Consider the following 57,671-nt stretch of genomic DNA (forward strand, 5'->3'; position numbering starts at 1 on the left):
TTTAGGCTATGCATCTAAATCATGGGATGTAGGTGTGCGTTACGAAAATTATTCGGGCCAAAGTAATAACTATGGTACCCTTGGTTTACGTATAGCTTACGGGTTTGGTTTGTAATTTTACAAAAACCATTTAAAAAAAAGCCCCTCAGCATTTGCTGAGGGGCTTTTTTTGTTGTCTGAATCAGAATTTACAGAATTTGAGGATTAACAAAATGACATTAATTATTCTGTGAATTTTAAAATTCTGCAAATTCTGATTCTGACTATTTCAATTTACCCAAGGCTTCTTTGATCCTGCGCACAGCTTCTATCAGTTTATCCTCAGCAGCCGCGTAGGAGATCCGGATAGATGATGGATCACCAAAAGAATCACCGCCTACTGTTGCCACGTGACCTTCTTCAAGCAGGTAAATGCTCAGTTCGTCTGCATCTTTTATGGTTCGGCCGTTGTAGCTTTTGCCAAAGAAAGAGGTCACATTCGGGAAAAAGTAAAACGCACCATCGGGCAGGTTAACTTTAACGCCTTCTACATCACTTAAGAGCTTGTAAACAATATCACGGCGTTTTTTGAAGGCTGCACGCATTTCCAGTACCGATTCTAATCCACCCTCGTAAGCGGCAACACCCGCGCGTTGCGTAATAGAACAGGTACCCGAAGTGATCTGGCCCTGCATTTTATCACAGGCAGCGGCAATTTCGGAGTTAGAAGCGGTGTAGCCAATTCTCCAGCCGGTCATGGCAAAAGCTTTTGACCAACCGTTGATGATCACTACACGGTCTTTAATATAATCAAACTGTGCTATCGACTCATGTTTATCAATAAAGTTGATGTGCTCATAGATCTCATCGCTCAGGATATATACATGCGGATGTTTTTCAAATACTTTGGCCAGCCCTTCCAACTCATCTTTGCTGTAAACGCTACCGGTAGGGTTACAGGGAGAGGAGAACATGAACAGTTTGGTATTTGGCGTAATAGCTGCCTCTAACTGCTCAGGGCTTATTTTAAAGTTTTGTTCAACAGTAGTATTAATGAATACGCTTTTACCTTCGGCCAGTTTTACCACTTCTGAATAAGATACCCAGTAAGGAGTAGGGATGATCACCTCTTCGCCCGGGTTTACCAAACATAATACAGCGTTGGCAATAGCCTGTTTGGCACCGGTTGATACTACAATCTGGCTGAAATCATAATCAAGGTTGTTCTCGTTCTTCAGCTTGGCAACTACAGCCTTGCGCAGGTCGGGATAACCGGATACAGGGGTGTAGTAGGTAAAGTTTTTATCCATGGCCTGCTTCGCTGCCTCCTTGATGTGCTCAGGGGTATGAAAGTCAGGTTCGCCAAAGCTAAGGCTGATCACGTCGACACCTTTAGCGGCAAGTTCACGGCCTAATTTGGCCATCTTAATTGTTGCAGATTCGGACAAGTTATTGATCCGGGTACTTAATGCGCTCATATAAATTATGTTATCGCGGCAAATATAGAAAATAACTTTACTGCTACTTACGCTTGTTATTTATAAATTTGTCGCCTAATAAAGATTGGCTTGAAAGAACAAAAAAGGATCATATTAATTTCGCTGATTACAGGTATTGTGCTCATGCTGGCGAAGTTTGGAGCATATTTTTTAACAGCATCTAATTTTGTATTGACCGATGCCGCCGAAAGCATTGTAAATGTAATTGCCAGCGCTTTCGCCTTCTTCAGCATCTATCTGTCGTCACAACCCCGGGATGAGAACCATCCCTACGGACACGGCAAGGTCGAGTTCTTCTCCGTTTTTATTGAAGGCTCATTGATCGGTATAGCCGGTGTGATGATCATCATCAAATCTGCTTACAGTTTACTATATCCTAATGCCATCCATGACCTGCTTACCGGTGCTGCTATTATTGGCGCTACAGGACTTATAAACGGGGCACTGGGCTACTACATGATACAAAAAGGCAAGGCACTACGCTCCATCACACTGGATGCCGACGGCCGCCACCTGATTGCCGACATGGTAACCAGCATCGGACTGGTGGCGGGTTTATTGCTGATCAGGTTTACTGGCATCTTATGGCTCGATAGTGGTTTATCTATCCTGGTGGCATTGTACATTATATATAGTAGTTATAAGTTGATCCGTAAGTCGGTAGCCGGCTTAATGGATGAGGCCGATTTTCAGGTGGTAACCGATATTATCAATGTACTGAGCGAAAAACGCCGTGAGTCCTGGATTGATGTACACAACCTGCGCGCCCAGAAATATGGCAACGAACTGCATATCGATTGCCACATGACCCTGCCCAATTATTTTGACCTGAACAAGGCACATGCCGAAGTTTCATTGGTTGATAAGCTGATCAATAAAGAGGTAGGCATCAAAACGGAATTGTTTATCCACTCAGATCCCTGCGTGCCCGATTGCTGCCACTACTGCAGCATGCCCAATTGTCCTATCCGGTCTGAACCACAAACGGAGGTTATTGCCTGGACAATGGATAAGGTAGTGCGCAATAAAAAGCATTTTGAATAATGAAAGATGAATATTTTAACGTACGGGTATACGGCCTGCTGATCAACGAGCAAAGCGAAATACTGATTAGCGATGAACAGGAATACGGACATCGTTTCATCAAATTTCCGGGTGGCGGATTGGAAATAGGCGAGGGGTTGATCGATGGGTTAAAACGTGAATTTGTAGAAGAGTGTGAGGCCGAAGTAGAGATCATCAGTCATTTTTATACCACTGATTTTTTTGTACGGTCGGCGTTTAACAACTCGCAGATCATCAGCGTATATTATAAAGTTAAAAATACAAGTCCATTAAATTTTCCTGTCAAAACCATCGCTTATGATTTTGACGGTGAGGGCGACGTGCTGCAGGCTTTCAGATGGGTAAAAATAGCTGAATTGACTACCGACGACGTCACTTTCCCTACCGATAAGCGCGTAGTAGAACTATTAAGAGCAGAACTATGAATTTAACTGAGCGTGATCTTAGAGTAATATGGCACCCCTATACCCAAATGAAAACGGCCGCACCGCCAATAGGCATAGTACGCGGCGAGGGGGCGGGCTTGTTTGATGAAGAGGGTAAAAAATATATCGACGCGGTATCATCTTGGTGGGTAAACATTCATGGGCATGCGCATCCTTATATCGCTAAAAAAGTATCGGAGCAGTTGTTTAAGCTGGAGCATGTGATATTTGCAGGCTTTACCCACGAAGGCGCAGTTGAACTGGCCGAAAGATTACTGGCCATTTTGCCCAACAACCAGCAAAAAGTATTTTATTCCGATAATGGCTCAACCGCTATTGAGGTGGCCATAAAAATGTGCCTGCAATACTGGCTCAACAAAGGCGATCAGCGTACCAAGATTGTTGCTTTCAAAAACGCCTACCATGGCGATACTTTTGGGGCTATGGCCGTAAGCGGTCGCAGCGCGTTTACAAAAGCATTTGATAGCTTGTTGTTTGAAGTAGAGTTTATTGACTTACCCAATGAGCAAAATATAGAAAGCCTCAAATCTCACATCTCACATCTCAAATCTCAACTGGCTTGTTTTATCTTCGAGCCCCTGGTACAGGGATCAGCCGGTATGATCATGTACGAAGCCGAATACCTGAACCAATTGATGGCTCATTGCAGGCAGGAAAATGTGCTGATGATAGATGACGAGGTATTTACAGGTTTTGGTCGCACAGGCAAACGTTTCGCTTGCGATCATGTGCAGGTTCAGCCTGATATCTTGTGCTTCTCTAAAGGCCTTACAGGCGGTACCATGGCATTGGGTTTAACCACCTGTACCCAACAGATCTACGATGCTTTTTTGTCTGAAGATAAGCTTAAAACATTGTTTCACGGGCATTCCTTTACCGCCAACCCGGTTGCTATCGCAGCGGCGCTGGCCAGTTTGGATCTTTTCCTGGAGCCAGCTACGGCGGCCAACATGCAGCGTATCGAGGCATCGCACCGACAATTCGCTGCTAAAATAGAACATCATCCTAAAATAAAAACCATAAGGCAAACCGGTACCATACTGGCTATGGAATGGGAAACGGGCGATAATACTTCGTATTTTAGTTCGCTGCGCGATAAATTGTATCACTACTTTCTGGCCGAAGGTATTATATTGCGCCCGCTGGGCAATGTTATTTATATTTTACCCCCATATTGCATTACTGATGCCGAACTCGGTTATGTTTACAGCAAAATTGAGCAGGCACTTGAAGAAATATAACTATGCTGAACACACTATTACCCCAAATAATTGCTGATAACGAATTGCACTCCCGCTGGTTAAATACGCTGTCGCTGATGGAAAATACCGGCGCGCGTAAAATATCTGCCAGCGAAGATCCGCATACCGTTACTTATATCATACTCAAACACGCCGCCGAAGAGCATCGTCATGCTTTCTATCTTAAAAAACAGCTCGAAAAAATAGGTGTAGAACTACCAACCTATGCCGCGGAATACCTGCTGGCTCCCGGTTCAAGCAAATATTACCTGAACCAACTGGATGTGGATGTTTGCCGATACCTGAAAAAAGAATTGGGCCTGAGCGGCAGCGAACTGCGTTTTGCAGCCTATTTGCTGGTTACCTATGCTATTGAGGTTCGTGCCGATGAATTATACCCTATTTATCAGGACGCGCTCGACGAAGCCGGTAGCAAGGTAAACGTAAAATCGATTATTTTAGAAGAAGAAGGCCATCTGGAAGAAATGCTGAACCAACTGCACAAATTCTCTCCCGATTGGGAACGTCATGCCAACAAAGCTGTTGCCTTTGAAACCAAACTGTTTAACCAATGGGTGGAGCAGCTGGGGAAATCGCTGAGCTAAGTCAAAAATCAAAAGTAAAAAGTCAAAAAATACCTGTCCTGTCATCCTGAACTTGTTTCAGGATCCCACAGGACGACAGTTTGATATGTTGTACACCCTAAATGTGGGGTGCCGAAACAAGTTCGGCATGACTAAGTTTTAAAGAAATCCTATAATCCTTCAATCCTACAAATCAAGGTTCAGAAAAAAATCAACGTAATCAAAAAAATCAACGGTCAAAAAGCCATATACTCCGTATACACCAGTTGCAAAAAGGCTTTGCCCTGCTGTAAGGTTTTATCTGTAGTAGCTTCTCCTGCATTCTTATTGCCTTTATAAACTATCCTGCGGCCCGAGTTATCATAGGAGATGCTTTGCTGCGGTGTCATAAATCCAAAGCCGTTATCCCAGTTAAAAAAAGCAAAGTCCTTACTGGTTGGGTTAAGCAAGTCTTTAGACCAGGTAAATTGGTTATGTGATATGTCCAGTTGAGCTAACAAGGTGGCCGCGATATCGGTTTGTCCGCCTAATTTATTGATCTTTTTACCCCTGTATTCCGGTTTGATCGCATCGCCAAAAAACAATAGTGGGATATGGTATTTGACCGGGTCATAGGCTTCGGCAATATTGCGGGGCAAGCGGTGCCCATGATCTGCCACCAGGATAAATAAGGTATTTTTATACCAGGCTTGTTTTTTTGCCTGCTCAAAATAAGCGTTCAGGCAGGAATCGGTAAAGTAAGCCGTGCTCCTGAATTGATTGCTGGCATCACCATCCTCATCGGCTGGAAAATGCGCTTTTACCGGCAACACAAAAGGCTCATGATTGGTTGATGTTTGCAGGTACGAAAAGAAAGGTTGTTTTTGCTGCTGCGCGAATTGCAAATGTTTACTGAGCAGTACATCATCATAAACACCCCACTTAGTTTGTACTTGCGCTGGGGCGAAGGCGCTTTCATCGGTAATTTGCTCAATCGCATGGCTGTTCATGAATATATTAAAATCCATGTAACTGCTTTTACCACCATAAAAATAAGAGGTATGGTATCCCGCGCTTTTAAACACTACGGATAGGGCGGGTAATTTCCGTTGTTTTAGTGTATCAGCAATAATGGTACGGATGGCTTGTGATGGGAAGCCGCTCATAATGGATATGATACCCTTATCCGTACGATCGGCCGAGGAATAAATGTTGTTGAATAATACGCCCTGCTGAATGAATTTCTCAAAATTGGGGGCAACACCTTTATCGCCACCTAAAGACTCAATGATGCTTGCCGTATAACTTTCCAGCTGGATGATCACCACGTTGGGCCGGTCGGTAGTCAATATTTTTAATGACGAGTCCGACTTAACACTAAACGAATCATGTACCAGCTTTTCCGCATCCACGGGCTCCATGAACATGTAGGGGTTGTAGGGCTTACGGAAATTCTCAAAAATGTTATTGAACAGGTTCCACTCGGTATTCAGGGCCGATTGGTTCAGGATCTCCTTGTCCGAAAAATAAGCCGCGTTTTGGTTGATGGGCTCCGTTTGTAAGCCACCCCGCATAAACAGGAAATTGACAAGTACCAGCAAGCATATCAACCCTATTTTAAGCCCCGGTTTGGCTACGGGCTTCTTGAAATTATAATCAATAACGTACCAGGATAGTAATGCTCCTGAGCTCAGCAATAGTACGCCAATCAGGATACACTTACCCACCGGTGATGAGCCCGAGGATGCCAGTGCCTCGGAAGGGGCATGATAAAACGAGCTAAATACCCGGAAGGTAACTTTGGTGCCCCATTCCCTGAAAATATTAAAGTTGAGTATAGTATTTAAGGAGATGCAGAACAGGATGATCCCCACATAAATTTTAAGCCAGATAGGTTTGATATGCCAGGAGGGAATGAACCAATTAATGATAAACACCAGCAAAGGGATGGTACAGATATAGGCCGTAGCCGAAGCATCCAGCCTAAAGCCGTAAAAAAATGTCTGGAGCAATTCGCCGAAACTGGCGCCGCGAATTTTATAAAAAAAGTATAATTCAAATGTAAGCCGCGTGATCACGAAGAACAGCAGCCAGAATATAAAAAATCTGATTATACTAAAAAGGTTTCTTAACATAAAGGGGTACAAAAGTAGTACTTTAACCTTAATGTTAAGAAACCTTTAATGAATTGTTAGTGAAGAGAGAACGTATCAAGTAATTAGTATCAAGTATCAAGATTTTTTGCCGACTGAAAATATCGCGTTTCAGGGGCTTGATACTTGATACTAACTACTTGATACTAATTTTTATCTGCCGCCGCTCATGGCTTTCAAATCATCCAGAGATATTTTTTCGAAATCTGCCGGAATGCCGAATGTGCCCGCAGGAGCTTTCTCGTCAACAATACTCTTAACAGTAACATCAGTGCTTTGACCCTGGCTAAATGAAGTATATTGTACCGGGAAGCCGCCTATTTCCCTGTAATATTTGGCAATACCAGTTATCGGAACAACCACATCGTTGGTGATCCAGATATCATAGGTCTTTTTAGTTTTTGAATCCGTAGCTACTACTTTTTTGCAATTAAAACCCGAAATCTGTTTAGCTTCGGTTGATGGCGCGAAAGTAAAAGTTGGCATATCTGCCATAGCCTGATCTACTTCATCAGGCGTGGCGATAGCCGCTTTTTTAATGCTGGCAACGGGAACGTCAACCAATATAGCCATTGATTTTCCGCTTACATCGGTTAATATTTTTATAGTAGCAGGACCTGTAGTAAATGTGAACGCGTTTGAGTCGGCACGGAAATACCCTTTCGCATTAACTTCCTGACCCCTCATATTGGTAGTAAAGTTAACAGTACCTTCAGTGTATTTTTTCTGCGCGCTGGCGCTCATGGCTGTTGCGGTAAGAGCCAGGCCCAGGGCAACATTAAAAAATTTAATATTCATAGTTTTTGTTTGATTTATACCAATTTACCTGTTTTTGATTAAAAGACAAATTTATTAGTGTTTGGTTTAATTTTTTCAGTTAGATACGGCAATTAACGAAATGTTACGCTTTAATACGCTATAATTTATATGCTTTTCCTTCGCTTGTTGTTCAAGCAGCTCAATAAGCTTAGTGCTATTGCTGCCATCAATTACAAGTGTTTGATAATCATAATTCTTGTTGATGGTGTTTAGATCGGCGTATGGGTTGCCGGTGATATACAAATAATCGGTTTTTAGTTTTTGGGGTAACTGTAACGAGAGTATTTGCTTGTCAAACACCATAATCTTTTTATTGTTGAACTGGATAAAACCTCCTTGTTTTTTCAGATAACTTTTGCTGATACCCTGGTTAAGGGTATATAATTCGGCATGGCTTATTTTGCAGCTATCCAGGTAGGGTTGTACAGCATATTTGTAGTTTTTATCGGTATCGGCCAGGTTGGTGAGTACAACAGCTTTGTCGCCACTTTTAAATATGATGCCGGTGTTTTTGCGGAGGTTCAAAAAAGCCACAGAGCTGCTATTATCTGCATGGTATCTTTTTATGCTGATACTTAGGCATAACAAGAACAGGCAGGCCATGCTCAATTTGAGCAACCATGATTTTTTATCATATAAAAAATAAAACAGGCTAATGATCAAAGTATAGGTAAGCAGGTACTCAGCCGTAGTAAACCATATTTTATTAATGCTGGCAAAGGGAGCGTGTTCAATAATGCTTAACGCTTTATTCATCAGGAGAATTGACTTCTCCAACACCCAGGCCAGCGTGGTCGACAGCCAGGGTACCCAGGCCAGCAGCAGGTAGGCTATGCCGCTATACATAATAACCATGGTAGGGATGATGATGAGTAGGTTGCTCAGCAAAAAGTAAACCGGGAACTGGTGAAAATAGTAAGCGCTTAAGGGAAAAGTGATCACTTGCGCGGCTATGGATACCGAACACAGCGCCCAAAGTTTATCGGCCCATTTGTTTTTGAATTTGAACCATTGATATACCACCGGCTGCAGCACGATCAACCCTGCTACCGACAAATAGGAGAGCTGGAAACCCACATCCGTTATAAAAAATGGATCGTATAGCAGCAGTAACAGGGCCGATATCGCCAGGATGTTGAGCATATTAATATGCCTAACAAAGGTATTACCGATAATGACCATACTGATCATAACCGCGGCCCGGCAAACTGCCGGCGAAAAACCCGTTAACATGGCGTAATAGCCTATCAGCATGATCATGATTGTCATTTTTAAAAGCCTGCCATATTTATAACGGTTTAGAAAGCCCAGCATCCACTGCATTAACAGATAAATAATGGCCACATGCGCTCCCGATACCGATAATACATGGATAGTGCCTGTTTTGGAGTAAGCCTGCAAAACATCATTACTGAGGTCGGCTTTGTAACCCAGTATGAGGGTAGAGGCTACAGCTATAGCGTTTGGATCATGGAGCTTCTGTTTAAAAAGCACCACCATTTGTTGCCGCAGTTTTAAAGCATAGGCAATAAAGGGATTGCCTGTATCATGCTTTAACAGTTTGTACTGTCCCGGAAATAAAAATACCTGGTAATAGATATTCTGATGGGCCAGGTATTTTTTATAATTAAACTCAGCCGGGTTAAAAGGTGGGTCGATAGGGGTGTGGGTGGCGGGTACCAGCAGTTCATCGCCATATTGCAGGGCAATGGCATCGCTGTCCTTCAGGGTCAGCAGTAAGGTGCCCCTGACATCTGCGGTTTGCCGGTGGTTGATGCTTTGACGAACGGTAGCCGTAAACCGCACCAGTCCGTTTTTAAACTGGGGCTCGTTATTGATACTTACCGCCAGGTATTGTGACTGTATTTTTGAAAAATGCTGCCGGTTATTCAGTTCGTTATAACTGATCACGCTGATCCATCCGGCCGAAAATAAAATAAGACCCATCAACAGGCCGCCAATCCAGCGGGTTTTGTAAATAACCAACCGTTGGTAGTTTAAATTCAGCACAACAAATACGATAGCGAGACTGATAAAAGCAATGGTTAGGGCAGGCAAATAAACAGCCGACAAAAACTGGATCCCTGTGGCCAATCCCAATAAAAAAGGTATAAGCAGAATAATAACCGGGATTTCGCCTTTATGATTCACGATGGATAAGAGTCAAGAATTAAGAGTCAGGAGTCAAGATAGAAGAAAAAAATCAAGCAACCATAAAATAAAGATTTCTTGTAGAGATTTGAGGTTCGATAAACGTTGTTCCCAAGTCTTGATTCTTGTCTCTTGATTCTTGCCTCTCTTATAATTGGTCCCTAACTTCGAGCAGGAATTTTTTGATGTTTTCGAGCGAATCGATCACGCGCTGGTTCTCTTTAGTATCGCTCATATTATGCTTCAGATGTTCTTTGGCGCCATTGAGCGTGTAACCTTTATCGCGGATAAGGTGAAAGATGATCTTGAAATTCTCGATGTCCTCGGGGGTAAAATAACGGTTGCCTTTTTTATTTTTTTTGGGTTGCAACACATCAAATTCTTTCTCATAGAAACGGATAAGCGATTGGTTCACATCAAACATGGCCGATACTTCGCCCATGGTGTAATACATTTTGCTTATTTCGCGGTCTTTATAAGGCATACGCAAAGATAAATTTTATTTTGGATTTGCGATTTCGTAAAAATATAAGTCGTGAAAAGCACAAGTCGGCCATCCGCATTATCCTCAAGTGCAAGACTTGCGGGAAATACGCAAAATAGCGGCAGAGTCAAAATTTTATATACTAATTATTAGTAATTTATTATGTTTGGCAACACATTTTAAATCTTATCTATATGTTAAACAAAACAATTTTAGCCGTAGCACTGCTTTTCGCGCTGACATCCTGTGGCAATTCCTCCAAAAAAGAAAATGAAGAAAAATCAGGCCTTGGTAAATTAGTAGAAGGCGCCAGCAATCTGGATAAATTGGCAAAGTCAGGCGAGAAACTGAAAGACCAGACAGAGAAACTTAAAAAACTTACACCGGCAACTACAGAGGAGCTGAAAGCGGTGGTACCCGAGAATGTGGGCGATTTCAAAAGAAAAAGCTATAGCGCGGGCGGCACCGTGGCCGATATTGTTGCTGCGGATGCGGAATATGCCAAAGAAGATAACAAAACTATCCATGTGAGTATTTTAGATGGCGCCGGCGAATCGGGCAGCGCTGTGGTTAGTTTATTGGCCATGGGACTAAGTATGCAAACCGAATCAGAGTCAAACGGTACTATCAGCAAAAACATCGAGATAGATGGTGTGCGTTATTCTACAGAAGACACTAAAAGCGCCTCCAGTGTAAGCTCTTCCCTTAAGTTTATACACAATGATCGCTATGCCATTACTTTGCAAGGCGAAGGCTACAGTCTTTCAGAACTACAGGACTTTTTAAAGAAATTGGATCTGAGTTCATTAAAGTAAACCAGTCGTATTGGAGTAGATATTCTGTCCGATATTGCTTATATTTGTATATACAACAGCCCGGTTATCCTGATCAGAAAGGATAACCGGGCTGTTTTGTTAAGAGATAAAAGGGCCCCAAAATAGACCGTTTTACATATAGTTATTTGACAGTCAATAAATTAATACTTTTTAAAGTTTTAAAAACACGCTAAAAACACGTTAAAATTTGTTAAAAAGTGTTAAAATGAGGTTTTTTTGAGTGCTTTTTAGCTGTTTTTAGCCTCTTTTTGAGCAGAAAAGTGTTAAAATTTAAGGTTTAAAAAGTTTTTTGGAAGAGCGGGGAGTGTCAGTCTGAGCTTGTCGAAGACTCGTGCGGAGAGGCCCACCCACCATGCTTCGACAGGCTCAGCATGACAGCCATATTTTGCAATAAATAAAACGCATCTGTACAAAATTTTTTACACGGTTGTAAAATATAATATACATCTGTACAAAAATTCACACTTTTGCACACTATACCGGTTTTGATAATAAAGCAATTATAAATGACAGCTACCGAAATACGACAGGCTTTTCTTGATTTTTTTGTTTCCAAAGGGCATATCATTGTGCCTTCTGCACCTATTGTAATAAAAAACGATCCCACCCTCATGTTCACCAACGCGGGGATGAACCAGTTTAAAGATATATTTTTAGGCGAAGCACCCGCCAAAGCGCCCCGCGTAGCCGACACGCAACGCTGCCTGCGTGTATCTGGCAAACATAACGACCTGGAAGAGGTAGGTATTGATACCTATCACCATACCATGTTCGAGATGCTGGGCAACTGGAGCTTTGGCGACTATTTTAAAAAAGAAGCCATCGCCTGGAGCTGGGAGCTGCTCACCGAAGTTTATAAATTGCCTAAAGACCGCCTGTACGTAACCTATTTTGAAGGTGACGAAAAGGAAGGACTGGAAAAAGATACCGAAACCTACGACTTATGGAAAGCCCTGGTTGCTGAAGATCACATCCTCCCCGGCAATAAAAAAGATAATTTCTGGGAAATGGGCGAAACCGGTCCATGCGGTCCATGTTCCGAAGTTCACTTTGACAGTCGCCCGGATAACGAGCGCGCCGAGGTAAGTGGAGCAACCCTGGTAAATGCCGACCATGACCAGGTAATCGAGATCTGGAATGATGTATTCATGCAATTTAACCGCTTAAAAGGCGGTGCATTGCAGCCGTTACCAGCCAAACATGTGGATACCGGTATGGGCTTCGAACGTTTGGTGCGCGTACTGCAAGGCAAAAGCTCCAATTACGATACGGATGTTTTCCAGCCGATGATCCAGTTTATCGCTGCAAAAAGCGGCAAAACCTATAACCGCAAAGCCAAACCCGGCGATGCCGATTGGAATGAAGCCGTAGCCATGCGCGTACTGGCCGATCACATCCGTGCTATCAGTTTTGCCATTGCCGATGGACAGTTACCAGCCAGTAATAAGGCAGGTTATGTGATCCGTAGGATCTTACGTAGAGCTGTACGTTATAGCTATCAAACTTTAGGTTTCAAAGAGCCATTCTTTAATCAATTGGTGCCCTTATTAGCTGAACAGTTTAAGGGGGTATTTGATAACCTTTATGCTCAGAAGGATTTTGTGCAAAAAGTGGTGTTGGAGGAAGAGTCGTCATTCTTAAAAACATTAGAAAAAGGCATTAACAGATTTAACAATTACACTTGGGATTACGAAGCAATTCGTGAGACAACATCAATGTCGGAGCTGAATAAATCGTTTGATGATGTAAATGAGTACAGTGAAGAGAGACGAAAGAAAATGATAGCTGGTAAATTTGCATTTGAATTATCAGATACATACGGATTTCCTATCGACTTAACCGAGCTTATGGCTCGTGAAAAAGGTTGGACTGTTGATATTGACGGCTTTGAAAAAGCGCTCCAAGAACAAAAATCCCGCTCCCGTGCGGCAACTGCCATTGATACCGGAGATTGGGTTGTTCTAAGAGACAATGATAGCGTTGAGTTTACCGGTTATGATGAAACCGAAACCATTGCCCATGTGGTGAAATATCGCAAGGTAACCGCTAAGGGAAAAGAGCAATACCAGATCGTGCTGGATAAAACACCTTTCTACGCCGAAAGCGGCGGCCAGGTAGGTGATAGGGGTGAATTGGTTTTCCCTGATGGTGAGATCATCAATGTAACAGATACCAAAAAAGAGAATGGTCTGATCGTACATTTTGTAGATAAGCTGCCCGAGGATATAGATGATGCTTTAACCGCTATTGTTGATCCTGCCCTGCGCAATCAAACCAACAGTAACCACTCGGCTACGCACCTGCTGCATGCCGCCATGAAACAGGTATTAGGAAGTCACGTGAACCAAAAAGGCTCATTGGTGAATGCAGATTACCTGCGTTTCGATTTTTCACATTTCGCCAAAGTAACCGACGAGGAACTGGCCCAGATAGAAGCTATTGTGAACCAAAAGGTACGCGAGAATATCCCGCTGAAAGAAGAACGCAGCGTATTATATGCCGAAGCCATCACCAGCGGCGTAACTGCCCTGTTTGGCGAAAAATATGGTGAGTATGTACGTGTGATCACTTTCGATGATGAATTTAGTAAAGAGCTTTGCGGGGGTACGCATGTAAAAGCTACCGGCCAGATAGGTTTCTTTAAAATTGTGGCCGAAAGTGCTGTAGCTGCCGGGGTACGCCGTATTGAGGCCATCACCGGGGTTGCTGCCGAGGTATATATCACCAATCAAAACCAGCTGATAGATCAGTTAAAAGAGCTGCTCAAAAATCCCAAGGACCTGGCCAAAAGTGTAGAGAGTCTGTTGGATGAGAACGCTAAACTGAAAAAAGAGATCGAAAAATCGATCCTGGAAAAATCATCAGGCTTAAAAAATGAGCTGGCACAAAAGGTGGAAGCCATCAATGGTATCAATTTTATCGCTCAAAAAGTAGCCCTACCCAATGCCGAAGCGGTTAAAAACCTGGCTTACCAGCTAAAAGATATCGTAACTGATCTGTTCCTGGTGCTGGCTGCCGATTTTGACGGTAAACCAAGTCTGACGGTAATGATAGCCGAAAACCTGGTAAAAGAAAAAGGCTTGAACGCCGGTAATATTGTACGCGAACTGGCCAAAGAGATCAAAGGCGGTGGCGGTGGTCAGCCATTCTTTGCAACCGCAGGCGGCAGTGATGCCAGCGGATTGGATGCTGCTTTGGCCAAGGCTAAAAGCTTTATTGGATAATAATATTAAGGAGACACATGTAATGTGTCTCTACAAAAGAAATAAACGTAGAGATGCATCACATGCGTCTCATGCCTGAAAATCACCCACAAAAAAAAGACCGCGTAATAGACGGTCTTTTAATTGTTAATATATATTGGGGATATAAATGCTTATTTGTATGGATAGACGAGCCAAAATTCAAAAGGTTTAAAAGCATTAAAATATTTTTTCAACGACCTCCCATGGATAACTAAACGCTTAAATAAAACCACAACTATCAGGTAGTCCGTTTAAACTATACAAAATCAATAGTTTTACTTGGATGGTTAAACTCATTATAGCTATAAGTGCTGCTTTAATATAAATTTTATGCGTTGTTTAATAGTTAAATAGTGATTATACTGTATTAACTTTTATATATTTGACCTTACAATCAGTAAAATTATAGCTGAAGTTTTATTTTATGACAGTTCTCGCAAACGGGATAAGTGACAAGTACGAGTTGGTTGTAGGCCTCGAGGTACATGCCCAGTTATCCACTTTAAGTAAGGCATTTTCGGCCGATTCTGCCGCCTTTGGTGCCGAACCTAATCACCACATCAGTGCCGTATCATTGGGGCATCCCGGCACGCTGCCGTTCCTGAATAAAAGAGCGGTGGAGTATGCCGTAAAAATGGGCCTTGCCTGTAATTGTACCATCAATTTAAACAACAGCTTCGCCCGTAAAAACTATTTTTATGCCGATTTACCCAAAGGCTACCAGATCACACAGGATCAGGCACCGGTTTGTTTGGGTGGATATGTGCCCATAAGATTAGCCGAGGGTAAACAAAAAGATATCGCCATCCACCATATCCATATGGAAGAGGATGCCGGTAAAAGTATGCATGACCAGCACCATGCCGATTCACTGATCGATTTGAACCGGGCAGGTGTACCATTGATCGAGATTGTGACACAGCCTGATATCCGTAGCGCTGAGGAGGCCGGTCAGTTTTTGACCGAAACCCGTAAAATACTTCGTTATCTGGATATTTGCGATGGTAATATGGAAGAAGGCAGCATGCGCTGCGATGCTAACATTTCGGTTAGGCTGCACGGCGCAACCGAATATGGTAACCGTTGTGAAGTAAAAAACCTGAACTCCATACGTAACGTTCAGCGCGCTATTGAACATGAGTTTGCCCGCCAGGTAGATATCATAGAGAATGGTGGCCGTATAGATCAAAATACATTGAATTTTAATGCAGATACCGGCGAAACATCGGTTTTACGCTCAAAGGAAATGGCGAATGATTACCGCTATTTCCCGGAACCCGATCTGCCGCCATTAAGACTAACAGAAGAATACCTGGAAAGCATTCGGAAAAGTTTACCCGCGTTGCCAAACCAGTTGTATCATAAATATATCGAAGAACTCGGTCTTTCTGCGTATGACGCTTCGGTAATAACAGCCGAGCGTGACCTGGCTTTATATTTCGAAGAATTGACCAAACATACCGACCATTATAAAGCCGCTGCCAACTGGATCATGGGTGCTGTGAAATCGTATTTAAATGATCACGATGTTACCATCAGTAACTTTGGCGTTACACCCAGGCATCTGGCCGGTTTGATCAAACTTGTTGACAGTGGCGTGATAAATAATTCTGTAGCTTCGCACAAATTATTCCCTGCCATGATCAAAGAACCGGGTAAAACACCTGATGATCTGGCTAAGGAACTTAACCTGTTGATCAGCGCTGATACCGATGATGTAAGCCGTTTTATACGCGATGCCATTGCCAAATATCCAGATAAGGTTAAAGAATACCAGAAAGGGAAAAAGGGCGTTTTAGGCTTGTTTATGGGTGAGATCATGAAGAGCTCCAAAGGCAAGATCGATCCGCAGAAAACAAACCAGCTGTTGATAAAAGAATTAGAATCAAAATAAAAATGAAAAACCGCATTATTGCATCAGGCATATTTTTACTAACTATTTTCCTGTTTTCATGTAAGGATAAAACATCATTTACTATTTCGGGAGCTATCAAGAACCCAGCGGCCCTGAAAATGGTTTTCCTGTTAGAAGCAGACAGTTCGCAGGTAAAAATGATCGACTCGACCACCTTAAGCGAAAACGGTAAATTTCAGTTCAAACACCAAACGCTGTATGCCAACCTGTATAAACTGCGGGTAGGCGATGCTGTTTATGACCTGATCGCGAAAAATGGTGACGATATCGATTTCAGTACGGATCTGAAAGATAATACCCACTCTTATGTGATCACCGGATCTGATGATTCTGACAAGATCAAGGAATTTAACAAGATCAGCAATTTTTACGGCGAAAAAAACAACAAGGTGGTTGCCGAATACCAGGAGAAATCACAAGCCCTAGGTAAACAATCAGACTCGCTACTCAAGGTATATATGCCCATATTCCAAAAAAATATGGCCGACTACGGTACCGCCGTACTCAAATTCGTGAACGATAATAAAAAATCCCTGGCTGGCTTTTATGCCGCTACTTCATTAGATGTGTTTAAATACGAACCACAATTGGTGGCTTACGCCGATGAGATCAAAGGCAGTTTCCAGGATAACCCGGGTGTACAGCAATACATTAAACAAATGGAAAAGGTAAAACCTGTTTCTATTGGCCATAAAGCGCCTGATTTTACAACCGGTGGTATTGATGGCAAGCCTGTAAAACTATCTGACTATAAAGGCAAATATGTAATGATAGATTTTTGGGCTTCGTGGTGTATGCCATGTCGCCAGGAAAATCCTAATGTGGTAAAGCAATACAATGCCTTTAAATCAAAAGGGTTTAATATTCTGGGTATATCATTAGATAAAGAGACCGGAGCCTGGAAAAAAGCTATAGATGATGATAAACTAACCTGGGCACATGGATCAGATCTGAAAGGATTTGAAGGTCCAACAGAAACGCTTTATCATATTGAAGCCATACCTTCAAATTTTATCATTGATCCTCAGGGAAATATAGTGGCAAAGAACATTACAGGAGCCGATCTTGAAGCTTTTTTAAACAAAACATTTAGTAAGCCTCAATAAATCGTTAATATAAGGTAACCTTTAACAATTTGTTAATATTGGCTTAACTTTTAGCTTTTGTAAAGCGTATACTTTTATACAAAAAATTTAACGTGCCATGAGCAACTCCTCAAAACAGAAAATACTTATTGTTGATGATGAACCGGATATTTTAGAGCTGATCGAATATAATCTAAAAAAAGAAGGTTATCAGGTGTTTTTGGCCCGTAACGGACAGGAAGCCGTTGCTGAAGCAAAAAAATCACTGCCTGATCTTATCGTACTGGATATCATGATGCCGAAAATGGATGGCATCGAGGCTTGCCGCATTATGCGTACCATGCCTGAGTTTAAAAATACCTTTATGGTGTTTTTAACCGCCCGTAGCGAAGAATATTCTGAAATCGCTGGTTTTAACGTAGGTGCCGATGATTATATAGCCAAACCAATAAAGCCTCGTGCTTTGGTAAGCCGTATAAATGCCATTCTGCGCCGCAATGCCCCTGCAGAAGACACCCCTGATAACAAATTGGAAATTGGTAACCTGGTTATCGATCGCGAAGCATATTTGGTTTATAAAGATGGGGTTAAGGTAGTTTTAGCCAAAAAAGAATTCGAATTGCTTTATCTGCTGGCCTCAAAACCAGGTAAAGTATATACCCGTGAAGTGATCCTAAAAAATATCTGGGAAGACTCCGTAGTGGTTACCAACCGTACCATCGATGTACACATCCGCAAACTGCGCGAAAAATTAGGCGATGATTGTGTAGCCACCGTTAAAGGTGTAGGATATAAGTTTGAAGCTTAAATAATACGCACTAATAAAATAAAAAAAGCGATAGGGTCATCTCCCGTCGCTTTTTTTGTGAAGTGATTTTAACTTTTTAGCCGGTGAATTTGCCGGTAATGTCTTTCAATTTATCGCCTGCCTTGGCTTCTAAATCGTCAACCACGCCTTTTATTTTATCGCCGGTAAAGTCGGAGGCTTTTTCTTTTAATTCATCTATTTCCTCTTCAACTTTATCCTTTGTGTTTTCCCATAGTTCTCCTGCAGATTCTTTGATCTTATCAAAAAAACCTTTTTCTTCTTCTGGTTCGTTCGGTGTAGTGCTCATGATGTTTTCCTTAAATTATGAATGATTGATTTATTTAGGTATTTACAATTAAAGTTAAAATTTATTTTACAATCTATTCACTAAATTGTAGGTAGTAATTTGATATAATTTCAACCGCAGGCTACATCTGCAGCATAAAAAAGCGGTGGAGTATTAACCCCACCGCTTTATCAAAATCTGTAATAAAGTTTTACTTAGCTGCATTGGCCTTTTTCTTTACTACCGTAGCTACTTTGGCTGTTTTTGTGGCCGCTGCTTTTTTAGCATCAGTAGCTTTAGTTTTTGCAGCGCTGGTAACTTCTTTAGCTTTTGCGGTTGCTTTGGCTTTAACATCAGTCGGTACCTTTTTTACTGTGGCGATTTCGTCTTTAGCTTTTGCTGTTACAGCTTTCGCTTTTGTATCGGCTTTGGCTTTTACATCTGCGGCAACTGTTTTTACTTTAGCAGATGCGCTGTCGGCTTTTTTAGCAACGGCGGCTTTAGTTGCTGTGGTTTTTTTAGCCACAATTGCTTTTTCAGTAGCAGCTTTTTCTTTTAGGGCATCTATTTTGTCTTCGGCTTTATCTTTTAGTTCTTCGGCTTTTTCTTTTGTGCTGTCCCAAAACTCTTCAATTGTTTCTTTAACCTTTTCAAAAAATCCTTTCTCTTCGGGTTTTGTTGCTTTGTTACTCATGATTGCTGTTTTAGATAGATATGTGTTAATTGAAGTATTTAACCATTATCATTAACCTTTGTTTTACAGCGAATTAACAAAGGTGGTTTTATGATCAACATCCCTCACTGCTGTTTAAATTATAAACCGTATTTTTGCCGGCTATATTTAGAGTATGAAGTTTCCGAAATTTGCCGACCTGATATTGTTTGAGAATGATGACGTGATTGTGGTAAACAAGCCGCCTTTCCTAAGTTCGCTGGATGAACGCGAAGGCGGTGAGATTAATTTACTGCGTCTGGCTAAAGTTTATTCAGAAGATGCACAGATATGTCACCGCCTGGATAAAGAAACTTCAGGAGCGCTTATTATAGCCAAAAATCCCGAAGCTTATCGTTTTGTATCTATGCAATTTGAAAAGCGCCAGGTTAAAAAGGTTTATCATGCCATTATTGATGGCACCCATACTTTTGATAATTTGCTGGTTGATCTGCCTATTTTAAACGTGGGTAAAGGTAACGTGACCATAAGTCGGCAGGAGGGTAAAAGAGCCGAAACCTGGTTTCAGTCATTGAAATACTTTAAACATTATACCCTGGTAGAATGTCGGCCTGTTACCGGTCGTATGCATCAGATCCGCATACACCTGGCTACCCAAAGAGCATCTATAGCGGGTGATGAAATGTATAAAGGTGAGCCGGTTTTTCTGTCAAAAATAAAACGTAAATACCATTTGGGTAAAGATCAGGAAGAACTCCCTATCATGAAACGTTTTGCCTTGCATGCTTACGAAGTTACCTTTAAAATAAATCCCGAAACAGAGGTTACAATACATGCCCCTTATCCTAAAGACTTTGAAACGCTTTTAAAACAGCTTGAAAAGTTTGATAGTTAATATTTCACCGGAATATTAATTTGCTTTTGCCATAAGCAAGCGTAAATTTATATAAAAATATGCTTGCATGTTAAAAATGCTACGCCTGGGTTTGTTGCTTCTATTGATCGGCTGCTTTAGCACAGCTTTTTCGCAGACTAATATTGAAAAAGACAGCCTTTTAAACTTTATCAGGCTAAGTGATAAAGATGTTCGTGATCAAAAGTTGGTAACCTATATCAAAACAAACCTGAATGATATTCCGGTACCAAAACTGAAAGCTAAAAAAGATTCTATAATCAAAGTAATTTCAGGCTATAATATTGAAAACAGGCAGGAGATTGTGTTTTTGATAGAAAGTATTGCACAAAGACGGTTCCTGAAATTCGATGAAGCTAAAAAGACGCTTTTAAAAGGCATTGAACTGGCTCAGAAAAAATCTGATCACTTTTTGTTATATACACTTTTTAGCCAGTTTGCATTTGTACAAACTGGCGAAGGTGATGCTATGGGTGCCATTTACAGCTATGGGTTAGCTCAGAATGAGGTGAAAAAGTTAAATAATCCTGCTTTAGAGGCTCTGTTATATGTGAATATTTCTGATATATATTACAAGAGCGGCTTATACAGCCAGTCGTTATTTTATCTGGATAAGGCCCAGGGCATCTGTGACAGATATAAGGTGCGTCGTTTGATCGTTTTAAGACTCATCAGTGATAACAAAGCCGAAAACTTTTTTAGAACCAGCAATTACGATTCTTTAAATACCTATCATCATAAACTACGTTCACTTGCTGATAAAACATATAAATTATATACCTCTGTAAAACGTACAGGTTATTATCTGCTTTTGTTAAAGCATAATTATAAAAGTGCTATACAAACCATCAATGTTTTATTAAAAGATAGTTCATATGTAAAAGGTGATATGGATGAGCAGTACCTGGCCAATGCTTATTTCGGTAATGGGCAAATTGATTCCGCGGCGTATGTGGTTAACAAATTACTGGCACGGCCATCATTGGTAAATCTTCCTGAAATGAAATTTCAGTTATATGAAATGCTTGGTGAAATAGCACAAATTAAAAATGATAATAAACTGGCTGCAGATAACTTTAAATTAGCACTGCAACAATCAAAACAACATATCAATAACCTTACCCAGGTAGGTAATGTATCGTCGCAAATGAAAATTAACGATGTGCAAAGCTTGTATTACGAAAATTTACTGGCATATAAAAAAGAGCGGTTAAGACTCCTGTTTATTTTAATGTTCACATTTTTGCTGGTAATTGTAATCGCTATTTTTTATCGCTCCAACAGACAAAAACGGCGTTATGAAAAGTTATTGTATGCTGCCCAGAAACAGGAGTTGGCCACTATCAACTCGCACGAGGTTCGCAATCACTTGTCAAATATATTGGGTTTGCTTGACCTTATGAACGATAAAGATAATAAGGGCAATGAGCTCTTAAAAACAAAAGATTATCTGCAATACTCTGCCGAACAATTAGATAAGGCTTTGAAAAACGTATCGAAAAAATTAAGTGATTAAAATTTAACAGACGTTTTTTTGCCATTTGTACTCTAAATAGTAAAAATCAAGCCTCAAAATATCCTCATATTTTGAGATTTTGCATTTTTAATAAAAAAGGATTGGTTTTGGTGCTTGAAAATGCGAAAATGATAAAATGGATTTTTGAACTCCTGATTTTTACGTATTTTCACTATAAAAATGATGTTTGTTGAAAAAAATTATAAAAATTTAACAATTTTATAATGAATTTTATAAAAATAATTTAAATTCGCCTTAATAATTAGTCAGATTAACAGAAAAACTATAATTAGAACCACAATTTTACAAATTAACTTAAAAATGGCAACTAAACTCGAGTACATTTGGCTTGATGGGTACAAACCAACACAAAGCCTGCGCAGCAAAACAAAAATTGTTAAAAGCTTTAGCGGTAAAGTAGAAGATCTGGAAAACTGGAGCTTTGATGGTTCATCAACCGAACAGGCACCTGGTGGTTCTTCAGATTGTATCCTGAAACCGGTTTTTACAGTTCCTGATCCACAAAGAAAAGATGCTTACCTGGTAATGTGCGAAGTATTGGATTCAACTGGTAAACCACACGAGTCAAACGGTCGTGCACTTATACAAGATGATGATAATGATTTCTGGTTTGGTTTTGAGCAGGAATACTTTTTATGGGATCCTAAAACCGACAAACCTCTTGGTTTCCCGGCAGGTGGTTACCCAGCTCCACAAGGCCCTTACTATTGTTCAGTAGGTGCAAACAATGCTTACGGACGCGAAATTGTTGAAGAGCACTTAGATGCTTGTTTAGAAGCCGGTTTAAATGTTGAAGGTATTAATGCCGAAGTAGCAGCAGGTCAATGGGAATTCCAGATCTTCGCTAAAGGCGCTAAAGAAGCTGGTGACCAGATCTGGGTTGCCCGTTATCTGTTAGAAAGAATTGGCGAAAGCTATGGTGTTGCTATCAACTGGCATTGCAAACCATTAGGTCAATTAGACTGGAATGGTTCTGGTATGCACGCCAACTTCTCCAATACATTATTACGTACAGCAAACAGCAAAGCCAAGTTTGAAGCAGTTTGCGAAGCGTTCCGTCCTGCAGTAAAAGAATGTATCGCTGTTTATGGTGCCGATAACGATCAGCGCTTAACCGGCAAGCACGAAACTGCTTCTATACATGACTTTAGCTATGGTGTATCTGATCGTGGTGCTTCTATCCGTATCCCGCTTTATGCAGTTGATCACAACTGGAGCGGTTACCTGGAAGATCGTCGTCCTAACTCAGCTGCCGATCCATACAAAGTAGCTGCGGTGATTATCAAAACAGTAAAAACTGCGAAAGTTTAATCCCCTTTATATACTTTAACTTCTTCCCCCGGCTCAAAAAGCCGGGGGATTTTTTTTGTGGAGATTTTATTGCCAATTTTCTCGGCGCATAATCTTAATTTGGTAGCAAAGGACATCAACGACTTATAAATTAATCAGATTAGTATTAGAAAACCAGGAATAAAATGAATTCACAGGAAAAAATATTAAACTGTTACAATACAGTGGCCGACGACTATGCGGCAGAGCGTTGGGGCGAACTCTCCAAAAAGCATTTGGACACCTTGTTATTGAAGGAATTTGCAGCTGTAAATAAAGACAAAGGATTATGTGCCGACTTTGGCTGCGGACCTGGACAAACAACAAGATTTCTGTATGACAATGGCTTAAAAGACATTGTAGGCATTGATCTGTCGCCGGCGATGATCAACGCTGCCCGCCAGCTTTCCCCTCAAATTAAATTTGAAACCGGGGACTTATTAAACATCGATTACTCGCCAGGATATCTTGGAAGTGTACTTGCATTTTATGCAATAGTACATTTTACCATCGATCAGGTTAGAAAATGTTTTGAAGAAATAAACAGAGTATTAAGGGCAGGGGGCGATTTTTTACTGGCCTTTCACGCAGGGGATGAAATAATGCATTTTGCCAAAGCCCATGACAAAGAGGTGGATATTGATCTATATTTCTTTAAAACAGATGACATCGTAGCCTTACTTGATGAAACTGGTTTTAATATAGTTGAAGCGATAGAAAGGCGTCCGCATGAAGATGCGGAATTCAAAACCACGCGAGCCTATATCTGGGCAGTGAAAAAATGAAAGAGGATGATTGTAAGCGAGTACCAACCCAACTCGGATTGTTATACTTCTCCACGCGTCATTGCGAGGCACGAAGCAATCCCCGACTTACAGAGTCACTCTGTATAGCATAGAGATTGCTTCGTGCCTCGCAATGACGCGGTTTGATGTGTTACTTTATATACCTTCCCGATTCTATCCACAACAAACCATCAACCGGCAAATTGTAAACATAAGCCCAACACTCAATCGGGCCGTCAAATGTTTCAATACTGGTTAATATCCGTATAAATAGATTGGGCTGCTCCTGATCATCGCCAAAACCTTCATAATCGTCAATAACCTTCAGTGTTTTTTCGGGTTCATCCATCAGGTAAATGCTGCCATGTACGTACTGAGCGTTATTTTCGTCGACAATGGATCCGGGATATTCTCCTATATCATAAAGCTTTCCTCTAAACTTGCCGGCTTGTAGCAGGGTGCAATGTTGCTGCAGATACGCTCCATAGCTATTCCCATTATCAAGCAGGGTACCGTAAACAAATAAATGCGGACAAATAGCTTTCATGCTGCAAACAAAGGTAAGGGCAAATTCGTATGAAATTATGTAAACACACAGGGCATTTTTTTATGTTTACATCATTAATGGTTATCTTGCTAAGGTAACCTGCCTTTACAATTATATCATGAACGAGGAACAGATCAAAGCATATATTGAAGAAAATAAAATACAGAAGATAAAATTCGCTTTCGCCGATATCGATGGCATTTTGCGGGGTAAAGTAATTCATCCTAAAAAATTTATTGACGGTTTGCAAAGTGGCTATGGCTTTTGCGATGTGGTTTTTGGCTGGGATAGCAGCGATGTTTGTTATGATAATGTACAGCTTACCGGCTGGCATACCGGCTACCCAGATAAGCTTTGCCGCATAGATCTTTCTACCTTGCGTAATGTTCCCTGGCAGGATAATATCCCTTTTTTCCTAGCCGATTACAGCGACCCGAAAGGAACCGACCTTCCTGCCTGTCCGCGTAGTCTACTCAAACATATTACCAAACAATGTGTGGATATGGGCTATCATGCCGAGTTTGCCCAGGAGTTTGAATGGTTCAATTTCAGGGAAACACCGCAATCTATCAACGATAAAAACTTTACCAATATCAATACCCTTACACCGGGTATGTTCGGCTATTCTATCCTGCGTACATCAGAGAACAGTGATTTTTATTACGATCTGTTTAATCTGCTTACTCAGTTCAATATCCCCATTGAAGGCCTGCATACCGAAACCGGTCCGGGGGTATACGAAGCTGCTATAGCACATGACGAGGTTTTAAGCGCTGCCGATAAGGCAACCTTATTTAAAACAGCGGTAAAAGAAATTGCCTATAAGCATGGTATTATGGCATCGTTCATGGCCAAATGGAACGAAAATTTACCCGGCTGCAGTGGTCATATACACCAAAGCTTATGGACAAAAGATAAAAGCCATAACCTGTTTCATGATGCTGCCGACGAACATAAAATGAGCGATCTGCATAAACAGTACCTCGCCGGGCAATTGTATTGCTTACCCCATATACTGCCCATGTATGCACCAACTATTAATAGTTATAAACGCCTGGTTGAAGGGGCCTGGGCGCCAACTACAGTTACCTGGGGTGTAGAAAACCGTACCACAGCGCTACGGGTGATCAACACAACACCGGCTTATACCCGCCTGGAAACCCGTATACCAGGTTCAGATACCAATCCTTACCTGGCTATGGCTGCTGCGCTGGCCTCTGGTTTGTATGGTATCAAAAACAAACTCAAACTGGATATACCTCAAACCATAGGTAACGGCTATCAGAATAAAAAGAATGGCGTGCTGGCGGCCAATTTGCATGATGCTTCGGTAATGATGCAAAACTCATCCATAGCCAAAGAGCTTTTTGGCGAGGGCTTTGTAGATCACTTTACACAAACCCGCCTGTGGGAACATCGTCAGTACATAAAACACGTAACCGACTGGGAGTTGAAAAGGTATTTTGAGATCATTTAAATAATATGGAACACCGAATGTTGAATGTAAAATGGTGAAGGAAATACACTTCGATATTTAACATTCGGTGTTCGTTATTCCACAATATTATTTAATCTTTGTAGCCTAAATTATGTAAATGGACTATTCAGTCATTGTTAAAAAAGCGTGGGAGGGGTATGATGCTTCAAAAACCATCAAGCTTATTGAAGATATCAGCGCCATGGTATCAACCAATCACGTTTATCGCATCACTTTTGATGACGATGATATCATTATTGCCAAGCTATCATACTTTGGCAAGTTTGAGCATTTTAAAGAGGATCACCGTATTATTCAGACCCTGGCCAATAACCTGCTTTATCCGTTCGAGAATCTATTGGCCCGTTCGCTGTTAAAAAATAACCGGGTTTATATATATCATTACAAACATGGCAAAACAGATGCCTGGGTGGTTTTTTATAATCCTACGCGTATTTTGCAGCGCCTGCCGCGCCGGTTGGATGAAAACCATATCAAGAAACTGGGTCAGCAGGTAGGTAAGTTCCACAAAGCTTGCTCGAGGGTAAAAAATGTACTGCCCAAATCGTCAAAAACGCTGCGTACAGACATATCCTCACTATTGACTCAGCTTAATACTGATGAAAAACAGTTTGGCTCCGCTATGCAGGCAGATTTCTTGAAATACCATTGCGAAACCTTCCTCAAGAACCGCTCTAAATATAACATGAGTTCGTTCGAGATCATTCCGGTATTTATTGACTGGAACATAGGCAATTTTTCTGTCACCCCTAACCTGGAGCTGTACTCCCGCTGGGATTACGACTGGTTCAGGATGAGTTACCGTGTGCTGGATTTTTACTTTTTTAGCCGCGTAGTATCTGATATTGGCGATCGTACCGTGTTTAGCTATGTGATCAATACCATGATGGAAGACCGTTTTATCATTTTCCTGAAAGAGTATCACAAAGTGAACCCGCTTACGGCTGATGAGATCAGGTTTATGAAAGAAGCTTACCGTTTTTTTATCCTGAATTATGTGATTAAGGATGGCAAGCACTTTTTTAGCGAACAATATGCCGAAAAATTGCAGGCCGAGGCATTTAATGTTTATCTTCCATCGGTAGACAGGGACTTTGACGCCGAAAAAATTATTGAAGCATTAAAATTAAAGTAGACATTGGCGTAATATTTAAGCATATTGCGACTTCATTAGGAAACAGATAAAGCATGAATAGAATAGATAACTTTAAATCCATTATTGACCGGTATAAAGTTGTTTTTTTTGATGCTTTTGGTGTGCTGAAGAATTATAATGGTTTGCTGCCTGGCATTGAGCGCACATTTGCTTACCTGGAAGAGCAGCAGAAGGAATATTATATAGTTACTAATGATGCCTCTCGCAGCCCCGCACAACTGGCCGAATCGTACCAGATTAAAGGATTGCATACCATTACCCCCGATCATATTATATCCTCGGGAATGTTGACCAAAGATTATCTTGATCTGAAAGTGAATGATGGGATAGTGGCCTACCTGGGCACGCCCGATTCTGCTCATTATATCGATAGTTCTGGCTTGCATACGTTGCCGGTAAGCCAGATCGACGCCTCGAATATTGATAAGGTAAATGCACTGGTGTTTTTGGATGACGAAGGTTTTAACTGGTTTGAGGATCTGAACAAGACCGTCAATATATTGCGCAAACGCCCCATCCCAGTAATTGTAGCTAATACTGATCAGGCCTACCCGGTAACCAAACATGATGTATCCATAGCTATAGGTGGTTTGGCCAGTATGGTGGAAAAAATTGTAGGCAAGGAATTTATCCGTTTTGGCAAGCCCGATTCACAAATGTTCATGTTTGCTTTCGACTTGCTGCGCGATCAGGGGCCGATCAGCAAAAAGGATATTGTGATGGTAGGGGATACCCTGCAAACCGATATCCTGGGTGGCAATAAATTCGGACTGGATACGGTGCTGGTACTTTCCGGTAACACCCAGGCGATGGATGCCGACAACCGCATCAATGCAACAGGCATTGTGCCAACCTACATCTGCGACTCGGCAGTAGTAGAGTATGGCGAGCTGGGATTTTAATAAGTCTTCAAAAAATGCCATCTCCTTTAGGTTAATAGCTATAGCACGACTCCTTGAACATGCGGGATTTCTTAAAAAGTGGTTTACATGGTTTACACTTTTTATGGTTTACATTGATTTAAGTAATTTATAATCAATTAATTAAGTTTATAAACTCATAAAAAGTGGGTTTACAGTGTAAACCATAAAATTAAGCCATTCCGTGTTGGTAAATTACAGTCTCCTTTTCTTTGGCGCAAGTCTTGTGAGATTACTGATGCGTTGGTGACTTGTGCTTATGAACCTGGTAATGTCACAAGTCATCAATGCACAATCCCAAACACAAGACTTGCGCCAATGGCTGTCACCCTGAGCCCCGTCGAAGGGTAGAGCGCAGAGGCTTACCCACCATGCTTCGACGGGGCTCAGCATGACACCCTTCTTTGATAACCGTTTTTAATGTGCAATTACTCTTTCAACGGGAAGGGAACTAACTCCCTCTTTAGCGCAAGTCTTGTGCGGTTGCTGATGCGTTGATGATTTGTGCTTATGAGCCTGGTAATGTCACAAGTCATCAACCCACAATCCAACTACACAAGACTTGCGCCAATGGTATCCACGTTTACTGCTATTCGAAGTCAGAGACTTCGGATCTCTAATTTCTCTTTGAATATTTTTGAACACAGGGAGACGTAATTATACGTCTCTACATCCCTAGTTTTTTACGTAGAGACGCATAATTGCGTCTCACGGCATACATTGAAAAGATAAAAATGTCTATCTGACAAATAAATTTTATTTTTAAATGTAAACTTAACATTTGTTTTTTTACTTTTGGTTCAACAAAGGCATTTAACCCCATGCCCGGTGCCCCAGCACCAAAAAACCTGAATTAATTAAACGTGATGAACAACGAAAACTTTGACCTGAAAGAACATCCGCATAGCCGTTTGAATATTTTAACCGGCGATTGGATATTAGTATCGCCACACCGCACCAAACGCCCCTGGCAGGGTAAGGTAGAGGCGACCCAGGCCGACCAGCGGCCGCCATATGACCCAGCTTGTTATTTATGCCCCGGTAACAAAAGGGCCGATGGGAGCGAGAACCCTGAATACAAAGCCAGTTATGTTTTTACCAATGATTACTCCTCATTACTATTAAACACCCCGGATGGTGGATTGAACGATGATGAGCTTCTTGTGGCTAACAGCCAACGCGGTATATGCAGGGTGATCAGCTTTTCACCACGTCATGATCTCACATTGCCCGAGATGGAAACTGCCGACATCAGGAAGGTAGTGGATGTTTGGCAAACCGAATACCAGGATCTGGCTACTTACCCCTGGATAAAACACATCCAGATATTTGAAAACAAAGGCGATATCATGGGCTGTAGTAACCCGCACCCGCACGGGCAGATCTGGGCACAAAATAGTATCCCGGTTGAGGTGGCTAAAGAAACCCAACAGCAAAAAGCATATTTTGAGCAAAAAGGTCGCAGCCTGCTGGGTGATTATCTGCAACTGGAGCTCAAAAAACAAGAACGTATTATTTTCGAGAACGAACATTTTGTGGTAATGGTGCCTTTTTGGGCGGTTTGGCCTTATGAAGCCATGATCGTGAGCAAAAGGCATATCACCAGTTTGCTTTATTTTACTGATGACGAAAAAACAGCCCTTGCCGATGCAATCAAACGACTGACAGTAAGATACGATAATATGTTCGAGACCTCGTTCCCATACTCGGCAGGTATGCACCAATCGCCGGTAAACATGGGCGATCATCCGTACTGGCACTGGCATATGCACTTTTACCCGCCCTTGTTACGCTCGGCCACGGTTAAAAAATTCATGGTAGGGTATGAGATGCTGGCCAATCCGCAACGCGATATCACCGCCGAGTTTGCAGCCGACAGATTGAGAAATTTGAGCGAAGTGCATTATAAAATTAAGGGATAAGCAAAAAATACTAATTTAGGCCAACCAAAATAAACGGTATAAACCAACTATTTACGAAGCCATGAGAAACTTATCTAAAAACCTCTTATTAATAATGTTACCGGCATGTGTATCTTTAGCGGCCTGTAATCAATCATCTGACAAGAAAAAAACAACTATGACGGATAGCACCCAAACACCCGCTTCTGCCTTCGAAGCAACAATCGATGGAAAACAAACGCATTTGTACACGCTTAAAAATAAGAATGGTATTACCGCAACCTTTACCAATTATGGTGGCCGTATAGTGAGCCTATTGGTTCCGGATAAAACAGGTAAGCTTACCGACGTGGTATTAGGCTTTGAAAGCGTAGAAGGTTTTGAAAAATCAAAAGAGTCATATTACGGCGCTACTATTGGCCGTTATGGCAACCGTATAGCCAAAGGTAAGTTTAAAATTGATGGTAAAGAATATCAGTCATCTATTAATAATCCTCCAAACAGCTTGCATGGTGGTAAAATGGGCTACCAAACTATTGTATGGGATGGTAAACAGATCGACTCATCAACCGTTGAGTTTACTTACCTGTCAAAAGATATGGAAGAGGGCTACCCGGGTAACCTGAACGTAAAAGTTACCTACAGCCTGACTGATGATAACGAATTTAAAGCGGTTTACGAAGCTACAACTGATAAAACTACAGTTGTAAACTTAACCAACCATGCCTTTTTTAACCTCAATGGCGAAGGTAGTGGTACCATCCTTGATCATTTAGTACAAGTTGATGCCGATAACTATTTGCCGGTTGATTCAACGCTAATCCCGCTGGGTAAAATAGAAAGTGTAAAAGGTACACCATTTGATTTTACCAAACCAGAAACTATTGGCAAAAGAATAAATGATGATAACATACAGCTAAAAAATGGTAAAGGCTATGATCATAATTTTGTATTAAACAAACACGATATCAAAACGCCTATTGCTACTGTTGTTGGCGATAAAAGCGGTATCAAAATGGAAGTATTTACCGAAGAACCTGGTTTGCAGTTTTATAGCGGTAATTTTATGCAGGCCAAAAACGTGATGAAACGGGGCATTAAAGATGAATTCCGCACCTCATTCGCGATGGAAACACAACATTATCCTGATTCACCAAATCAGCCTCAGTTCCCTTCAACCGAGCTTAAACCAGGGCAGACTTATAAAACACAGTCCTTATATAAATTTTCGGCAGTTAAATAAGCCGGAGATGATCAGTTATCAAAGCCCCGCCAATTTTGGCGGGGCTTTTTGTATTCTTTCCCGAGCGTCATTGTTTATAAAATAAAGGGTGTCATGCTGAGCTTGTCGAAGCATGGTGGGTAGGCCTTTCCGCACGATCCTTCGACAAGCTCAGGATGACAGGCCTACTTTTTGGATAACAGAATGCCTCAATGCCCGTGCAACTGCTCATAATCAGCAATAGTATCAATATCAATAGCTCCAAGCGGAAAAGCGATTTGTGTTACATCATTTGGAAAAGTTTTGATCAGTTTTTTGGCACCCTCCTTACCTTGCAACATTAATAATTGGGGAAAGTAAGCTACATCGAACAATACCGGCACACCGAGCGTTCCGCGGTAAGTGCAGGCAATGATGCCAAAGTCGGTCTCCGCCCTTTTTTCGGTGAGTTGGTATATCAGCAGGGGATCAACAAAAGGTTGGTCACATAGCATTAATATAGCGCTTGTTATTAAAGGTTGGAGGCTAAGCAATTCGGTGACACCTAATCGTATGGATGATGCCATACCTTCCTGCCAAAGTGTATTGTAAGCAATATGTACCAACTGATCAGATATGCCTGGGCGTATTATTCCTTCATTAGCCCCAAGCACCACCACCACATTTTCATGGCATACCGAAGTTAACGCGGTTTGGATGGCTCGTTGTAGCAGCGTTTGCCCCTGGTAAACCAGATTTTGCTTAGGGCTACCCAAGCGGCTCGATGAGCCTGCCGCTAATATGATGAGTCCGGTCATAACAGTTATTACATGGTTTGCGTAATGATTCTTTCACAATTGGTTTAACTTTGTGTTAAAGTAAATATAAATCAAAAGTAGCAATATTGATATTAACCCATTGCCAGCAAATTTGTGATACAAAAAGTACATTTTAAAAACATAGGAGCCGTTTGTAATATTTACTTTTACTAAAAGACTGTTAAATTAAATTTTTATCCATTGCTCATAGATAATCACGGCCGGAAAATCAATTACCTGCGCCTTGCAGTAACAGACAAATGCAACCTGCGCTGTTTTTACTGCATGCCCGAGGATGGTTTGCATTGGCTTTCGCGTACGGAATTGATGAGCTATGAAGAAATGCTGCGTGGCTGTAGTCTGCTGGTGAAAATGGGGATCGAAAAGATCCGGATTACCGGGGGCGAGCCTTTTGTACGCAAGGATATTATGCAGCTGCTCACGGCCATATCGCAGCTGGATGGCCTGAAAGAACTGAGCCTCACTACCAACGGCGTACTCACCGCGCCGCATGTTCCCGAATTGAAAGAGATAGGGGTACGGTCGGTAAACCTGAGCCTGGACACGCTGGATGCCAACCGCTTTTTTACCATTACCCGCCGCGATGAATTTGCCAATGTAATGGCAACCCTGGAGGCCTTACTAAAACATGGCATCGAAGTAAAGATAAACGCGGTAGTGATGGACGGAAAAAACACGCAGGACATTATCCCCCTGGTGCAAATGACCAAAGAGCTGCCGGTAAGCGTGCGCTTTATAGAAGAAATGCCTTTTAATGGCGATGGTCATGTTTACACCGGTTTGCAATGGGATTATATCCGCATACTGGAGGAGATCAAAAGTCAATATCCACAGATACAGAAATTACCCGATCCGGCATATTCAACCGCTTATAATTACCAGGTGGCCGGTCATCAGGGTTCGGTAGGTATTATAGCCGCTTATTCGCGTACGTTTTGTGGTACCTGCAACCGCATCAGGATAACCCCACAGGGCGAACTGAAAACCTGTTTGTATGATGATGGCGGACTGAATATGAAGGATATGATGCGCACCGGTACTGGTGACGATGAGCTGCAGACTGTATTGCTAAATGCCATTAATCATCGGGCTAAAGACGGCTGGGAGGCCGAGCGTAAACGTGTAGTACATCCGGGTGTACATGAATCTATGGCTACTATAGGAGGATGATTTACAGTATCAAGGAAGGTAAGTATCAAGTAGCTAGTATCAAGTATCAAGATTTTTGAAATGCAGCTGTTATGATACTTGATACTAGCTACTTGATACTAAAAAAACTAATATATGACCACTGTTGAAGATGCTGAAAAGCTGATACTGGCACAATTAAGAGATTACGGTACCGAAAACCTGCCGTTTGAGCAGACAGTGGGCTGTGTGCTGGCCGAACCTATTACTGCCGATCGTGACCTGCCACCCTTTAACCGGGTAACGATGGATGGTATAGCTGTTAATTATCAGTCTATCATAAGTGGCATCCTTACTTTTAACATCAAAGCTACCCAGGCTGCCGGTGATGAACCTGCTGCTATTGCCCATCCAGATGAGTGTATCGAGATCATGACGGGTGCGGTGTTGCCGGTTTCTGTAGATACGGTGATCCGCTATGAAGATGTTGAAATAGCTAATGGTCAGGCTTTGGTAAAAGTACAGGATATAAAAAAAGGGCAAAACCTGCACCTGCAAGGGGCTGATAAAAGGGAAGGGGATATATTAGCGTCGATTGGGCAAATGATCACGCCGGCCATTATTGGTTTGGCCGCGTCTGTAGGTAAAACAAATTTACTGGTAAAAAGATTGCCGCGGGTGGTGATCATATCCTCGGGCGATGAACTGGTTGAAGTTGACCAAACGCCTGCACCATACCAAATCCGGAAATCAAATGGCTATACCATAAAAGCGGTATTGCAGAAGCAGGGTTTGCTGCCAGACCTGATCCATATTCCCGACGATCCTGAAATTACCCGCCAGCAGATACAACATTGCCTGCAAAATTATGATGTATTGCTGCTCAGTGGCGGTATATCCATGGGGAAGTTTGATTATGTACCCCAGGCACTCGAAGACTCGCAGGTAGAGAAGATCTTTCATAAAGTGGCACAGCGTCCCGGGAAACCTTTTTGGTTTGGTGTACATGGCAACGGGAGCCTTGTTTTTGCGTTTCCAGGTAACCCTGTGGCTACTTTTATGTGTCTGCACAAATATTTTTTAAACTGGTTAAGGACTACTTTAAATTTGACAGAACAATCATCCGTTTATGCAGTTTTAGCTAAGGATTTCCAGTTCAAACCACCCTTGCAATATTTTTTACAGGTAAAGCTGCAAAGCAACCCGCAAGGACAGCTGATGGCCTGGCCAATTGAAGGAAATGGTTCGGGTGATTTTGCTAACTTAGCAGATACCGATGCCTTTTTAGAATTACCACCGGAGAGGACTGATTTTAAAGTAGGAGAGGTGTACAAAGTATTGACATATTGATTAGGGAATGATTACGCCGATCTTAGGGGATAATGATTACACCGTTTTTTTGATAAAAGTAAATGAGGTGTCAATGTTTAAACAAAGGGTCGGCGAAATAAAAGAGAATCACTGTAATCACCTCATAAAATCAGTGCAATCGCTTTATAAAATCGGTGAAATCATAAAAATTACATAATGTTAAGCCATTTAGATAAACAAGGCAACCCATCAATGGTTGATGTAAGCGAGAAGCAGGTTACTCACCGCACTGCCACAGCGCGTAGCGTGGTTGTTTTGCCTGCTGAAGTATTGCAGCATTTAGCCAATGATGATCTGGTGAGTAAGAAGGGCCCGGTTTTTCAAACGGCTATTATTGCAGGTATCATGGCGGCCAAAAAAACCGGCGACCTGATACCGCTTTGCCATCCCCTGGGAATGGATAATTGCAACGTCACCATACTGGTTAATGAACAGGAGGAGATCGTGATAGATTGTACCGCCAGCATCACTGCTAAAACTGGTATCGAGATGGAGGCCCTGGTTGGCGCATCCATAGCGGCACTGACTATTTATGATATGTGCAAGGCCATGAGCCATGATATTATAATTAAAGAAACCAAACTGATAGCAAAAACAGGAGGTAAACGTGACTTTAAACGAGCATAAAAAACACGCTAAACTGGCCCGGCCAGCTTCGGGCAATTTCGGTCGTAATGAATGGTCTATTGTAGGTGGCCCATGTACCGTGATCAAATTGCTGGCCCATGATGTGATCGGGGCGCTATCTACCGTATATAAATGCGCCTATGCCGATACATCGCACAATGATGATATCACCCTGGTGCCGGGCCGGCTCACCAACGGAGCCATGCTGGATTATACCGATCAGATCAATTATCAGCAGTTTAATTTTCAGAATCCGGTTTGGCCTTACCAGATCAAACAGCAATTTGCCAATGCCGATCTGATACTGGTAAATGGCAACCATCAGTTAGCCAAAGCCCAGGTGGTGATCATCGATATCAACAAAAGGGTTTCGCTTCAAAAAAGGGTGGAGCAACTAACCAATGTGCAATTATTTTTACTGGCCGATAACAGCGACGAGATCTTTGATTTTATACAGGAAGCCATCCCGCACTGGCAGGATATACCCGTTTACCGGCTATCAGACAGAGATCGGATCATCGGTTTTTTTGAAACTAACCTGAAGCTGTCGCGCCCGGTTTTAAACGGGTTGGTATTAGCAGGTGGTAAAAGCGAGCGGATGGGTTTTGACAAGGGCAATGTGAACTGGCATGGTAAACCACAACGTTTTCACATGGCCGATATGCTCAAATCTTTTTGCAATGAGGTTTTTATTTCTCGCAGACCCGGACAGCATAATAATGAAGCCGACGTTGAATATCCTGTTTTGGAGGATACCTTTACAGGGCTTGGGCCTTTTGGAGCTATCCTGTCGGCCTTTCGCGAAAGACCAGATAATGCCTGGCTCGTTATAGCCTGTGATTTACCATTGATGGATGAGGCTACCTTGCGTAACCTTGCTGCCTGGCGCAATAGTTCGGCAGTAGCTACAACTTACCACAGCCCGGTGACCGATTTTCCGGAACCGCTGGTTGCCATATGGGAGCCTAAAAGTTACCCGATCTTACTGTCGTTTTTAGCGCAAGGGTATTCGTGCCCGCGCAAGGTGCTTATCAATAGCGAGATTAACCTGCTCAACGCACCAGATCCAGAAGCATTGACCAATGTGAACACCCCGGAAGAGTTGGAAAAAGTAAAAAGGGTTCTTCACCAAAAAACAGCTACAAACTAATGACACCCGATATTTTAAGATATAGTTGCCAGATGGCCCTGCCCGGTTTTAGCGAGCAGGCACAAATACTATTACAACAGGCCCGGGTATTGATAGTAGGTGCCGGCGGTCTGGGTTGCCCCGCAGCCCAGTATTTAACTTCAAGCGGGGTAGGTACGTTGGGTATAGCGGATTATGATGTGGTATCTGTGAGCAACTTGCACCGGCAAATATTATACTCGCCGGCAGATGTGGGCCAACTCAAGGTAGCTATTGCCATAAAGCGTTTACAGGAACAAAATCCTGATACAAAACTGGTTCCCCATACCGAAAAGATCAACTCTGACAATGTGTTGAGTATCATACAGCATTATGATATTGTGATTGATGGTACCGATAACTTTGAAAGCCGGTATTTGCTGAATGATGCCTGTGTGATGACCGGTAAGACCCTGGTTTATGGCGCTATTTATCAGTTTGAAGGACAGGTAGCAGTCTGGAATGTGGTTTACGACGAAAATACACGATCTCCTAATTATCGTGACCTTTTTCCGAAGGTTGACCCTACCCAGATCCCCAACTGCACCGAAGGTGGCGTAATACCCACGCTGGCCGGCATTATTGGCTGTATGCAGGCCAATGAAGTGATCAAATATATCACCAAAACCGGCGATCTGCTGGTGGGCAAAATATTGATATTTGACGCGCAAAGTATGCAGAGCCGGATCATCAAAATTGGCGCTACTTCAAAAACACCCGTGCGAGGCCTCGCTGCAACTATAACCATTCCCGTAATATCAGCATTGGAATTAAAAGAACATATGGATGATGATTCTATCGATCTGGTGGATGTACGTACCGAACAGGAACGCGACGCTTTTGACATCGGCGGTATCCATATCCCTATTGAAGAGGTAGAAGGCTACCTGGCCTACTTTACCGATCCTAAAACCAAAGTACTTTACTGTGCCACCGGTAAGCGCAGCGAAGAAGCTGTAAAACTCATTCTGAAACGCATCCCCGATGCTAATATTTTTTCGTTAGAGGGTGGTTTGAGAGCTTATTTGGAGAAGTAGTTTATGATTAAAGACTATAAATTAATTGGATGATCGACACGATGAAGGCCAGTGCATATGGACTAATATTGCTTAGCTTGCTACTACTGAATAATATGGTAGTTAAAGCACAGAGTGGAACTCATGTCAATAAATTTAATCAAACTGACATCGGGATTCCGATAAAAAAAACAGACTTCGATCGGAAAGTTGGAGAATACCTTCAGAAAATGAGTGCATGGACTAAATTTAATACCAGAGATTACATTGAAATGGTTAAGATTTATAATACTATTGGAGGTGACCTACCAATTAAAAATGATTTTTATAAAACGTATTATACCGTGTTTTTAGTGATGTACTCCAAGTTGGCGGCAAAAGAATTGGACGCCGGGTTTAGTAAGGGTATGGCAATGTATTCAAAAAAGTATAACCTTTGGTTGGGTGACGTGCCACTTGGAAATGATAGCAGTAGATTTAAAATCGATACGCTCCAATAAATAAACGCTACGGATGCGCCGCAACCCAAACCTCGCCATCCTCAAAAGCTTCTTTTTTCCAAATGGGTACCGTTTGTTTCAGGGTATCGATGATGTAGCGGCAGGCCTCAAAAGCGGCATCACGATGGGCCGCAGATACGGCAATGATCACCGGTACTTCGCCAACCTGTAAAGTACCCGTGCGGTGATGGATCAATACCTTTTGTACCGGCCATTTTTCAAAGGCTTGTTGGGCTATCTTCTCCATTTCGCTGATGGCCATGGGTTCATAGGCTTCAAAATCAAGCTTCAGCACCGGTTTACCCTTGGTTGCATTACGTACTGTTCCAATAAATACATCAATGCCCCCTGACTCGGGCGACATGATCCAATCGATACAAGACTGAACGTTCAGGCTTTCTGAAGAAAGCACGATCTGTGTGTTATTCATCGGGCAGCATTTTTATAAAATATTTTGGCGATTCCTCATATCCCTGGCGTTCATAAAAACGATGGGCATCTACTCTGCGCGAATGACAGTGAACTTCTATCCGGTCGCATTTTCGTTCGGTCGCCAATTTAGTAAAATGTTCTTCGAGCGCGTTGCCGATACCATTGCCGCGTGCGCTTTCATTAACAGCAAAACAGCTTATGCGGGCATAATCGCCACGGGTGGTTAGCTGCGGAATAAAATCAAAAGCGATGAAACCGGCAACAACACCATTCAGCTCATAAACCAATACGGTTGATAACGGCTGGCTAAGCACCACCTCCAGGTTCTGTGGTAAATAACTTTCTGTTCCCGGGTAACCCAGTTGTTCCAGTAATTTACAAATCGCCGGATGATCGGCCAGAGTAGCTTTCCTGATGCTCATATAGTTTGTTTGTGATTAAGGATTGAGGGAGCAAAGAACAAAGACTTTTTATCCGCTTGTATTTTTATTTTTCAATCCTTGCTCTTTGCTCCAAAAATCCTTGCTCTAAGAAGTTATCCGCCGCTTACCGGTGGTATAATAGCAATTTCGTCACGTTCATGTATCGTATCACCGGGTAGGGCATACTCATTGTTTACAGCTACCATGTACGATGCCAGTTGTTTCAATCGCGGATATTGCTGCTCCAGCAGGTATTTTAAATTGTATATAGTGGCATCGTTTGTCAATTCAAGGCTAACCAGCGAACTTCCAAATATCTCCTTTGCCACACCAAATGCCAGCACATTAATCTTCATACTCAAAATTAGGGCAAAATAGTTAAGAAAGGAGAGGAAATGAAAATTAATTGAGGAAACATAGAGCATAGATTTTGGAGGAAAGAGCCCATGTCTGAAAGAATGTTTTTGGCTAAAGCCAGCAAATACTTCCGTTATCCGCCCCATAAATGGGACGGCAATGAATAGAACAGCGTTGATTTTATCCTTCATTGCCGTTGGTTTTAACCAACGGACTAATTAAACAGTTATGGGCTTTAGCCAAACTCGTTATTTAGCCCCTATTTTAAACCTTCCGAATACCAGCGGAACAAGGACTTTTTATCCTTGCTATTTGTTCCTTCAATCCTTGTTCCAAAAGTCTTTGCTCCCTCAATCCTTGTTCTCAAAAAGAAACAAAGCCGCCGCGTAAATTGTATATTTGATGTATGGCTGCCAATTCTACACATAGTATCCGCGTTATCAAGGTAAATGCTGCCGAAATAGCTTCAGCTACCGATGTGCTCGCCATTGAAGAACCACTGGAGATCAGGCTGGAGCATGGTATTGATGGGCAACGACAGGTACAGAATATCTCTGTTACCATGCGTACACCCGGTCATGATGCTGAGCTGGCTGCCGGTTTTTTATTTACCGAAGGCATCATCAAAAATCCGGAAGATATCGCGAAAACAGAGCATTGTTTTATAGCCTGTGCCGAAAATAAGGAGAATGTGATACAGGTAAGTCTGGCGCCCGGTGTTGTACCTCATTTGCAAAATATCGAGCGTAATTTTTATACCACCTCCAGCTGCGGGGTTTGCGGCAAAGGCTCCATCGATGCCATCCGCACCGTAAGCAGTTTTGCCGGCGAGCGGGATGATAACGATACTATACAAGCCCCTGTTTTATACCAATTGCCTGCGATACTCCGCAAGCATCAGCGGGTATTTGAGGATACAGGCGGATTACACGCTTCGGCCTTGTTCAGTACCATGGGCGAGTTGTTGCTGTTACGTGAAGACGTGGGCAGGCATAATGCCCTTGATAAACTCATAGGCGCGGCGCTGAACTATAATTGGCTGCCGTTACAACAAACCATATTATTGCTGAGTGGCAGGGCAAGTTTTGAACTAGTACAAAAGGCGGCGATGGCGGGCATCAATATTATAGCAGCGGTTGGAGCGCCTTCAAGCCTGGCCGTGGAATTGGCCAATGAATTTAACATCACGCTGATCGGTTTTTTACGCGATGAGCGTTTTAATGTATATACCGCGGCACACCGCGTACAGATACCCCGTTATGAAGATACGTATTAAAGGCAATTCATTAAGATACCGGCTTACCCGTACAGATACCTTCAGGCTTGCAGAAGAAGGTCACCTGCGCGAGGCGGTTGATTTTGGCAGTAAGCAACTGTTTTATGCTTTGCAGGTGGTGGATGACGAACAATTATCCGCGACTTTTAAGGATGATACCATTACCGTGTATATACCTGCAAAACTGTTACAGGAATTTTCCGATACGGATAAGGTGGGTTTTGAAGGTATTCATGGCAACCTGCACCTGTTGGTAGAGAAAGATTTTACCTGTCTGGATAACGTGGCCGAAGATCAGAGCGATAATTACCCCAATCCTTTAGCAGCAAAAAAGAAATGAGCAAGGCATTGAAAGAGCCGGAACAGCCGGCAGCAGAAAATCCTGAAAAACTGCTGGATCTGAAATTAACAGAGCAAAAACAATGGGCGGCAGGTATCCCCGCGGTAAAAGCCGCCATGGTTGATATTATACAGGAAGCCGGCTTTGTACGCGGCATGGAAGGCTTGTTTAAAATGAACAAGAAGGACGGTTTCGACTGCTCCGGCTGTGCCTGGCCCGATCCGGATGACGATAGATCGCCGGTTGCGGAATATTGTGAGAACGGCGCCAAGGCCCTGGCTGAAGAAGCTACCACTAAAAAACTGACAGCCGATTTCTTTGCTGAAAACTCCGTGTTCGATCTGGCTAAGCTCAATGATTATGAGATAGGGAAGAAGGGGCGGATAGCCCAGCCTGTTTATTTGCCCAAAGGCGCTACACATTACCAGCCTATCAGTTGGGATGATGCCTTTAAAAAAATAGGCGATAAGCTAAGCAGCCTGGCATCACCTGATGAGGCTGCTTTTTATACCTCTGGTCGTACCAGTAACGAGGCCTCTTTTACGTATCAACTTTTTGTACGCGAATACGGTACCAATAACCTGCCCGATTGCTCCAATATGTGTCATGAATCAAGTGGAGTGGCTCTTACGGAAACTATAGGTATAGGTAAAGGAACCGTTACCCTGAATGATTTTTACGATACCGATGTGATCATCATTATGGGGCAAAACCCGGGTACCAACCACCCGCGGATGCTCACCGCCCTGCAAAAGGGTAAGGCCAGAGGGGCAAAGATCATCGCCATAAATCCATTACACGAGGCCGGACTCATGGGTTTTAAAAACCCGCAAACGGTTAAAGGCATCCTGGGTATAGATTCGCACCTGGCCGATCTTTATCTGCAGGTAAAAATAAACGGGGACATGGCCCTGCTCAAGGCGATAGAGAAGCTGTTGTATCAAGCTGAATTGGAAAACCCAGGCAAAGTGTTTGATCATGAATTCATCAAAAGCAGCACCGAAGGCTACGAGGCTTTTCTGGCCAGTTTAAACCGGTACACTATGGATGAGTTGGCCCTTGAGGCTGGTGTTCCTTTGGCCCAGATTGAGCAGGCTGCTGAAATGCTGAAAGATAAAAGCCGCATTATTGTGTGCTGGGCTATGGGTATTACCCAACACAAAAATGGCGTGGATACCATTAAAGAGATCGTTAACCTTACCGCCTTAAAAGGCGCCATTGGCAAACCTGGTGCAGGATTATGCCCGGTAAGGGGGCACAGCAATGTACAGGGTAACCGTACCATGATGATCTACGATAAACCTTCGCCCAAGCAGCTGGATAAACTGAAAGAGGTTTTTGGTTTTGAGCCGCCGCGCGGGCATGGTTATGATGTGGTGGAATCGATACAGGCCATGCATGAAGGTAAACTGAAAGTGTTTTTTGCGATGGGAGGTAATTTCCTTTCGGCTACACCGGATACGGTTTATACCGCCGATGCCATGCGCAAGCTCGAAATGTCGGTACATGTATCAACCAAGCTTAACCGTAGTCATTTGGTGCACGGGAATGAGGCGCTAATATTGCCTACACTATCACGGAGTGATAAGGATATGATCAACGGAGAAGCACAGTTTATTACCTGCGAAAATTCGATGGGGGTGGTGCAAATGTCAAAAGGGATGCTGAAACCTATATCGGACGATCTGATGAACGAGAACCAGATCGTTTGTAACCTGGCCAAGGCTACTTTAGGCAATCGTTCTGTGGTTAATTGGGATAAATACGCGATGAGTTATGATGCCGTGCGCGATGATATTGCACGTGTGATACCCGGTTTTGAAGATTATAATCAGCGGGTACGTGTCCCTGCCGGTTTTTACCTACCCAATGCTCCCCGCACCGGTAAATTTGAAAATAAGATCAATGGTACCAGGATAGGTTTTGCCATAACCGAACTACCGAAACATGATATAGCCGCTGATGAGTACCGTATGGGCACCATCCGCAGTCACGACCAGTTTAATACCACTTTATATGGCCTTGACGACCGTTACCGTGGTATCCATAATGAGCGCCGGGTGATATTCATGAACGAGCAGGATATGCGTAAAGCCGGCTTTAAATCGGGCGAAAAGGTTGATCTGCTTAATCATTATGGTGGTGTAGAGCGGGTAGCGCGCCTGTTTATAGTAGTGCCTTACAATATCCCCCAAGGGAACACGGCTACGTATTATCCCGAAGCCAATGTATTGATACCGATAGACAGCGTTGCCGAGAAAAGTAACACACCCACCTCAAAACTGGTGTTTATCAAGATCAAAAAGCACGAAGAAAAAGCATAACGAATTTGTCATTTCGAACGAGGTACGAGGAGAAATCTTCTGCAACATTCCTGATCATTAGGTAAGCGTAAAAGATTTCTCACCTCACCAGAGCACAAGTCAGCTACCCGTCGGCAACCGCACAAGACTTGCGCTAAAAATGGAAAAGAACTTTAGTCACATAATTATTTATTGAAATAATATGCTTTTAAATTATATTGCTTTAATATTTCAAATCTAAAACTTAAAGCAATATAAAATGAAAACAGATCTGTACACCAAAATTGTATTAACCATTATCGCGGTAGCTTTAACCGTAAACCTGTTGAAAGGAAGTGCTACCCCTGCACAAGCTGATGGCAAACACTATGTTAGCGTACCCCTTAATCCCGATGGCAGTCTGAATGTTACTATCAAAAACACGCAGGATGTAATGAAGGTAAGCATCAGTGATATTGATCCTTACGCATTCAGAAATGTAACGCCTTTGGAGGTTAAAGTCAGGAACTAACAGTTACCGGCACTTAAGGTAAGGCTTTGCGCGACACATAAATTACGGCGGGGGTATTGTCCCCGTTGAAGGTGAATGTATCTTTTTCTTTATTGTAGATACCGCCGGAAGCGGCTACATACAGGCGGTCGTTACTATCCATATACAGGTTCTCGATCCGGGCATTAAACGGAAAATCGAGCGTATTACCCTCCCGGAGTATGGTAGTAGGCCTATGGGTATAAGCATTGCTATTGGTCGAAACTGGCTTGGTATTATATTTTAGTTCGTAGATTACCTTGTTTTGCGCCGATTGCACAATACCAATTGGTTTACTGATTTTCTGTGCCCGTTGGTAATCTAAGTAACGGTTCCAGTTTTTGCCCATATCAAGGGTATAGAATTGCGCTACCGAGGCTTTCAGGGTTCCTTCCAATTCCAGGCCACCGGTAAGTAATAACGACATTACAGTATCTTTATTGGTGTATAGTCCTTGTATGGGGCCGTTAAAGTTTTTAGATTCCTGCCAGCTTTTGCCCTTATCCGTAGTAAAATAGGCTTTGGTATGCGTAGTAACCAGCAAGGTATCATCAATATTACCGGCAATAGCGTAGGCTGTGCGGCCATTGGGTATTTCCAGTTTGATCCAGTTGGGGTCTTCCTGATTGGTTACGACAGGCGATTTATTATCTTTTTTGCAGGAAGCAATAATAAAGGCAATAGCGGAGATGATAAGGAGTAATTTTTTCATAAGCAGGGTTCATAAATAATAATACCATATAGAACGTGCTAATATGGTATTATTGGTATGACCTGCAATTTATAATTTGGTTTAATAAGAAAAAATTAATCGGCCAGTTTTAAACGCCATGTGGCACGGACGCGCCCGGCGCTGCGCAAATTCGCCAATTGTTCCTGGGTGGCATTGGCCCGAAGATATTTTAGCGAGCCCGAGTTTTGATGCTCCGCTTCGGCTTCTTTGTCGATAATGAACCCTTCTGCTTTAAAAAAAGCTGCGGCTTCTTCAAAACTATTGAACTTGTTTTCGTCAATGCGGTGCCCCCTGAGAAATTCCTGTAGTTCATCGTTTATTTTAAGCTCCGGGAAACTTTTTGAGGATTTAACATAGATGTCGGCCGTAATCCAGTAGCCTCCCCGCTGCCGGAGCACCTCGCGGATATTATGGCATAACTTTCGTTTTTCGTCCATATTCAGGTAAACCAGCAGCCCTTCGTTTACAATGACTATCTCGCTTTCGGGGAAATGATTCATTGTGGCTGTAAAAGCAGCCTCGTCAAGCGCGTTGAGGGCTAAAGTTTCCAGTTCACCATGAGGTATAGCATCATAAGGCAATAGATCCTCCAGTAGGCTTAGCTTGGTTGCAATTACCTCTGGCAGATCGGTATCAATGTAATAAACCTCCTTATTCAATACCGAGCTTAACCCCCGGAATGAAAAACCGGAGGATATCTCTAAAATATTTTGAACCGGTAAACTATCTAATAATTGGTTAATGCTTTTATACCGCGATTCAAAGTGCAGCACACGAGCCCAAAAAGCAAGATCCTTGATGCTAAAATCCGGCTGGTACTGATCGGGGCGACTGATCAGTTTGGCTGCTTCCAGCGCAAAAGGAATATCTGTAAAGCCTTTCAGCAATAATAATGCGCGCGCCGAAGGGCTAATGCTGCTATAATCCCGGTTATTTGGAAGGAATTCTTCGTTGTTCATGGTTAAATTGACTGTTGAATAATAATGCAAACGGAGGTTTCATCGTGTACGGCAAATTCTTTTAAGCCCCAGGGTTGATTTTTGATCACCTTTAAATTAGGGTGTAGTATTTCCGGATGTTTGGCGCTGACCTCCGCATAAAACCCTTCAATATCGTCGGTATCTATCCTCATCTCGGGGCGATCATTTACATAAAAATCATCTTCACTGGCTACTAACTGAATAGTAACACCGTCGCGGGCCATAATGTAAAACCCATCTTCAGAATACTTTGTTTCAAAACCAAGCGCGGTGAAAAGGTTTACACCTATCTGAACATCCTTATAAATGATCTTTGGGATTATTTTTAGCAAACTCATGATTTAAAATGTTTAACAAGTTAAAATTCAGAAGTTTTTCCGGTGGAACATTTAACAAAAGATAAATAATACGAGGTCACTTGATTTTGTTGCGGATGCGGCTTAAGGATACCTGCGTAATACCCAGGTAGGAGGCAATGTGTTGCAATGGCACCCGCCTGATCACTTCGGGTTTTTGCCGCAACAGGTTTTCGTAACGTTGGGTGGGACTATCTTTTAAGTAGGAGAAAAAATGCTGCATAAACTCGGCCTGTTTATCGCTGGTCTGTTCAATGATAAATTGGTATAGTACGGGGTCTTTTCGCACTTGCTCCATGTCCCCGGCATCTAACCAGCGTATGCTTGTAGGCTCCAGCGTTTCGATGCTGAACGGACTTGGTGTGTGCTTGCGCATGCTTTGCCGGGACGAAACCACATCACCTTCAAAAAAGAATTGAAAGCTGATCTCTTTACCATCATGATAAAACCAGGTGCGGATACTACCCTTTTCAATTAAAAAAGCCTTGCGACTGATATCGCCTTCTTTTAAAAGCAGGTGTTTGGCCGGCACCTCCGCAGACTTCCATAAATGCCGGTATTTTTTCCATGCCAATCTGATGGCTGGCGGTGCTATTTGCGGTTCTTCCTGTTTCATGGGCAATTTACTGTTCCCTAATATTTCAAATACTTAACGCAGGACGCGGCATCTCTGTTTTAATCTGTATGCTTTCTAAATATCGGTATATCGAAACAAATGCGGCATATCAAGCCTTCTTAAAATAAAAAAAATATTATGTCATTTGATCAATATCACGAACCTGCCAACGAGCTATCCGCCGAAACCAGGACCTTTGCCCGGATGATCGTATCCCTAACCGAAGAGGCAGAAGCCATCAACTGGTACGAACAACGTATATCCGTTGAACCTGACAAGGCCGCTAAAGCCATCATGCAAAACGCCCAGCAGGAAGAGTTTAAACACTTTGGTATGGACCTGGAATTTCTGCTGCGGAAAAAGCCGGTTTGGCGTAAAACCCTGCAAGCTATATTATTTCAAAAAGGCGATATTGTAAAGTTGGGCAGTAAAGGCGAGGAAGCAGCGGAGTAAAACAGACCAAGCGAAATAACTTTGTTATCTTGGTGTTTCATTTGTATGGAAGAACCAGGATACATCATAAACCTAAAGACTATAACATTAGCCAATGGCTATTCTCTTGATTTTGAATATCCTATCCTCGAAACGGTGATTGCAGATAATGTGATCATCATTGTTTTGGATATACCATTTGAAATAAATTATAATCGAAACATTTTTGCTATAAGCGCTTCTGGGGATTTTCTATGGAGGGTATCCGAAACTGAAGTGTTCGGCTGCGGATTGGAATCCAATAGTTGTGTTTATATCTCCGCCATCATTAATGATGACGGAGAATTAGTTCTGTTCAACTGGTGTAGTACCGCCGTAATTGTTGATCCACAGACGGGCGATATTTTAAGAAAATACCAAACCAAATAATACCTTACTTACTCGCGCTGTTGTTCAAAAACGGCGCCACATTAGCTACCTGTGTGGTTTGCAATGTGGAACTCCTGAAAGCTTTAAAACGGGTTGAACCACCAAAAACAAACAGGTAGTTATTGTAAACTGCCGATGCGGTAGCCCTGCGCTGCTCCATGTTTGATTTGAGTTTTACAAACTGGTTGGCTTTGGTATCATAGTAACCAATAAAATCTTCATCATCATAACCACCTACTACAAATACTTTGTCGCCGCAAGCTGATACGCTGTTGGCTGATAAGAATTCTGGCAGTTTGCCCACTTTTTTCCAGGTATTGCTTTTAATATCATAAGCGTTGATACTGTAGGATTGGCGTTTAGTAAAAGCATCAAAACCGCCAAAAGTATATATCACACCATCAATTACGGCGCCGGCAGCTTGCAGGCTCTCGGGCATATCGGCCAGTTGCGTAAATTTCGCTGTCTGCGGATCAAACTCATACAGGGAGTTTAGTGTACGTTTTCCATCCCTTGTGCCACCAAAAACATATACTTTATTGTTCCATTCAACAGCGCTGCCGTAAGTGCTGGCCATCGGGTTTAAAATATGCAGGTTCTCTACCTTGCCGGTTTTAACATCTACTGTTTGTACCCCTTGAAATATCTGATTGGCAACACGTGATCCTCCTAAACCGCCAATTCCGCCCATTACATAAATTTTACCGGTTGCAGGTACATAAGCCGCGGCGGTTTGTATCTTATTACCACCCATATCTGCCAAAACCGACCATTTGTTGACCTGCGGATCATATTTTAATACTTCGGACGAAAAACCGCCCAAACCTTTATAGCCCGATATGGTATAAATATAGCTGCCGTCGGTAACACTGGTGGTCCAGGTTAGGGGATAGGGTAAATTGGCCGCGCTCTTAAAAGTAATAGCGGCAGGCTGTTTAGTTTGTGCTTGGCTTTCATTCATATTTAAGCCGGCAACTACGATAAATGCGCAAAGGAGATTCAGGATTTTCATTGGGCAATAAGTTTAAGTGAATTTACTAATTAAGACGGATATGATTATTAAAAGTTTAATAGTATCATAATATTTACAATTGGGTAACAATCAGGTCAATGAGTCTCATTTTTGGGGTTTAAACACAGCTTGAGCGGCAAATAAATAATGCTTATGTTAGCCTAATGCATCCGGCGCTACAAAAACAAATCGAAGGAAAGATCAGCCTCTCTGCCGAACAGGAGCAGCTGGTAAGTAACTGTTATAAATCCAGGCAGGCTAAAAAGGGAGAAATACTGCTCGAAAAAGGAAACGTAGCCCGCTATTTATATTTTGTGGTGAAAGGTTGCCTCCGCGTTTTTTTAACCAAGGATGATGGCAGCGAGTGGACACGTTTTTTGATATTCGAAGATCATTTTGGCACTGCATTTCCCAGTTTTGTACAGCAAAAGCCATCGGTAGCGGCTATACAGAGCATGGAACCCTCGGAGCTGTTCATGATCAATCGCCAGGATGCGCAAATGCTGATGAAGGAAATACCCGGCTGGGAAACCATGATGCGCCTGGGGCTGGAGCAGGATTACATAGCCTCCATTGAGCGTATAGAAAGCTTAATAACCCTCGATGCTAAGGAACGCTACAACATCCTGATGCAAACACAACCCGGCTTGATACAAAGACTACCGGGCAAGATCATTGCCGATTACCTGGGCATATCTCAGGAAACGCTGAGCCGCCTCAAATCAAAAAAGTGATTTATTGACTATTGTCAATCTTTTTAAAAGGACTATTGGCTTGCTTTGTATCTAAATCAGATAACCTATGCACCGCTCCATTTACATTACGCTCATCATCGCCCTGTTTCACCACACCATTTGCGCGCAAACGCATATTGGCGAACGCACTTTTCATTTTAAGGACCAGAAACGTAACCGTCCATTGGTTACCGAAATCTGGTATCCCACAACAGATACTTTAAAACAAAGCGACAAAACTTTTTCGCCATTTATGCGTGTGGCTACCGTGCGCGATGGTAAGTTGCCATCGGCAAAGCTCCCACTCATTTTGATCTCACATGGCACAGGAGGGAGCCGCCTTTCGCTGGAGTGGCTGGCTGATGCTTTGGTGCAAAAGGGCTTTATTGTTGCCGCTGTTGATCACTGGGGCAACACTTATGACCATAAGATCCCCCTTGAATTTTTAAAACCCTGGGAACGCCCGCAGGATATCAGCTTTGTGATCAGCAGCTTGTTAGCCCAACCAGATACAAAGGATGTGATCGACACGGATAAAATTGGTATGGCCGGATTTTCATTTGGTGGTTATACGGCTATTGCACTGGCTGGCGGGCATTTTGATTTTATGGCGCTGCTTAACTACTATAAAACTATAGGCAGGCAACAGCTTAATCTGCCCGAATTTCCCGGCCTAGCAAAATATCTTGATGACAGTACTTTGCTTGCCGGCGCGAAAAACCCTCCACGGTTATGTGATAAACGGATCAAAGCTTTCTTTTCTATTTCGCCGGCCACGGGTCTGGGTTTTGTTTCTGATCGTGATATCACGGCGCCAGTTTATATCGTGGGTTCGCAAAGCGACAGTATCGCCCCGGTAAAAACTAATGCCCTGCGTTATCATGAGTTGATCAAGGGATCTCAATACTATATAAACCCAGGCAAAACCGGTCATTATGTAATGCTGCAGGAAGCTATTGATGAGGTCAAAAAAGAAGCCCCCACTTATTTTACGGATGACCCATCAGTGAGCAGGCACCAGGTGCATTTAAAGATTGATAGTTTGGCGGTAGGCTTTTTTGTGAAGAATTTGAAGTAGAATCGACTCACCCCTACATCGCTTCGCTCGTTACCCCTCTCTCCGCCTTCGGCGCAAAGAGGGGGCATTCGCTTTTCTTTACCCTCTTTATGGCGAGGCCAAAGAGAGGCTGGTCCAGCGAAGCGCAGACCGGGTGAGTCTTCGTCGGCGTTCAAAAAGAGTATCATACTGAGCTCCGTCGAAGTATGGTGGGTAGGGCCTCTGCGCGCGTCCTTCGACAAGCTCAGGATGACAGGCCTACGCCAGATAAAATCTTAAACAGAACTGTTCGCAATCGTTTTCGTAGTTTCTATAATGGCGTCCTGGCTCAACCTTATTCTTAAAACATATATTTGGAGTACTAACCGCAATTATATCTGCATGAGAAAAAAGTACTCCCTGCCACGTGTAGGCATGGCTTCCGCACTGATCGCCGGGCTGGCCTTATCCGCATCGGCACAAGAAAAAAACATTTACCATAAAGGCTGGGTTGATTTTAACAAGAACGGCAAAATGGACGTTTTTGAGGATCCCTCGCAAACTGTCGACAAACGCGTTGCCGACTTGCTGAGCCAGATGAGCGTTGAAGAAAAAACCTGCCAGATGGCCACTCTTTACGGCTACAAGCGGGTTTTAAAAGAAGAAATGCCCGCCGCATCATGGAAAAACGAAGTCTGGAAAGACGGTATCGCCAATATTGACGAGGAATTAAACAACCTGGTTTCTACAACCGACAGGGCATATACTGAATATTCGTTCCCATACAGCAAACACGCTTCGGCTATCAATACTATCCAGAAATGGTTTGTGGAAGAAACCCGCCTGGGTATCCCGGTTGATTTTACCAATGAGGGTATCCATGGTCTTAACCATGATCGTGCTACACCTTTGCCGGCTCCCATATCTATCGGCAGTACTTTTGATAAACAACTGGTGCGCCGGGCAGGCCAAACCGTGGGCCGTGAGGCAAAAGCCCTGGGTTATACCAACGTTTATGCGCCTATATTGGACCCTGCGCGCGACCAGCGCTGGGGGCGTGTTGTGGAGTGTTATGGCGAAGATCCCTTCCACATTGCTGAGCTGGGTAAACAAATGGTGCTGGGCATCCAGGAAGAAGGCGTAGCATCAACCCTGAAACATTTCGCCGTATATAGCGTACCAAAAGGCGGTCGCGATGGCAGTGCCCGTACCGATCCGCATGTGGCCCCGCGCGAGATGTACCAGATCTATCTGTACCCCTTTCGCCGGGTGATACAGGAAGCACATCCTATGGGTGTAATGAGCAGTTATAACGATTGGGATGGCGTGCCCATTACCGGCAGTTATTACTTTTTAACCGAGCTACTGCGCCAAAAATTTGGCTTCAATGGCTATGTGGTATCTGACAGTGAGGCTGTAGAATACCTGTACTCCAAACATCACGTTGCGGGTGACTATAAAGAAGCAGTAAGACAAGCGGTAGAAGCCGGGCTGAATGTACGTACCAACTTTACCATGCCGCAAACCTATATTATGCCTCTGCGTGAGCTGATCAAAGAAAATAAGCTTTCTATGAAAGTAGTTGACTCCCGGGTTGGTGATGTGTTGCGGGTGAAATTCCGTTTGGGATTGTTTGATGATCCGTATGTAAAAGATCCAAAATCGTCTGATAAAAAAGTACATACCCCGGCCGATGATGCCATGTCACTGCAAATGAACCGCGAATCGATGGTGCTGCTCAAAAACCAGGGCGATCTGTTGCCTTTGGATAAAAGCAAACTGAAAAATATAATGGTAACGGGTCCGCTGGCTGCCGAAAAAAATTATGCTACCAGCAGGTACGGCCCATCGCACAACCCGGTTACCAATGTGCTGGATGGTATTAAAAATTACGTAGGTAAGGATGTAAACGTTACCTATGCCAAAGGCTGTAACGTGGTTGATGCCACCTGGCCCGAAAGCGAGATCATCGAAACACCGCTTACTACACAGGAGCAGGCCGGTATTGATTCGGCTGTAGTACAGGCCAAACAGGCCGATGTGGTGATAGCCGTAGTAGGCGAAGATTTTGAGAGGGTAGGTGAGAGTCTTTCGCGTACCGGTTTAAACTTACCTGGCAGGCAGTTAAAACTGATCCAGGCGCTACAGGCTACAGGCAAACCGGTGGTCATGGTGATGATCAACGGGCAACCGCTCACCATTAATTGGGAAAATAAATTCGTTCCGGCCATACTCGAAGCCTGGTTTCCTGGCCCCGAAAGTGGTCGTGTTATAGCCGAAACCTTGTTTGGTGATAATAACCCCGGCGGCAGGCTGCCTATTACCTTCCCTAAAACTACGGGACAAATTGAGTTTAACTTTCCGTTCAAGCCAGCTTCGCAGGCTAGCCAGGGCGGCGAGAACAGCTGGGGCAAAACCAGCGTGAACGGTGCGTTGTACCCTTATGGTTATGGGTTAAGCTATACCAAATTTGAGTACAGCAACCTGCAGGTATCGCCAGAGAAGGAGAACTCCCAGGGCGATATACAGGTAAGTGTAGATGTAACCAATACCGGCAGCCGAAAAGGCGAAGATGTGGTACAACTATACCTGAAAGATGAAGTAAGCAGCGTTACCACCTATGAGTACGATCTGCGCGGTTTTGAACGCGTAAACCTGGCTCCAGGCGAAAAGAAAACCCTGCAGTTCACCCTGCACCCTGATGACCTGGCCCTGCTGGATAAAAACATGAACTGGACGGTTGAACCCGGCAAATTCATGGTCATGATAGGCAGCTCGTCGGTTGATATTAAGCTGAAAAAAGAGTTTGAAGTACAATAGAGCTTAAAGCTGAAGGCGGAAAGCTTAAAGCAAAAGCCCTGTAAAGTTTTAAACTTTGCAGGGCTTTTGCTTTTATGAATTTCTAAATGTTTTCTGTAAAAAATATTTAAAAGCTCTGGCTAAGATTGCCGCTGTAATTTGGATCAAATGTTACAGCAAATCCCCCGGTACTTCCATCATTTGAAAATACGTTACCGGTTAATATGGTTCTGACGTTTGGCTGAAGCGTTACGTTATTAATCGTTTTGAAAGCTACATCTGTGCCATTAGGAGATATGGCATCAATAAGGATATTCACTGTTGATGTATTGTTGAATAAACGCGTTACGGGACTTAATGGGAAATTGGTTGTGCCTACATTGGCATTGGTGATGGGCGTAGACGATTCTCCGCCAGTATTTGATCCTGTAGATTTTCCATCCAAATAAGTACATGCTTGATACGCACCTATAATAGTTATATTAATCCGGGATACTCCTGATGGAATGGCATCTTTAATAATTACCTGTACCTCTGAATTTAATCGTTTTAAAACCGAATTCTGTTGTACCGGTGTATTGCCAACGGTAAAGTGAACATTGCTATAAAATGTTTCCGGAAAGTATGCATAAGTACGGTAATTAAAAATAAGTCCGGTATCTCCGAAGTCGGCGGGAATAGTATCAGTTAGACCAACAAATGCGGCAGTATAAGTGCCAGCTGCAAGGCTGTCCGTAATTGTTCCGAAGTTGGGTGCCCCTTTATTAATAATCAGCGTTTTTTTAACTGAGTTATTAGAGTCAAACAGTTTATATATCAGCTTAACAACTGTACTTGCAGAAGGATCGACTGTATTTACTTTGATTTTACTATTTTGATTAATAGGGTCGATTGTTGATGTAAAGCCCGATAAGCTAAAAGAAACGGGATAGAATTTACCTGTAGGATTAGTTTTAGTATGGTTATCTTTTTTACATGATAACAATGTTACACCAAGTAGCATAAAATATATAAATAAAGCCTTTTTCATATCTGGAAAAAATTAAGAAAAGTTAAAAATTGACGTTTACCGGTGCCCCCCAATCCTGATCAATCGCTAATACAAATTGAGCGTTGCCCTGGGTAAATAAATTTCCGGAGAGTGTGGTGATGTAATTAGTTTTACAAACTACATTTTTAATGGTTTTTGTACCCAGCGGCCCAGATGGATTAGCTCCATAATAATCTATAGTTACATCAAAGGGCTTAATATTATTTAATGTATTCATCACAATAGTATAATTTGTGGTGCCAATATCTGTTGTACTAATAGTTTTTGTAGTGGTATTGATGGCCTGGAAATGATGTAATCCATCGGATCCTATTGCAGATGTGTCCTGAAATTTTACCACTATTTTTGATGTGCCTGTTGGTATGGCATCTTTCAACACTATAGCTAATCGCGCTGTTGCCCTGGAAAGTGTAACTGATTGATTTATGCCTGTATTGGTTACGGTAAAAGGGATTAGCTTAAAAAAAGTATCATCCCAATAAGCCGGACCTCCCTCAATGTCTGGTCGGGTAATATAAGTGAAGAATGTTCTGTAAGCCAGTAAATTATTTGATCCCCCGCAAAATACAGCCTTATAATTTCCTGCAGGCACATTTTCATTAAACTGACCAAAGTTAGCATCGCCTTTCTTAACATTTCTGGCAGAAACCAACAACCCATCACTATCGTATAAACTATAATACAATAATTGTACGGGCACGGTATCCGTGGCCTGAGTAGCGAGGGAATTGGTTTTTGCTTTACTATCTAAAGGCGTTGCGCTTTGCAAAAAGCCGGATACCTTAAAACTGATGGGATATAGTTTAGCATCTGGATCGGGCGCTTTTTTATCCTTTTTACAGGCAAAAAGCGAGAGAGCGCAGATACCGCAAAGTAAAATTTTCTGTTTCATGATGTTGGTGTTTCGAATGTTTTATAAATTGATGATCAGATATTTAAAAACCCTTGTTAATGTCGGGATTGTAAATGGAATTATAAGTGACGTTGAATGACTGGTTTCCTGTACTGTTTGAAAATAAATTCCCGGTTAAAAGGGTCCGGGTATTACGTTGTATGGTTACGTTGTAAATTGTTTTATATGTACCAGGTTTGCCATCATTACGATAGGCGGATATGGTTACCCTAACGCCTGCGTGTGTATTTAGCAAGTCGGTTACCGGCGTAGCGGCAAAGTTGGTAGTACCTACTGCCGCGAGGGGGACGCTGGTATCTGTGTATCTGTAATTTAGGGTGCCATCAGTCTTTAAAGTATCACTTGAAGCATCGTCAAAAAAAGAGTAATGAGTTTCGGTATTATACACATTAACACTAATTAATGTAACACCGGCGGGGATAGCATCTTTAACCACAACCTGTAATTCGGCATTTAAACGATCGATGGTTACGCTCTGTTGCAGGGGCTGGTTGCCAACCGTGAAACTGGTTTTTTTATAAAAGGTTTCTTTAAACTCCTCCGGCAAAAAGCCCGAGTATAGGTTAAGAGGGATATAAAAAAAGGTGGTAGCATCATTTGAATATTGTATGGTATCTGTTAAGCCTACAATAACGGCAGTATAATTTCCGGTTGCCAGACTATCACTAATAGTACCAAAATTCGGACCGGATTTTTTGGTAATTATTGTCCTTTTTAAGGTGTTGTTTGAATCATATACTCTGTATATCAACCTTATAATATTGGCTTGAGCTGGAGGTACCACCGCATTTACTTTGGTTTTATTATCCTGAGGTATAGGTGTATTTTGCTGCGTAAAGTTGCTTACCTTAAAAGTAACCGGGTACAATTTACCTGTGGGGGCATCTGTTTGGGTATGGCTGGATTTTTTGCACGATAACAGTGCTATGCTGATCAATGTGAAGCAAATTAAAGCTCTTTTCATTTGGATAGGTTTAAAATTAAAAATTAACCGTTATCGGGGTATTCCAGTCCTGGTTAGCCAAAACTGTAAAATTACCATTGCCTGTGGTAAATAAACTACCCGATAATATAGTTCTAGTGTTTCTTTTGCACACTACATCACTAATTACTTTTGTTCCGAGCGGTCCATTGAGATTAGAGCCATAATAGTTTATGGTTACCTGAAACGGCGTTACATCGTTTCGTGTGTATATGGTTGTGGTATAATTTGTTTTACCTATATCGGCTGCAGTAATGGCTTTGGTAGTCACATTTTGAGTTACCATCTCGGGGCTCGAACGCCCGGTTTGCAAATAAAAAGCTGCGGTATCAGCAAAAGATACAGTTATTTTTGATGTGCCGGTGGGTATAGCATCCTTTAAAACAACATCCAAACGGGAAACTACCCTGTCTAAACTTACATCCTGACTTACAGTGCCGCTTGCGGCAACGGTAATTGGTATTGTTTTATAAAAGGTATCATCCCAGTAAGTTGGCTTCTGACTTGGATAATCAGAATTAAACGAATAATAAAGATAAGTATTCTGATAATTACTGTTAATGTTTATGTTGGTAATACCTCCGTAAAACACAACTAAATATTTACCTGCAGGCACATTATCTGTAAATGTACCAAAGCCGGCATCTCCCTTAGATTCATATCTGCTACTAATTGATGTTTTTTGATTAATAGGGAAAAGTATGTATTCAAGGTATTGTACCGGTATAGTATCTGTAGCCTGGGTGGCAAGGGCTGTTGTTTTTGCTTTCCCGGCGTTAGGTACCAGGGTTGTTGAAAAGCCCGATACATTAAAACTGATAGGGTATAGTTTAACAGCAGGATTAGGCGCTTTTTTTTCCTTTTTACAAGCAAAAAACAGGCATAAACATATACTATAGAGTAAAATTTTCTGTTTCATGGGGTTAGATTTAGGTGCATAAATGTACTAATTATTTGCTGTTTGACAAAAAAAGAAGTTTTTTCAAGGAAGTATAGGAGCAACACGTAAGACAGGTTTTGGTTTTAAACATTTACGATTTTTATCTTACTGGCTAGGGGCGATCAGACAGATATTGAGCGGGTATTTGATGGGGTAACTACTGATCATAATTGGGGACTGAACATTCTACGGCTCTCTTTTTTTATTTGTCGGTAATTTTTGGTATATTTACATGAAAGCAGCCCGGTTTTCCTGATGACAGGATAACCGGGCTGTTTTGTTAAGAGGATAACAGGCCCCCAAATAGATCATTTTTGATATAGTTATTTGAAAATCAATATATTAATACTTTTTAAACCTTTCAAAACAGGCTAAAAATTTGTTAAAAAGTGTTAAAATGGCGTTAAAATTCTGTTAAAACGGGTAATTATCAGGTGTTTTTACCCTGTTTTGGCTAAAAAAGTGTTAAAATTTAAGGTTTAAAAAGTTTTTAACGATGAAGATCCCCACCATAACCGGAATTATCGACCGCCGTATACTGGTCAACTTTGCTATCGATGCCCACGTGGCCAAAAACATGGTGCCGCCGCCTTTTACCCCTAAAATAGTAAAGGGCAAAGCCATCGCTGGTATATGCCTTATCAGGCTCAGGCAGGTGAGGCCAAAAGGTTTACCTGCTTTTGTGGGTGTTGGCTCCGAAAACGGGGCGCACCGCATAGCGGTAGAGTGGCAGGAGGATGGCCAGACCAAAGAAGGGGTGTACATACCCCGGCGTGATACCTCGTCGCTGTTCAATACGCTTGCAGGCGGTAGGATGTTCCCTGGTAAACACCGCAGGGCCAGGTTTGATGTTGACGAGCATAATGGTAACTATCATATAGCCTTTGAAAGTTCAGACGGGACCCTCATTAGTATAGATGCCACATTATCAGATACTTTTAATTCGGATTCTGTTTTTGGTGACCTTGCAACCGCATCGGAGTTTTTAAAGCAGGGGCTACAGGTTACTCACCTAACGGAAACAAATACGAAGGCCTGCTGCTTGAAACCAATCAATGGGAGGTAAAAGCCCTGGAAGTAAGCCAGGTAAAATCAAGCTATTTTGAGGATGAATCGGTATTTCCGAAAGGCTCAGTAAAGTTTGATAATGCCTTGCTTATGACCAATATACAGCATGATTGGTCGTCAAAACCGGATAAAGCGGTTGTAAAATAAGTCGGCATTGAACAGGTTTGAGAAGTTAAACACAATATCTTTTTTTACATTTTGTAGGCAATTGTTTCATTAATTTTGTCAATTAGACAGGTACCCTTAT

56 protein-coding genes (1 of these 56 only partly in view) are annotated in these 57,671 nt (G+C 42.4%); 35 read left to right on the forward strand and 21 right to left on the reverse strand.

Going from position 1 to position 57,671, the window contains the following annotated elements; genetic code table 11:
- Positions 1-115 carry the end of a hypothetical protein gene (locus tag BLR84_RS04075; protein ID WP_143013824.1) on the forward strand. It extends 437 nt beyond the left edge of the window, so 115 of the gene's 552 nt are visible here — the last part of the coding sequence; the start codon falls outside the window, past its left edge; it ends in the stop codon at positions 113-115.
- 148 nt (positions 116-263) lie between these two features.
- On the opposite strand, the gene BLR84_RS04080 is transcribed toward BLR84_RS04075, so the two are convergent.
- A complete protein-coding gene (locus BLR84_RS04080; protein WP_176851942.1) occupies positions 264-1,457 on the reverse strand; it encodes a pyridoxal phosphate-dependent aminotransferase in 1,194 nt (397 codons plus the stop codon).
- Positions 1,458-1,547: 90 nt separating this feature from the next.
- Here BLR84_RS04080 and BLR84_RS04085 point away from each other — a divergent pair, with 90 nt between their 5' ends.
- The 4 genes from BLR84_RS04085 to BLR84_RS04100 are packed head-to-tail and all read left to right on the forward strand — an operon-like array spanning position 1,548 to position 4,835.
- On the forward strand, positions 1,548-2,522 hold the full coding sequence (locus BLR84_RS04085) for a cation diffusion facilitator family transporter (RefSeq protein WP_090464684.1): 975 nt from the start codon (positions 1,548-1,550) through the stop codon (positions 2,520-2,522).
- Entirely contained in the window at positions 2,522-2,968 is a 447-nt protein-coding gene (locus BLR84_RS04090) for an NUDIX domain-containing protein (RefSeq protein WP_090464688.1), read from the forward strand. The genes BLR84_RS04085 and BLR84_RS04090 overlap by 1 nt, the downstream gene beginning before the upstream one ends.
- On the forward strand, positions 2,965-4,230 hold the full coding sequence (bioA, locus tag BLR84_RS04095) for an adenosylmethionine--8-amino-7-oxononanoate transaminase (RefSeq protein WP_090464692.1): 1,266 nt from the start codon (positions 2,965-2,967) through the stop codon (positions 4,228-4,230). Before BLR84_RS04090 ends, bioA begins: the two co-directional genes overlap by 4 nt.
- Before the next feature lie 2 nt (positions 4,231-4,232).
- Complete coding sequence (locus tag BLR84_RS04100; protein ID WP_218128203.1) at positions 4,233-4,835, forward strand: hypothetical protein; 603 nt, start codon at positions 4,233-4,235, stop codon at positions 4,833-4,835.
- Positions 4,836-5,050: 215 nt separating this feature from the next.
- On the opposite strand, the gene BLR84_RS04105 is transcribed toward BLR84_RS04100, so the two are convergent.
- The 4 genes from BLR84_RS04105 to BLR84_RS04120 form a co-directional block, all read right to left on the reverse strand.
- Positions 5,051-6,928 (reverse strand): LTA synthase family protein, encoded by a 1,878-nt coding sequence (locus BLR84_RS04105; protein WP_090464695.1) that lies wholly within the window; start codon positions 6,926-6,928, stop codon positions 5,051-5,053.
- 171 nt (positions 6,929-7,099) lie between these two features.
- Positions 7,100-7,744 carry a DUF4412 domain-containing protein gene (locus tag BLR84_RS04110; RefSeq protein WP_090464698.1) on the reverse strand — a complete coding sequence of 215 codons (645 nt, stop codon included), beginning with the start codon at positions 7,742-7,744 and terminating at the stop codon, positions 7,100-7,102.
- A gap of 75 nt (positions 7,745-7,819) precedes the next feature.
- Positions 7,820-9,916, reverse strand: a complete 2,097-nt coding sequence (locus BLR84_RS04115; RefSeq protein ID WP_090464701.1) for a ComEC/Rec2 family competence protein — start codon at positions 9,914-9,916, stop codon at positions 7,820-7,822.
- Between the two features lie 148 nt (positions 9,917-10,064).
- Positions 10,065-10,400: a MerR family transcriptional regulator gene (locus BLR84_RS04120; RefSeq protein WP_090464704.1), complete on the reverse strand. Its 336-nt coding sequence runs from the start codon at positions 10,398-10,400 to the stop codon at positions 10,065-10,067.
- A gap of 194 nt (positions 10,401-10,594) precedes the next feature.
- Here BLR84_RS04120 and BLR84_RS04125 point away from each other — a divergent pair, with 194 nt between their 5' ends.
- The 5 genes from BLR84_RS04125 to BLR84_RS04145 all read left to right on the forward strand — a co-directional run bounded on the left by BLR84_RS04125 (position 10,595) and on the right by BLR84_RS04145 (position 18,289).
- A complete protein-coding gene (locus tag BLR84_RS04125; protein ID WP_090464706.1) occupies positions 10,595-11,215 on the forward strand; it encodes a hypothetical protein in 621 nt (206 codons plus the stop codon).
- A gap of 527 nt (positions 11,216-11,742) precedes the next feature.
- Positions 11,743-14,460: an alanine--tRNA ligase gene (gene alaS, locus BLR84_RS04130; RefSeq protein WP_090464709.1), complete on the forward strand. Its 2,718-nt coding sequence runs from the start codon at positions 11,743-11,745 to the stop codon at positions 14,458-14,460.
- Positions 14,461-14,905: 445 nt separating this feature from the next.
- The gene (gene gatB / locus BLR84_RS04135; RefSeq protein ID WP_090464712.1) at positions 14,906-16,375 is read left to right on the forward strand and encodes an Asp-tRNA(Asn)/Glu-tRNA(Gln) amidotransferase subunit GatB; all 1,470 of its coding nucleotides are present in this window, start codon (positions 14,906-14,908) and stop codon (positions 16,373-16,375) included.
- Positions 16,376-16,377: 2 nt separating this feature from the next.
- Positions 16,378-17,502, forward strand: a complete 1,125-nt coding sequence (locus BLR84_RS04140; RefSeq protein ID WP_090464714.1) for a TlpA disulfide reductase family protein — start codon at positions 16,378-16,380, stop codon at positions 17,500-17,502.
- 97 nt (positions 17,503-17,599) lie between these two features.
- Positions 17,600-18,289, forward strand: coding sequence for a response regulator transcription factor (locus BLR84_RS04145; protein WP_076373414.1), 690 nt, complete (start codon positions 17,600-17,602; stop codon positions 18,287-18,289).
- Positions 18,290-18,365: 76 nt separating this feature from the next.
- Here the strand turns inward: BLR84_RS04145 and BLR84_RS04150 are convergent, their stop codons facing one another.
- Together BLR84_RS04150 and BLR84_RS04155 are read right to left on the reverse strand one after the other, a co-directional pair.
- The gene (locus BLR84_RS04150) at positions 18,366-18,596 is read right to left on the reverse strand and encodes a hypothetical protein (protein WP_090464717.1); all 231 of its coding nucleotides are present in this window, start codon (positions 18,594-18,596) and stop codon (positions 18,366-18,368) included.
- A gap of 190 nt (positions 18,597-18,786) precedes the next feature.
- Positions 18,787-19,269 (reverse strand): hypothetical protein, encoded by a 483-nt coding sequence (locus BLR84_RS04155; protein WP_090464720.1) that lies wholly within the window; start codon positions 19,267-19,269, stop codon positions 18,787-18,789.
- A gap of 154 nt (positions 19,270-19,423) precedes the next feature.
- Here BLR84_RS04155 and BLR84_RS04160 point away from each other — a divergent pair, with 154 nt between their 5' ends.
- The 4 genes from BLR84_RS04160 (at position 19,424) to BLR84_RS04175 (ending at position 23,812) form a co-directional block, all read left to right on the forward strand.
- Positions 19,424-20,143 (forward strand): RluA family pseudouridine synthase, encoded by a 720-nt coding sequence (locus BLR84_RS04160; protein ID WP_090464724.1) that lies wholly within the window; start codon positions 19,424-19,426, stop codon positions 20,141-20,143.
- 67 nt (positions 20,144-20,210) lie between these two features.
- Positions 20,211-21,677, forward strand: a complete 1,467-nt coding sequence (locus BLR84_RS04165) for a hypothetical protein (RefSeq protein WP_090464727.1) — start codon at positions 20,211-20,213, stop codon at positions 21,675-21,677.
- Positions 21,678-21,998: 321 nt separating this feature from the next.
- Positions 21,999-23,009: a glutamine synthetase beta-grasp domain-containing protein gene (locus BLR84_RS04170; RefSeq protein ID WP_090464730.1), complete on the forward strand. Its 1,011-nt coding sequence runs from the start codon at positions 21,999-22,001 to the stop codon at positions 23,007-23,009.
- Between the two features lie 164 nt (positions 23,010-23,173).
- Complete coding sequence (locus BLR84_RS04175) at positions 23,174-23,812, forward strand: class I SAM-dependent methyltransferase (RefSeq protein WP_090464733.1); 639 nt, start codon at positions 23,174-23,176, stop codon at positions 23,810-23,812.
- A 151-nt stretch (positions 23,813-23,963) separates the two neighbouring features.
- Here BLR84_RS04175 and BLR84_RS04180 read toward each other — a convergent pair whose 3' ends face one another.
- Positions 23,964-24,359: a gamma-glutamylcyclotransferase family protein gene (locus tag BLR84_RS04180; protein ID WP_090464736.1), complete on the reverse strand. Its 396-nt coding sequence runs from the start codon at positions 24,357-24,359 to the stop codon at positions 23,964-23,966.
- A gap of 118 nt (positions 24,360-24,477) precedes the next feature.
- Between BLR84_RS04180 and BLR84_RS04185 the strand changes: the two genes are divergently transcribed.
- From BLR84_RS04185 to BLR84_RS04205, 5 genes are all read left to right on the forward strand, one after another.
- Positions 24,478-25,836 carry a glutamine synthetase family protein gene (locus BLR84_RS04185; RefSeq protein WP_090464739.1) on the forward strand — a complete coding sequence of 453 codons (1,359 nt, stop codon included), beginning with the start codon at positions 24,478-24,480 and terminating at the stop codon, positions 25,834-25,836.
- A gap of 118 nt (positions 25,837-25,954) precedes the next feature.
- Positions 25,955-26,992 carry a hypothetical protein gene (locus tag BLR84_RS04190; RefSeq protein WP_090464742.1) on the forward strand — a complete coding sequence of 346 codons (1,038 nt, stop codon included), beginning with the start codon at positions 25,955-25,957 and terminating at the stop codon, positions 26,990-26,992.
- A gap of 53 nt (positions 26,993-27,045) precedes the next feature.
- Positions 27,046-27,915, forward strand: coding sequence for an HAD-IIA family hydrolase (locus tag BLR84_RS04195; RefSeq protein ID WP_090464745.1), 870 nt, complete (start codon positions 27,046-27,048; stop codon positions 27,913-27,915).
- 884 nt (positions 27,916-28,799) lie between these two features.
- The gene (locus BLR84_RS04200) at positions 28,800-29,855 is read left to right on the forward strand and encodes a UDP-glucose--hexose-1-phosphate uridylyltransferase (RefSeq protein WP_090464748.1); all 1,056 of its coding nucleotides are present in this window, start codon (positions 28,800-28,802) and stop codon (positions 29,853-29,855) included.
- Between the two features lie 61 nt (positions 29,856-29,916).
- Positions 29,917-31,077 carry an aldose epimerase family protein gene (locus tag BLR84_RS04205; protein WP_090464751.1) on the forward strand — a complete coding sequence of 387 codons (1,161 nt, stop codon included), beginning with the start codon at positions 29,917-29,919 and terminating at the stop codon, positions 31,075-31,077.
- Between the two features lie 188 nt (positions 31,078-31,265).
- Here the strand turns inward: BLR84_RS04205 and BLR84_RS04210 are convergent, their stop codons facing one another.
- On the reverse strand, positions 31,266-31,853 hold the full coding sequence (locus BLR84_RS04210; protein ID WP_090464754.1) for a nucleotidyltransferase family protein: 588 nt from the start codon (positions 31,851-31,853) through the stop codon (positions 31,266-31,268).
- A gap of 201 nt (positions 31,854-32,054) precedes the next feature.
- Between BLR84_RS04210 and moaA the strand changes: the two genes are divergently transcribed.
- The 6 genes from moaA (at position 32,055) to BLR84_RS04240 (ending at position 37,684) form a co-directional block, all read left to right on the forward strand.
- Entirely contained in the window at positions 32,055-33,044 is a 990-nt protein-coding gene (gene moaA, locus BLR84_RS04215) for a GTP 3',8-cyclase MoaA (protein WP_090464757.1), read from the forward strand.
- A 114-nt stretch (positions 33,045-33,158) separates the two neighbouring features.
- Positions 33,159-34,352, forward strand: coding sequence for a molybdopterin molybdotransferase MoeA (locus BLR84_RS04220; protein WP_090464760.1), 1,194 nt, complete (start codon positions 33,159-33,161; stop codon positions 34,350-34,352).
- Positions 34,353-34,529: 177 nt separating this feature from the next.
- Positions 34,530-35,000 (forward strand): cyclic pyranopterin monophosphate synthase MoaC, encoded by a 471-nt coding sequence (gene moaC, locus BLR84_RS04225; protein ID WP_090464762.1) that lies wholly within the window; start codon positions 34,530-34,532, stop codon positions 34,998-35,000.
- Positions 34,981-36,150: an NTP transferase domain-containing protein gene (locus BLR84_RS04230; RefSeq protein WP_176851943.1), complete on the forward strand. Its 1,170-nt coding sequence runs from the start codon at positions 34,981-34,983 to the stop codon at positions 36,148-36,150. Before moaC ends, BLR84_RS04230 begins: the two co-directional genes overlap by 20 nt.
- Entirely contained in the window at positions 36,150-37,205 is a 1,056-nt protein-coding gene (locus BLR84_RS04235) for a HesA/MoeB/ThiF family protein (RefSeq protein ID WP_090464765.1), read from the forward strand. The genes BLR84_RS04230 and BLR84_RS04235 overlap by 1 nt, the downstream gene beginning before the upstream one ends.
- A 29-nt stretch (positions 37,206-37,234) precedes the next feature.
- The gene (locus BLR84_RS04240; RefSeq protein ID WP_090464769.1) at positions 37,235-37,684 is read left to right on the forward strand and encodes a hypothetical protein; all 450 of its coding nucleotides are present in this window, start codon (positions 37,235-37,237) and stop codon (positions 37,682-37,684) included.
- A 7-nt stretch (positions 37,685-37,691) separates the two neighbouring features.
- On the opposite strand, the gene BLR84_RS04245 is transcribed toward BLR84_RS04240, so the two are convergent.
- The 3 genes from BLR84_RS04245 to BLR84_RS04255 all read right to left on the reverse strand — a co-directional run bounded on the left by BLR84_RS04245 (position 37,692) and on the right by BLR84_RS04255 (position 38,894).
- On the reverse strand, positions 37,692-38,114 hold the full coding sequence (locus BLR84_RS04245) for a molybdenum cofactor biosynthesis protein MoaE (RefSeq protein ID WP_090464771.1): 423 nt from the start codon (positions 38,112-38,114) through the stop codon (positions 37,692-37,694).
- Entirely contained in the window at positions 38,107-38,538 is a 432-nt protein-coding gene (locus BLR84_RS04250) for a GNAT family N-acetyltransferase (RefSeq protein WP_090464774.1), read from the reverse strand. Before BLR84_RS04250 ends, BLR84_RS04245 begins: the two co-directional genes overlap by 8 nt.
- A gap of 113 nt (positions 38,539-38,651) precedes the next feature.
- Positions 38,652-38,894, reverse strand: a complete 243-nt coding sequence (locus BLR84_RS04255; protein WP_090464779.1) for a MoaD/ThiS family protein — start codon at positions 38,892-38,894, stop codon at positions 38,652-38,654.
- 407 nt (positions 38,895-39,301) lie between these two features.
- Between BLR84_RS04255 and fdhD the strand changes: the two genes are divergently transcribed.
- From fdhD to BLR84_RS04275, 4 genes are all read left to right on the forward strand, one after another.
- Entirely contained in the window at positions 39,302-40,171 is an 870-nt protein-coding gene (gene fdhD, locus BLR84_RS04260; protein WP_090464782.1) for a formate dehydrogenase accessory sulfurtransferase FdhD, read from the forward strand.
- Complete coding sequence (locus tag BLR84_RS04265) at positions 40,155-40,511, forward strand: DUF7009 family protein (RefSeq protein WP_090464784.1); 357 nt, start codon at positions 40,155-40,157, stop codon at positions 40,509-40,511. The genes fdhD and BLR84_RS04265 overlap by 17 nt, the downstream gene beginning before the upstream one ends.
- Positions 40,508-42,835 carry an FdhF/YdeP family oxidoreductase gene (locus BLR84_RS04270; RefSeq protein ID WP_090464787.1) on the forward strand — a complete coding sequence of 776 codons (2,328 nt, stop codon included), beginning with the start codon at positions 40,508-40,510 and terminating at the stop codon, positions 42,833-42,835. The genes BLR84_RS04265 and BLR84_RS04270 overlap by 4 nt, the downstream gene beginning before the upstream one ends.
- A gap of 238 nt (positions 42,836-43,073) precedes the next feature.
- The gene (locus BLR84_RS04275) at positions 43,074-43,325 is read left to right on the forward strand and encodes a hypothetical protein (protein WP_090464790.1); all 252 of its coding nucleotides are present in this window, start codon (positions 43,074-43,076) and stop codon (positions 43,323-43,325) included.
- A 13-nt stretch (positions 43,326-43,338) separates the two neighbouring features.
- On the opposite strand, the gene BLR84_RS04280 is transcribed toward BLR84_RS04275, so the two are convergent.
- From BLR84_RS04280 to BLR84_RS04295, 4 genes are all read right to left on the reverse strand, one after another.
- Complete coding sequence (locus BLR84_RS04280) at positions 43,339-44,055, reverse strand: hypothetical protein (protein ID WP_090464792.1); 717 nt, start codon at positions 44,053-44,055, stop codon at positions 43,339-43,341.
- A gap of 95 nt (positions 44,056-44,150) precedes the next feature.
- Positions 44,151-45,035: a hypothetical protein gene (locus tag BLR84_RS04285; RefSeq protein ID WP_090464795.1), complete on the reverse strand. Its 885-nt coding sequence runs from the start codon at positions 45,033-45,035 to the stop codon at positions 44,151-44,153.
- Between the two features lie 2 nt (positions 45,036-45,037).
- On the reverse strand, positions 45,038-45,394 hold the full coding sequence (locus BLR84_RS04290; RefSeq protein ID WP_090464798.1) for a VOC family protein: 357 nt from the start codon (positions 45,392-45,394) through the stop codon (positions 45,038-45,040).
- Positions 45,395-45,470: 76 nt separating this feature from the next.
- Positions 45,471-46,028 (reverse strand): Crp/Fnr family transcriptional regulator, encoded by a 558-nt coding sequence (locus tag BLR84_RS04295; RefSeq protein ID WP_090464801.1) that lies wholly within the window; start codon positions 46,026-46,028, stop codon positions 45,471-45,473.
- 138 nt (positions 46,029-46,166) lie between these two features.
- Between BLR84_RS04295 and BLR84_RS04300 the strand changes: the two genes are divergently transcribed.
- Together BLR84_RS04300 and BLR84_RS04305 are read left to right on the forward strand one after the other, a co-directional pair.
- A complete protein-coding gene (locus BLR84_RS04300) occupies positions 46,167-46,481 on the forward strand; it encodes a ferritin family protein (RefSeq protein WP_090464806.1) in 315 nt (104 codons plus the stop codon).
- 45 nt (positions 46,482-46,526) lie between these two features.
- Positions 46,527-46,889 carry a DUF7957 family protein gene (locus BLR84_RS04305; protein WP_090464809.1) on the forward strand — a complete coding sequence of 121 codons (363 nt, stop codon included), beginning with the start codon at positions 46,527-46,529 and terminating at the stop codon, positions 46,887-46,889.
- Positions 46,890-46,893: 4 nt separating this feature from the next.
- Here BLR84_RS04305 and BLR84_RS04310 read toward each other — a convergent pair whose 3' ends face one another.
- Positions 46,894-47,901, reverse strand: coding sequence for a Kelch repeat-containing protein (locus tag BLR84_RS04310; protein WP_090464812.1), 1,008 nt, complete (start codon positions 47,899-47,901; stop codon positions 46,894-46,896).
- 164 nt (positions 47,902-48,065) lie between these two features.
- Between BLR84_RS04310 and BLR84_RS04315 the strand changes: the two genes are divergently transcribed.
- The 3 genes from BLR84_RS04315 (at position 48,066) to BLR84_RS04325 (ending at position 52,491) form a co-directional block, all read left to right on the forward strand.
- Positions 48,066-48,635, forward strand: coding sequence for a Crp/Fnr family transcriptional regulator (locus tag BLR84_RS04315; protein WP_090464815.1), 570 nt, complete (start codon positions 48,066-48,068; stop codon positions 48,633-48,635).
- 67 nt (positions 48,636-48,702) lie between these two features.
- Positions 48,703-49,713 carry an alpha/beta hydrolase family protein gene (locus tag BLR84_RS04320; RefSeq protein WP_090464818.1) on the forward strand — a complete coding sequence of 337 codons (1,011 nt, stop codon included), beginning with the start codon at positions 48,703-48,705 and terminating at the stop codon, positions 49,711-49,713.
- A 360-nt stretch (positions 49,714-50,073) separates the two neighbouring features.
- On the forward strand, positions 50,074-52,491 hold the full coding sequence (locus tag BLR84_RS04325; RefSeq protein WP_176851944.1) for a glycoside hydrolase family 3 N-terminal domain-containing protein: 2,418 nt from the start codon (positions 50,074-50,076) through the stop codon (positions 52,489-52,491).
- 106 nt (positions 52,492-52,597) lie between these two features.
- Here the strand turns inward: BLR84_RS04325 and BLR84_RS04330 are convergent, their stop codons facing one another.
- From BLR84_RS04330 to BLR84_RS04345, 4 genes are read right to left on the reverse strand one after another with little or no spacing between them, the layout of a single operon-like run.
- Positions 52,598-53,500, reverse strand: coding sequence for a hypothetical protein (locus BLR84_RS04330; RefSeq protein WP_090464825.1), 903 nt, complete (start codon positions 53,498-53,500; stop codon positions 52,598-52,600).
- A 22-nt stretch (positions 53,501-53,522) separates the two neighbouring features.
- A complete protein-coding gene (locus BLR84_RS04335) occupies positions 53,523-54,413 on the reverse strand; it encodes a hypothetical protein (RefSeq protein ID WP_090464828.1) in 891 nt (296 codons plus the stop codon).
- Between the two features lie 43 nt (positions 54,414-54,456).
- Complete coding sequence (locus tag BLR84_RS04340) at positions 54,457-55,398, reverse strand: hypothetical protein (protein WP_090464831.1); 942 nt, start codon at positions 55,396-55,398, stop codon at positions 54,457-54,459.
- Between the two features lie 16 nt (positions 55,399-55,414).
- The gene (locus tag BLR84_RS04345; RefSeq protein ID WP_090464834.1) at positions 55,415-56,335 is read right to left on the reverse strand and encodes a FimB/Mfa2 family fimbrial subunit; all 921 of its coding nucleotides are present in this window, start codon (positions 56,333-56,335) and stop codon (positions 55,415-55,417) included.
- A 517-nt stretch (positions 56,336-56,852) separates the two neighbouring features.
- On the opposite strand from BLR84_RS04345, the gene BLR84_RS04350 reads away from it, so the two are divergent.
- Positions 56,853-57,422: a DUF2071 domain-containing protein gene (locus BLR84_RS04350; RefSeq protein WP_255366849.1), complete on the forward strand. Its 570-nt coding sequence runs from the start codon at positions 56,853-56,855 to the stop codon at positions 57,420-57,422.
- The last annotated feature ends 249 nt before the right edge of the window (positions 57,423-57,671 follow it).

Source organism: Mucilaginibacter sp. OK268, assembly GCF_900103125.1.
Taxonomy (GTDB): Bacteria; Bacteroidota; Bacteroidia; order Sphingobacteriales; family Sphingobacteriaceae; genus Mucilaginibacter.

Excerpts from the sequence above, each read along its gene's own strand:
- BLR84_RS04080 (WP_176851942.1), bottom strand. The coding sequence starts at position 1,457 with ATGAGCGCATTAAGTACCCGGATCAATAACTTGTCCGAATCTGCAACA.
- BLR84_RS04090 (WP_090464688.1), top strand. The coding sequence starts at position 2,522 with ATGAAAGATGAATATTTTAACGTACGGGTATACGGCCTGCTGATCAAC.
- bioA (WP_090464692.1), top strand. The coding sequence starts at position 2,965 with ATGAATTTAACTGAGCGTGATCTTAGAGTAATATGGCACCCCTATACC.
- BLR84_RS04100 (WP_218128203.1), top strand. The coding sequence starts at position 4,233 with ATGCTGAACACACTATTACCCCAAATAATTGCTGATAACGAATTGCAC.
- BLR84_RS04105 (WP_090464695.1), bottom strand. The coding sequence starts at position 6,928 with ATGTTAAGAAACCTTTTTAGTATAATCAGATTTTTTATATTCTGGCTG.
- BLR84_RS04110 (WP_090464698.1), bottom strand. The coding sequence starts at position 7,744 with ATGAATATTAAATTTTTTAATGTTGCCCTGGGCCTGGCTCTTACCGCA.
- BLR84_RS04120 (WP_090464704.1), bottom strand. The coding sequence starts at position 10,400 with ATGCCTTATAAAGACCGCGAAATAAGCAAAATGTATTACACCATGGGC.
- BLR84_RS04125 (WP_090464706.1), top strand. The coding sequence starts at position 10,595 with ATGTTAAACAAAACAATTTTAGCCGTAGCACTGCTTTTCGCGCTGACA.
- alaS (WP_090464709.1), top strand. The coding sequence starts at position 11,743 with ATGACAGCTACCGAAATACGACAGGCTTTTCTTGATTTTTTTGTTTCC.
- gatB (WP_090464712.1), top strand. The coding sequence starts at position 14,906 with ATGACAGTTCTCGCAAACGGGATAAGTGACAAGTACGAGTTGGTTGTA.
- BLR84_RS04140 (WP_090464714.1), top strand. The coding sequence starts at position 16,378 with ATGAAAAACCGCATTATTGCATCAGGCATATTTTTACTAACTATTTTC.
- BLR84_RS04145 (WP_076373414.1), top strand. The coding sequence starts at position 17,600 with ATGAGCAACTCCTCAAAACAGAAAATACTTATTGTTGATGATGAACCG.
- BLR84_RS04150 (WP_090464717.1), bottom strand. The coding sequence starts at position 18,596 with ATGAGCACTACACCGAACGAACCAGAAGAAGAAAAAGGTTTTTTTGAT.
- BLR84_RS04155 (WP_090464720.1), bottom strand. The coding sequence starts at position 19,269 with ATGAGTAACAAAGCAACAAAACCCGAAGAGAAAGGATTTTTTGAAAAG.
- BLR84_RS04160 (WP_090464724.1), top strand. The coding sequence starts at position 19,424 with ATGAAGTTTCCGAAATTTGCCGACCTGATATTGTTTGAGAATGATGAC.
- BLR84_RS04165 (WP_090464727.1), top strand. The coding sequence starts at position 20,211 with ATGTTAAAAATGCTACGCCTGGGTTTGTTGCTTCTATTGATCGGCTGC.
- BLR84_RS04170 (WP_090464730.1), top strand. The coding sequence starts at position 21,999 with ATGGCAACTAAACTCGAGTACATTTGGCTTGATGGGTACAAACCAACA.
- BLR84_RS04175 (WP_090464733.1), top strand. The coding sequence starts at position 23,174 with ATGAATTCACAGGAAAAAATATTAAACTGTTACAATACAGTGGCCGAC.
- BLR84_RS04180 (WP_090464736.1), bottom strand. The coding sequence starts at position 24,359 with ATGAAAGCTATTTGTCCGCATTTATTTGTTTACGGTACCCTGCTTGAT.
- BLR84_RS04185 (WP_090464739.1), top strand. The coding sequence starts at position 24,478 with ATGAACGAGGAACAGATCAAAGCATATATTGAAGAAAATAAAATACAG.
- BLR84_RS04190 (WP_090464742.1), top strand. The coding sequence starts at position 25,955 with ATGGACTATTCAGTCATTGTTAAAAAAGCGTGGGAGGGGTATGATGCT.
- BLR84_RS04195 (WP_090464745.1), top strand. The coding sequence starts at position 27,046 with ATGAATAGAATAGATAACTTTAAATCCATTATTGACCGGTATAAAGTT.
- BLR84_RS04200 (WP_090464748.1), top strand. The coding sequence starts at position 28,800 with ATGAACAACGAAAACTTTGACCTGAAAGAACATCCGCATAGCCGTTTG.
- BLR84_RS04205 (WP_090464751.1), top strand. The coding sequence starts at position 29,917 with ATGAGAAACTTATCTAAAAACCTCTTATTAATAATGTTACCGGCATGT.
- BLR84_RS04210 (WP_090464754.1), bottom strand. The coding sequence starts at position 31,853 with ATGACCGGACTCATCATATTAGCGGCAGGCTCATCGAGCCGCTTGGGT.
- BLR84_RS04220 (WP_090464760.1), top strand. The coding sequence starts at position 33,159 with ATGACCACTGTTGAAGATGCTGAAAAGCTGATACTGGCACAATTAAGA.
- moaC (WP_090464762.1), top strand. The coding sequence starts at position 34,530 with ATGTTAAGCCATTTAGATAAACAAGGCAACCCATCAATGGTTGATGTA.
- BLR84_RS04235 (WP_090464765.1), top strand. The coding sequence starts at position 36,150 with ATGACACCCGATATTTTAAGATATAGTTGCCAGATGGCCCTGCCCGGT.
- BLR84_RS04240 (WP_090464769.1), top strand. The coding sequence starts at position 37,235 with ATGATCGACACGATGAAGGCCAGTGCATATGGACTAATATTGCTTAGC.
- BLR84_RS04245 (WP_090464771.1), bottom strand. The coding sequence starts at position 38,114 with ATGAATAACACACAGATCGTGCTTTCTTCAGAAAGCCTGAACGTTCAG.
- BLR84_RS04250 (WP_090464774.1), bottom strand. The coding sequence starts at position 38,538 with ATGAGCATCAGGAAAGCTACTCTGGCCGATCATCCGGCGATTTGTAAA.
- BLR84_RS04255 (WP_090464779.1), bottom strand. The coding sequence starts at position 38,894 with ATGAAGATTAATGTGCTGGCATTTGGTGTGGCAAAGGAGATATTTGGA.
- fdhD (WP_090464782.1), top strand. The coding sequence starts at position 39,302 with ATGGCTGCCAATTCTACACATAGTATCCGCGTTATCAAGGTAAATGCT.
- BLR84_RS04265 (WP_090464784.1), top strand. The coding sequence starts at position 40,155 with ATGAAGATACGTATTAAAGGCAATTCATTAAGATACCGGCTTACCCGT.
- BLR84_RS04270 (WP_090464787.1), top strand. The coding sequence starts at position 40,508 with ATGAGCAAGGCATTGAAAGAGCCGGAACAGCCGGCAGCAGAAAATCCT.
- BLR84_RS04275 (WP_090464790.1), top strand. The coding sequence starts at position 43,074 with ATGAAAACAGATCTGTACACCAAAATTGTATTAACCATTATCGCGGTA.
- BLR84_RS04280 (WP_090464792.1), bottom strand. The coding sequence starts at position 44,055 with ATGAAAAAATTACTCCTTATCATCTCCGCTATTGCCTTTATTATTGCT.
- BLR84_RS04285 (WP_090464795.1), bottom strand. The coding sequence starts at position 45,035 with ATGAACAACGAAGAATTCCTTCCAAATAACCGGGATTATAGCAGCATT.
- BLR84_RS04290 (WP_090464798.1), bottom strand. The coding sequence starts at position 45,394 with ATGAGTTTGCTAAAAATAATCCCAAAGATCATTTATAAGGATGTTCAG.
- BLR84_RS04295 (WP_090464801.1), bottom strand. The coding sequence starts at position 46,028 with ATGAAACAGGAAGAACCGCAAATAGCACCGCCAGCCATCAGATTGGCA.
- BLR84_RS04300 (WP_090464806.1), top strand. The coding sequence starts at position 46,167 with ATGTCATTTGATCAATATCACGAACCTGCCAACGAGCTATCCGCCGAA.
- BLR84_RS04305 (WP_090464809.1), top strand. The coding sequence starts at position 46,527 with ATGGAAGAACCAGGATACATCATAAACCTAAAGACTATAACATTAGCC.
- BLR84_RS04310 (WP_090464812.1), bottom strand. The coding sequence starts at position 47,901 with ATGAAAATCCTGAATCTCCTTTGCGCATTTATCGTAGTTGCCGGCTTA.
- BLR84_RS04315 (WP_090464815.1), top strand. The coding sequence starts at position 48,066 with ATGCATCCGGCGCTACAAAAACAAATCGAAGGAAAGATCAGCCTCTCT.
- BLR84_RS04320 (WP_090464818.1), top strand. The coding sequence starts at position 48,703 with ATGCACCGCTCCATTTACATTACGCTCATCATCGCCCTGTTTCACCAC.
- BLR84_RS04325 (WP_176851944.1), top strand. The coding sequence starts at position 50,074 with ATGAGAAAAAAGTACTCCCTGCCACGTGTAGGCATGGCTTCCGCACTG.
- BLR84_RS04330 (WP_090464825.1), bottom strand. The coding sequence starts at position 53,500 with ATGAAAAAGGCTTTATTTATATATTTTATGCTACTTGGTGTAACATTG.
- BLR84_RS04335 (WP_090464828.1), bottom strand. The coding sequence starts at position 54,413 with ATGAAACAGAAAATTTTACTTTGCGGTATCTGCGCTCTCTCGCTTTTT.
- BLR84_RS04340 (WP_090464831.1), bottom strand. The coding sequence starts at position 55,398 with ATGAAAAGAGCTTTAATTTGCTTCACATTGATCAGCATAGCACTGTTA.
- BLR84_RS04345 (WP_090464834.1), bottom strand. The coding sequence starts at position 56,335 with ATGAAACAGAAAATTTTACTCTATAGTATATGTTTATGCCTGTTTTTT.
- BLR84_RS04350 (WP_255366849.1), top strand. The coding sequence starts at position 56,853 with ATGAAGATCCCCACCATAACCGGAATTATCGACCGCCGTATACTGGTC.